Origin of the sequence: Paenochrobactrum sp. BZR 201-1 (assembly GCF_044987585.2) — a bacterium.
In the GTDB taxonomy this organism is placed as follows: domain Bacteria; phylum Pseudomonadota; class Alphaproteobacteria; order Rhizobiales; family Rhizobiaceae; genus Paenochrobactrum; species Paenochrobactrum pullorum.
In genome coordinates this window covers 1-54,771 of sequence record NZ_JBJDRZ020000027.1, presented here as the reverse complement: position 1 = coordinate 54,771, position 54,771 = coordinate 1, and the positions used below count along the sequence as shown (strand labels likewise).

Genomic DNA, 54,771 nt, shown 5'->3' with positions numbered 1-54,771 from the left:
CGCCGTTCTTATGATGTGCCCCCTCCGGGCGGTGAAAGCCTGAAAGATACCGGTGCCCGTGTCTGGCCTTATTACCTGCACAAAATCCAGCCGCATGTCTTACGTGGCGAAACCGTGCTGGTTGCGGCCCACGGCAACTCACTGCGTGCCCTCATCATGGCGCTTGACGGCCTGACCAGCGAAGAAATCCTCTCACAGGAACTCAATACCGGCGTGCCGATCATTTATAAGCTGAATGCCGATTCGACTGTTGCTTCCAAGCAAGTGCTCTCAGCGGATTAAGTGCTTCAAATATAATGCCATTCTGGAGATTTAGAACATCTTAAGACAAACTGAAAACACATGAATGGCATTATTTATAGTTTTTTTACACAAGACAGCCTAAAAAATATCAAAACTTTATAAAAAGCCGATTGACAGCAGACGTTTAGCCCCTTAAACGGATCACCAACGCCCAGATGGCGGAATTGGTAGACGCACCAGCTTCAGGTGCTGGCGCTCGCAAGGGCGTGGAGGTTCGAGTCCTCTTCTGGGCACCATTCCTAAGTCTTCAGACCACTACCAAGGTCCAGAAGCACCTCAAAGAGCCCGCTTGCGCGGGCTTTTTTGTTACCCGATTTTCCCTAAGAACATATTCAAAGAACAATATTAAGCAAAATAACAACGAAATCAGATAACTGAATAAACATTCCCGCATTTAAACTTAATCAGAACTATAAAAATTAATAAAAGGTAACAATAATAATCTATTACTTTAAAACAAATTACAGATAAAAAACGTAATAAATTATCACATATATTTGATATTTATATTTCTTAACCATAAGAAATAACCTTAACTTATTATAATATTAGCAATCAATTTAATAAGATTGATTACAATCAATGAATACTTTTTATTATATGAAATGAAATGTCTAACCACATAAAGACCGCGCCCCCCCTTTTCTCCTTCGGGAGATAAAAAATAATGGTATAAAATGTCATTAGATTTAAACTTACTACACTGGCTGTTGGCCGCTGCTCCCATAGTAGCCCTGATTGTGCTCATGGTGGGTATGAACTGGACAGCACAGCAAGCCGGCACCACCGGTATTTTTATCGCGGCAGGCGTCGCGGTATTTGCCTTTGAAGCCTCGACACGCGCATTGGCCATTGCCTCTGCCCGCGGTATCTGGGACGCAATGCCAATCCTCTATGTGATTTGGCCTGCATTGCTGCTCTATCAAATCATGAACCAATCCGGTGGCTATGATGCCTTGCGGCGCGGGATTTCCCGCATGTCCCGCAATGAGCTTTTCATCATTGTAGCGCTCGGTTGGGTATTCACTTCCTTCTTGCAAGGGATTGATGGGTTCGGTACACCTATTGCCGTTGTTGCTCCCCTGCTTGTCGCATTTGGTATGCGTCCGGTTTATGCGGTTGCTATTCCGATCATCGCGCATATCTGGGCAAAATTTTACGGCACATTGGGTGTCGGCTGGCTTGCAACCTTGCAAGTTGTCGAAATGGATGCTGCCACAAGCCTTTCCATGGGGCTGCAAGCTGCAATCCTGATTGCGATACAGTCTGTTCTAGGCGGCTTTATGGTTGTCTGGATGTATGGTCGTGGTGCAGCGGTTCGTGCCGGTTGGCCGCTTGTACTCATCATCGCATTCATCCACGGTGTAGGTCAGTTTTTGGTGGTCTCTATCGACCCGATTCTGGCAGCCTTCTTGCCTGCTGCATTGGCAATGCTCGCGCTTTATCCGCTGTCGCAATGGTCGCGCTACAAGGAAGCCGATGAAACCATTGTTGATCGTCCTGCCATGCAGGAAGCAGCCCATTTGGAAGAAACCGGTGCAGAACCGCCAATGGATACATTGGCAGCCTTCTCGCCATATGCATTGCTGACAATTTTAGCACTCGGCACCTCGCTGATCGACCGTCTTCATGCATGGCTTTACATCCCAAACTTCGGTTTGCCTTTCCCTGCCACTACCACAGGTATGGGTGTTGAAACGGCTGCAACTGCCAGCTATTCACCACTGCATATGTTTGCCCATCCAGGTGCAACAATCACAGTGACCGCGCTGATCACATGGTTCTGCTTCACCAAGCTTGGTTATTTCAAGCAATGGGCAAAAGCCACCGGCAAAGAAATACCGGGTGTGGTTAAGGGTCTTTTTGCCAGCGCAATTCCTGCGTCAGTTCCGATCATTGCCTTCCTTGTTATGGCTTCGATCATGAAACTCACCGGCCAAAATACCATGCTCGCCCTTGGTATCGCAGCCATTGCTCCGACCTATGTGTTTGCTTTCCTCGCCAATGGTATCGGCATCTTGGGTGCATTTATCACCTCCAGTTCCACCTCTTCGCAGGTTCTGTTCTCGGAATTGCAAGTCAATCTGGCTGAAGCGAAAGGTCTGCCGCCATCAACCATTCTGGCTGCACAAAGTGCTGGTGGTGCCATTGGTAATGCGATTGCCCCTGCTAATGTGGTTATGGGTGCAAGTACAACCGGTATCAATGGTCAGGAAGGTGCAATCCTGCGTAAAACAATGCCTTGGACAATCGCGGCATTCGTTTTGACAGGCATTGCCACCGTCATCCTCGCTTTGATCGTACAATAAAGGAGACAGATTATGATTAAGCGTATTCTGCAAAATCGTTTGTCTTACTTGAGTGTTTCATTCGTGCTGTTCATCGTAGCACTGCCATTGGTCAGCCTTGGCACCACGAATGATTGGCGCATAATGTCGACAATCGGCATGGTGGCATTAAGCATTGCCGCCATCATCCCCCCGCTACAGCGTGTGCTGTTTCCTCCCAAAGCTAAATAAGTGACTGATCAGTCATCTGCTTTTTAAAATAGTATAAAGGGTTTGATATGATTAACGCTGATGGACCAAGAACCGGCAGACCGGCAGTTTTCGCCAAGCGCGGTATGGTCAGCTCCCCGCATTATCTGGCTTCAGCTTCCGGACAGGAAGCATTGCGCCGCGGCGGGAGCGCTGTTGATGCGGCTATTGCAATCAACGCCACTCTTTGTGTGGTTTACCCGCATATGGCCGGCCTTGGCGGTGACGCCTTCTTGCTTATCGCTGGCGGTAAAGCTTCAAGCGTTGAAGCGATTGAGGCAACAGGCCCTGCTGCCAAACTCGCAACCCGCGAGTTTTATGAGAAACACGGCCACACCGACCAGATTCCGATGCGGGGCGCATTGGCAGCTCTTACGGCACCGGGCGTGGTTGACGGTTGGCGTCTGGCGCATGAACGCTATGGCAAGCTGCCTTGGGCTGATTTGTTTGCCGATGCGATCCATTATGCCCGCCACGGTATGGCAGTGTCACGCTCGCTGGCCGATTGGCTTGTTACGGACGAGGCTATCCTTAATGCCAATGCCGATATGGCACGCATCTTTCTGCCAAAAGGCAAGCCACAACGGGACGGTGAGTTCATCGCTCAGCCGGAACTGGCGAAAACCTTTGAATATCTGGCCGAACATGGGCCGCGCAAAGGCTTTTATGAAGGCCCGATCGCACAAGAAATGGCAAAATCCATGGAAGCCCAGGGCTCCCCTCTGCGCTATGAGGATTTTGCGGAATATCATGCCACTTGGGCAGAGCCGATCACTTCGACTTATCGTGGCTATGACGTGTTTCAGCTGCCACCAGCAACGCAAGGCTTTGCAGCGTTGCAAATTCTGAATTTGCTGGAGCAATATGATGTCAAATCATGGGGCTACAACACCGCCGCTTATTATCACCATTTAGTAGAAGCGGTGAAGGTAGCTTTTGCTGATCGTGACGAATGGCTGAGTGATCCTAAACACGTCAAAATTCCGCTCGATACTTTCCTCTCGAAGGAATATGCAGCAAAACGCAAACAGCTCATCAATGATGAAACTGTGCTAGGTTTCGACGCAATCGAACCCGGTGTAAAACACGGCGGCAATTTCGCCCACCGTTCGCCGGATGGCGACACCGTTTATTTCTGTGCAGCTGATGCCGATGGCATGATGGTTTCCAATATCCAGTCAATTTATCACGACTTCGGTGCTGCAGTGATTGCCGGTAATACTGGTATCATCATGCAGAACCGCGGCTCGTTCTTTGCTTTGGATGAAAAGCATCCAAACTGTCTGGAAGCTGGAAAACACACCTTCCATACCATCATTCCTGCCATGTTGATGAAGGATGGCAAGCCGGTGATGGCCTATGGCACCATGGGTGGCGAAGGCCAGCCGCAAACACAGGCTGCAATGATCACCCGTATGATCGACTTCGGCTTCAACGTGCAGCAGGCGATCGAAGCGCCACGCTGGCTGATGGGACGCACATGGGGCACTGTCTCGCGCGATCTGGTGCTCGAATCGCGCACACCGGAAGAAGTCATTCGTGAGCTGCGTCTGCGTGGTCATCCGGTTAAAATGGCCAGTGGCTGGGAAGGTACGCTTGGTCATGCTCAAGCCATCCGCAAACATGCCGAGGGTTATGAAGGCGGTGCCGACCCGCGCGGTGACGGTATCGCACTTGGCTTCTAAGGAAACAAAAAGACCGGCTACCCAATAAGTAACCGGTTAATTTCAGATAAAAAAAAGCCGCCGGATTATTTCCGGCGGCTTTTTTATCTCAACAATTCAATTAGTGGGCTTCGCGCATCTTGGTATATTGACCAGCCACACGATAACGCCACAAATAGGCTGGAAGAATTGCATCAGCTCCCTGAGGCGTAATGCCTATAGCCTGCAAGGTGCGCCCTTCCGCAGCTGCTGCTTCAGACACAATATTGTCAGATTTCAGCAAAGTCACCTGATCGACAGTCAGCAGCGGATTTGGTAACAGCCCTAGAAAACGGGCGTTAAATTTAGCAATCCACCAAGGCATTGATACGAAAAAACGCTTGCGATCAATAACCTTGAGCATGTCGCGCATCCAGTCTTTAAATGACTGAATATCCGCGCCACCCAATTCATAGGTGGTGCCGCGCTTCAGTTTGCCTTCAACCGACAAAGCAATGGTTTCAGCAACATCACCGACATAGACAATCTGCATTTTTGTCTGGCCACCGCCCACAAGCGGCAGAGCCGGTGTGAAACGTGCCAGATTGGCAAAACGATTGAAGAATTTGTCTTCCATGCCAAAAATTACCGACGGGCGCATAATCACTGCATCCGGAGATGCTTTGAGCACAGCTTTTTCGCCTTCGGCTTTGGTTCGTGCATAATGGGAGGCTGATTTCACATCAGCACCAAGTGCCGACATATGGGTAAGCGGAATATTCTGTGCGCTCGCGGCTTCTGCTACATTTTTTGCGCCAAAAACATGCACGGCATTGAAGCGTTGACGGCCGCTTTCTGCCAAAATACCAACCAGATTGATGACATAATCCGATCCGGCAATGGCACGGTCAATCGACCAGCGATAACGCACATTGGCCTGTACCAGCTGGATTTGGCCGACATTGCCCAGTGGCTGCATATAATAGGCAATTTCAGGTTTGCGCACAGCAACGCGCACCATATAGCCGCGCTTGGCAAGGGCAGCCACGACGGCGCGTCCGACAAAACCCGAACCGCCGATCACAGTAACCAGTTTTGGTCTGTTGTGGACTTCATTGGGTTCGGTATTCATGCCTGAGCTCCTATGTGAATAACGTATATCAACCTTAATGAATATAAGGGTTTCTGATGAGAATTATGAGGCTGATTTAATCCCTTTTGTGCATTTGGCAAAGAACTATTGTCAAATACTGTGCCCAATGAGCGCTTTTGCCACTGTGTCGCTGCAATACCGCTTTGAATTTTACTCTAAAACTGCTAAATCGCGCCCATGAGCACACCACTTGACCATATTCGCAATTTTTCCATCGTCGCCCATATCGACCACGGTAAATCGACTCTCGCTGACCGCTTGATCCAATCGACAGGCGGACTTGAAACGCGCGAGATGAAGGATCAGATCCTTGATTCGATGGATATCGAGCGTGAACGCGGCATTACCATCAAAGCACAAACTGTCCGTTTGCACTACAAAGCGCAAAATGGCGAAGATTATGTGCTGAACCTGATCGACACCCCTGGTCACGTTGACTTTGCCTATGAAGTCTCGCGTTCGCTGGCCGCGTGCGAAGGTTCACTTTTGGTGGTGGATGCCTCTCAGGGCGTTGAAGCGCAAACTCTGGCCAATGTTTATCAGGCCATGGACAACGATCACGAAATCGTTGTCGTACTCAATAAAGTTGATCTGCCGGCCGCAGAACCTGACCGCGTCAAAGAACAGGTTGAGGATGTGATCGGCCTCGACGCATCTGATGCTGTGATGATTTCGGCTAAAACCGGCCTTGGTATTCCGGATGTGCTGGAAGCAATTGTCAATCGCTTGCCGCCTCCAAAGGCCGGTGATCGTAATGCGCCGCTTAAGGCCATGCTGGTCGACAGCTGGTATGACACATATTTGGGCGTTATCGTGCTGGTGCGCATCATCGATGGCGTTTTGAAAAAAGGCCAGACCATCCGCATGATGGGTACAGGCGCTAAATATCCTGTCGAACGGACTGGTGTTTTCACCCCAAAAATGCTTGCCGTTGATGAGCTTGGACCGGGTGAACTCGGCTTCATCACCGCCTCGATTAAGGAAGTTGCCGACACACGCGTGGGTGACACCATCACAGAAGACCGTCGTCCAACGCCGGAAATGCTGCCGGGCTTCAAACCGGCACAGCCTGTTGTGTTCTGTGGTCTCTTCCCTGTTGATGCAGCAGATTTTGAAGATCTGCGCTCGGCAATGGGCAAACTGCGCCTTAATGATGCAAGCTTCTCCTTCGAGATGGAAACATCTGCGGCTTTGGGTTTTGGTTTCCGTTGTGGCTTCTTGGGTCTCCTGCATCTGGAAATCATTCAGGAGCGTTTGGAACGCGAGTTCAATCTTGACCTCATCGCAACTGCGCCGTCCGTTGTTTACCGCATGAACATGCTTGATGGTTCGGTGGCTGAATTGCACAATCCGGCCGATATGCCGGATGTGGTCAAGATCACTTCGATTGAAGAACCGTGGATCCGCGCCACTATCATGACGCCGGATGATTATTTAGGGTCCATCCTGAAGCTTTGTCAGGAACGTCGTGGTGTTCAGGTTGATCTTTCCTATGTCGGCCCACGCGCCATGGTCACCTATGACCTGCCACTCAACGAAGTTGTCTTTGACTTCTACGACCGGTTGAAATCAATCTCCAAGGGCTATGCATCTTTCGACTATAATCTCTCGGAATACCGTGAAGGTGATCTGGTGAAAATGTCGATCCTCGTCAATGAAGAGCCTGTTGATGCACTCTCCATGCTGGTGCACCGCAGTGCGGCCGAAAAACGCGGCCGCGTGCTTTGTGAAAAGCTGAAAGAGCTGATCCCGCAGCATATGTTTAAAATTCCGATTCAGGCCGCTATTGGTGGCCGTATCGTTGCGCGTGAAACCATTTCGGCGCTGCGCAAGGATGTGACGGCAAAATGTTACGGTGGTGACGTTTCCCGTAAGCGCAAACTTCTGGAAAAACAGAAGGAAGGTAAAAAGCGCATGCGTCAGTTCGGCCGCGTGGAAATTCCGCAGGAAGCCTTTATTCAAGCTCTCAAAATGGGCGACGAATAAAAGCACCTCTCACAATCAAAAGCCCCGCTTTGAATGTTCAAAGCGGGGCTTTTATTTATCAGTTAGCCGTATTCAACCGCATTGCCAGCCAATAACCGACAGCGGCAGCCAATACGCAAAAAATAACTGAAATGACAACATTAAGCGTGGCACGACCTGGTGCCCCTTCCCGCAAAAGATCAAAAACCTGCAAGCTGAAAGTTGAAAATGTCGTAAAGCCGCCGCAAACACCAACGATAAAAGCCAGTCGCCACACTTCCGGCAAAGGGTAGCGTCCTTGCAACATCGTCAGTGTGCCAAAAAAAGCAATAGCAAAAGAACCGGTAATATTGATCCCGATTGTACCCCACGGCAGATTCCTGCTTAAAGGCAGCATCCAGATGCCGATCCAGTAACGCGCAACAGAGCCCAGTGCTCCGCTCAATGCAACAGCCAGTGTTTCTTTCATGGTCGCAATATCTCAAAATTTATTGTTAAACTAAAGCCTCATTTGGTTTTATATGATGGTCATTACTATTTATATCTGTGCAACGATCAAGACGAATATACGAGCATTCACTCAAGGACATAAATTTTGCGAAAGATACTAAACCCAAATAATCTATCCGGCAGTATTCTTTCAGCCATCCGCAATCGCTCTTTTTATGAGCCGTTTGAACCGCGTCACACCCCGACCGACACGGTTATTGCGTCCTATAATGTCCATAAATGCGTCGGCACCGACAAACAATTTGCACCCGAACGCATTGCCGATGTAATTGGCGAAATCAATGCCGATGTAATTGCGTTGCAGGAGGCTGACAAACGTTTTGGCGAACGTACCGGTTTGCTTGATCTTGGCCGCCTTTATCAAAATTCCGGCCTCGTACCCGTGCCGATTACCTCTTTTTCCGAATCCGGTCACGGCTGGCACGGCAATCTTTTGCTGTTTCGCGAAGGTTTGGTGCGTGAAGTGCGCCAGCTTTCTTTACCCGGCGTCGAGCCACGCGGTGCCTTGATGGTTGATCTGGAGCTGGCCAACGGCCCTTTGCGCATTATTGCCGCCCATTTAGGACTTTTAAAAAAATCGCGCGCTCAACAGGCCGAAACCATTTTAAGCACAATGGCCAATGCCGAGTTCCTGCCAACCTTAATGATCGGCGACCTCAATGAGTGGCGCGTGGGTAAAAAATCCTCACTCAATGCACTTGATCCGGTTTTCAACCCGAATACAGGCTTAGTTCCGAGCTTTCCGTCTCGTTTCCCTATTCTTGCGTTGGATCGGATTATGGGTGCCCCGCACAATCTGATTACCAATATTGAAGTCCATGATAGTCCGTTGGCACGCGTTGCTTCCGACCACCTGCCGATTAAAGCGCATATTGATCTGGAAGCAGCGATGGAACGTTTGAGCTTAATCAAAGATAAGGCGAGCCCAACCAAATAATTCTGTCGGTCAAACGACGCAGAAATGGCTGTTTTCTCAAATCATCCAACAACACCGGCGTGCTGGTCTTTTTGATCCCGCGAATACGTTCTTCCAGCTGACCGGCAAACTCATAATCCATCACTTCCATGTCGATCTCAAAGTTCAGCCGTAATGAACGCGGATCAATATTGGACGAACCTACATAAGACCAAACCCCATCAATGGTCATAAGTTTTGAGTGGTTGAAGGCACCGGTGGCACGCCAAATTTTGCAACCATCTTTCAAAAGCTGGTCAAACTGCGCCCGCATTGCACGGTCTACCAGCTTCAGATTATTGACACCCGGCACGATAATATCAACGCCCACGCCACGCCGCGCAGCAGTCACCAGCGCACTGATCAATTCGCGATCCGGCAAGAGATAAGGTGACATGATCAGAATATGATCCTGCGCCACGGAAAAAGCCCCCATCATCATGCGATGGTTGGTTTCAATGTTTTTGTCGGGGCCGGTTGCCACCACCCGCACCAGCGTTTCTTCACCCGCCGGACGTTTAGGTGGCGCTATTTTCCATTGTTCGCTTTGTAGTAATTCGCCTGATGCAAAACGCCAATCTTCAGAAGCAATGTGGAAAATATCGGCAACGGCCGGACCTTCTACGCGAAAATGCGTATCATGTGCTGCGTTATCACCGGAATATTCACTCATGAAACCAGCACGGATATTCATGCCGCCGGTAAAGGCCACAGCCCCGTCTACCACCAAAATTTTTCTATGGGTGCGTAAATTGGCATAAGGCAGTTTCAGGCCGATAATAATATTGCCGTTAAACACTTCCGCCGGAACATTATGCTCTTTCAACAGGCTGACAATGCTTGGCATCGAATAACGTGCACCAACCGCATCCACCAGCACACGCACTTCAACCCCACGTTTTACCGCCGCCGAAAGACTTTCAACAAAGCGGATGCCGATCGGATCTCTGTCAAAAATATAAGTTTCCAGCAAAACACTGTTTTCAGCTTTATCAATCGCTTCAAGCATGGCTGAATAAGCCAGATCACCGCTTTCCAGCATGGTAATTTCATTACTACTGGTAAAATCATATTTGCTGACCGCATCCCCCAAGATCTTCATAGCAGCAAAAGGCTTGCCGAAATGCTCGCAAACACTCTCATTGGTCGTATCAAAATGTGTCAGGTGATAAAGCGCAATATGGGCGTCCCTGTCGCGTTGCAAAGACAAGCTCGTGCGCCGGATACGGTTGACACCGGCGACAGCATAAACCACGGCACCAATGATGGGAGAAAGCAGGATAACGCCGACCCATCCGATGGCCGTTCGCACTTCCTGTTTTGTCATTGTTGCATGGATTGCTGCACCGGCACCAAGCACGACTGAAACCGCAGCAAGAATATGAGGCCAATATTCATAAAATAATGAGATTTGTGACAATAGAACTATCCTGTCAAACGGTTGTTATTACATAAGAATAGAGTTACTGTAAAAGTCACTTGCCTGCAATTTATTAAAAGCATGCATTCATATTTGCTATAAACGTCTATAAATCGCCTTTCACATTCATAGGAGCTGCGCATTATGGCATCAAGCGATACAAGTCTGCACCAAACTGAAGTTTCAACAAAATGGGGTTGGTTTGTGGCCCTCGGGGTCGCCCTTCTTATTCTGGGCGGCATTGCATTTGGAAATCTCTTCTTCGCAACAGTCGTATCGGTTTATTATGTTGGTATGCTGATGCTCATTGCAGGTATCATTGAAATCATACATGCTTTCAATGTCAAAACCTGGAAAGGTTTCTTTTTCTGGCTTTTAAGCGGTTTGCTTTATACCGCTGCCGGTGTTGTTACTTTTAACAATCCTGTTCTTGCAGCGGGTGTATTGACCATACTGCTAGCCATTGCACTGGTCGGCGCCGGCATTTTCCGTATTTGGATGGGCGTCCAAGCCAAACCGACAACGGGTTGGGGCTGGCTGGTTTTCGCCGGTGTTATCACCGCACTCACAGGTATATTGATTGCGCTGCAATGGCCAGTCAACAGCTTGTTCATTTTAGGTCTGTTCCTTGCTATTGACCTGATTTTCCAAGGCTGGTCATTTATCGCTTTCGGACTTGGCATCAAAAATCGCTAAGAAACAAACCAACCTACAACCGCCATGGAAGCTCTTTCATGGCGGTTTTTTTATGCCTCGACGAAAAGTCATACAGCTGATAAAGCAAGCTTCAATATATCGACATCAAAACCGAACCATCAGCGATTTTCAGCGTTCGCCATATTTAGATTTTACTTTATGGCAAAACGCATTATTGCATGCTGATCCTTATTTGCGGGATTTCCCGCCCTAGTTTAACGAGCCTTTTATGCCTATTGCTGATCATCCTGCTTCGAAGCGCCGTACTTTCGCAATCATCGCGCACCCGGACGCCGGTAAAACAACGCTGACAGAAAAACTGTTGCTTTTCGGTGGCGCTATTCAGCTTGCCGGTGAAGTAAAGGCAAAAAAAGACCGTATCCAGACCCGTTCTGACTGGATGAATATTGAACGTGACCGCGGCATTTCCGTTGTCACCTCAGTGATGACTTTTGAGTATAAAGACTGCATCTTCAATCTTCTCGATACCCCCGGTCACGAAGATTTTGCCGACGACACCTATCGCACTCTAACTGCCGTTGACAGTGCCGTCATGGTGATTGACGCAGCGCGCGGTATCGAGCCACGCACACTCAAATTGTTTGAAGTGTGCCGTATGCGCAATATTCCGATTGTCACATTCATCAACAAAATGGACCGCGAAGCGCGTGACCCGCTGGAAATTCTCGACGAGATCGAAGAGAAACTGGCGCTCGACACAGCACCGATCACATGGCCGATTGGCTCGGGCAAAAGCTTTGCCGGTACATATGATCTGCACAACGACACAATCCGCCGCGAAGACACACAGGAACAGCCATTGAAAGTCGATGGCCCTGAAGATCCGCGCGCGGCCCGATTGTTGCCGGAAAACCAGCGTGCAGACTGGATTGAAAGTGTTGAAATGGCGCGCGGCGTTTGCCGTAAATTTGACCTGCAATCCTTCCGCGAAGGTCATATGACACCGGTTTATTTCGGTTCAGCCCTTAAAAAATTCGGCGTTCGCGATCTGATTGAAGCTTTCTGTGATTATGGTCCATCCCCACGTGACCAACAGGCCGACACCCGTCTGGTCAGCTCCACAGAAGAGAAAATGACCGGTTTTGTTTTCAAGATTCAGGCCAATATGGATCCGAACCATCGCGACCGCATTGCATTCTTGCGCGTTTGCTCCGGTACATTATCACGCGGCATGAAGGCAAAACTCATCCGCACCGGCAAACCAATGAGCTTGTCCGCGCCGCAGTTTTTCTTTGCCCGCTCCCGCCAGATCGCTGATGAAGCTTATGCAGGTGACGTGGTTGGCATTCCAAACCACGGCACTTTACGTATCGGCGACACGCTGACCGAAGGCGAAGAATTACTATTCCGTGGTGTACCGAATTTTGCACCGGAAATTTTGCGTCGTGTACGCCTTGATGATGCCATGAAAGCCAAAAAACTGCGTGAAGCCTTGCAGCAGATGGCGGAAGAAGGCGTGGTGCAGCTTTTCACCCCTGATGATGGCTCGCCTGCTATTGTGGGTGTGGTTGGTGCATTGCAGATCGACGTTCTGACCGAACGTTTGAAAATTGAATATTCATTGCCGGTTGGCTTTGAAATGTCGCGCTTTTCAATCTGCCGCTGGATTACTGCTGATGATCCGGCAGAGGTTGACCGCTTCATCGCAGCGCATCGTGCCGATATTGCCCATGATCTGGATAATGATCCGGTTTATATGGCGCAAAATACTTTCTCGCTCAATTATGAAGCTGAGCGCTGGAAAGCCATCCGTTTTGAAGAAGTGAAAGATTATCAGGTGCGTGCAAGCGCCAAATAAACAATTCCGCGTAACCGGATTCTGTTGTCATCTTCTATGGATGATCTGACAGAACCGGTTACGCGGCAGCCCCCTCTGCGGCTGTTCGGGTTAATTATGAGTGCACAGTTTCACCGTGCAGGTTGATGTCAAGGCCTTCAATTTCCGTGGCTTTGGACACACGCATTTCCATAAACATCCGCATCATTACGACGATCAAAGCTGTCATCACGGCCGTATAGAGCATCGTAACTGCAACACCATAGAGTTGTTTGAAAACCGTTGCCCCTTCTGAAAGGGGATTAATGGCGGCATCGGCAAAAACACCGGTTAAAATCGCACCGATAATCCCGCCGACGCCATGCACACCAAAAGCATCCAGACTGTCATCATAGCCAAGCCAGTGCTTAAATTTTACGGCCGCGAAATAACAACCAGCACCTGAGGCTAAGCCAATCATCAGCGCGCCCGCCGGATTAACAAAACCCGCAGCCGGTGTAACACCGACAAGACCTGCTACCGCCCCGGAAATAATCCCCAGCACACTTGGTCGCTTGTTGATAAGCCACTCGACAACCATCCAGCTTAACGCTGCCCCCGCAGCCGCAATCTGTGTATTGATCATAGCAACAGCTGCAATGCCGTTTGCCCCGCCGGCAGAGCCTGCATTGAAGCCGAACCAACCAACCCACAACAAAGAAGCACCAATTAATGAGTAAACCAGATTATGCGGTGCCATATTGACCTGACCATAACCGTCGCGTTTACCGATCATCAGTGCCACAACGAGTCCTGCGACACCTGAATTGATATGCACCACCGTGCCACCGGCAAAATCCAAAACGCCATCGCCACCCAGAAAGCCGCCGCCCCATACCCAATGCGCCACCGGCACATAAACGATGAAGAGCCATAAAACCGTGAAAATCAATAAAGCGGAAAATTTCATCCGCTCCGCAAATGCTCCCGCAATCAGTGCCGGTGTGATAATGGCAAAGGTCATCTGGAATGTGATGAAAACATATTCGGGAATTGTGCCTGTGAGTGAATCTGGTGTTACACCCGCAAAAAACGTATTCGACAAGCCGCCGATAAAAGCATTGGCAGCCCCGCCATCACTAAAGGCCAGTGAATAACCCGCCACCATCCAGCATACCGACGCAACGCAGGCAATCGCAAAGCTCTGCATGGTCGTCGCCAACACATTTTTGCGCCGCACCATACCGCCATAAAACAATGCCACTCCGGGTATTGTCATCATTAAAACCAGTACAGTCGCTGTCAGCATCCAAGCCGTATCGCCCGTATCTGCAACTGACGATATATCTTGCGCCATTGCTTTATTAGCTAATAAGGTAGCCAAAGCCACCAACATCACCCGAATAAGCGTCATATTGTAAAGAAGTGATAGTCTGGGCTTTAAAAAATTATGCATCAAAATCTCCACTGTCTTCCGGAGGTTTCGCGAAAGGCGAAGCTCCTTTGGCTCAGTGAGAGAAAAAGCAGTTTTTGTGCCAATTGATAAAAATAATGCTAAAAAGCATAAAGAAAAATATTAAAATACTGATTTTAATTAAAAAAAATCATAAAATTTCAATGGCGAAAATGATGTATAAAAATCTGCTCAATGATAATTCATCGAATCATGAAAAATACATCGCCTAAAAATAAGGCGCTGAAAAAATCAGCTGCACTATTTTTAAGCAATTATTACCGCGAACCGGTCTCAATTCAGAGCTTTGGCAATTTTCTCTGCAAGCAGTTTTGCCACTTCATCTTTACTCAAAAATGGCCACTCATCCACACCCTCATGACTGACCAGCGAAACGTGATTATCATCCCCGCCCATAATGCTGACACCGTTTTCTTGCGTCACATCATTGGCAACAATCCAGTCTGCACCTTTTTTAGCAAGCTTTTTGCGGGCGTTTTCGAGCAAATCTTGCGTTTCAGCTGCAAATCCAACTACCAACTGCGGACGTTTTGCATGATGGCCAATACCCGCCAATATATCGGGGTTTTCAGTCATTTTTAATGAAGGCGCGGTTTCAGCCGTCTGCTTTTTAATTTTTTGATCTGCAACATTCTCAGTACGCCAATCCGCAACCGCTGCCACCATCACTGCCGCATCAGCCGGCAATAATGCTTCAACGGCCTCCTGCATTTCACGTGCAGTTTCCACATGAGTGACATTGACCCCAGCCGGATCAGCAATTGTTACAGGGCCGGAAACAAGTTGCACATCCGCACCAAGGAGCGCTAATTCGCGCGCAATCGCATGCCCTTGTTTGCCGGATGAGCGGTTGGCAATATAGCGCACCGGGTCAATCGGCTCATGCGTCGGCCCCGATGTAATAATGATTTTTTTGCCTTTGAGCGGCAGATCACGCGGCATAAGCAGCGCTTCAATTGCCGCAACAATTGCCAAGGGTTCGCTCATACGGCCAAGACCGGTCTCGCCGCTTTCCGCCATTTCACCGCGTTCAGGGCCGATGAAATGCACACCGTCTTGTTTTAAAAATTCGCGGTTGCGTTGACTTGCCGGATTATCCCACATCGCCGGATTCATCGCAGGCGCGACCAAAACCGGAATTTTACGCGCCAACAGAACAGCACTTGCCAAATCATCTGCCAAACCATGCGCCATTTTGGCCATCAGATCAGCGGTTGCAGGCGCGACCACTATCAGGTCGGCATCGCGTGCCAAACGAATATGGCCGATATCCTGCTCGTCTTCACGCGAGAAAAGATCGGTATAGACATGATCGGCAGAAACCGCACCAATAGTAAGCGGCGTAACAAATTCTTGGGCTGCACGTGTCATGAGCGGGCGTATATGCGCGCCACGCTCCCGCAAACGACGGATCAAATCCGGTGTCTTATAAGCTGCAATACCGCCGCTGATAATCAGCAAAATGCGTTTGCCTTGCAATGAGGCAGCAATGCCGGATGTCGTATGTTTACCGCCAGATTTGCTCATAAAAACACCGCCTTACCGCATCAAATCGTTGATCTCTAATCAATAAAAAGTTTAACCGCGATCACCACAAAAGCAATGGCGATCACCACCAGTGCCCGCCTGCCCCAACGATTATGATAGGCTTCCGCCCGCCCAATAGCCTCAGCTGTCGCCGCATCAAAGCGCAGACCATTAGCTACCATATCATCAAGGGCAATGCTTGCGCGCTCCGAGCGTTGGATAAGTTCCGGCGCTTCACGCATGAAATGTAGCAATGCCTGACCGGTTTCCTTGGCATCGCCCAACATGCCTTGAGGGCCTAAATTCTTGCGGATCCATCCACCAACTACCGGCTCTGCCGATTTCCACATATTGAAATGCGGATCAAGCGTGCGCGATACACCTTCCACCACCACCATGGTTTTTTGCAGCATCAGCAATTCTGGCCGCGTTTCCATGTCGAATAATTCGGTCACTTCAAACAGCAACGTCAACAGTTTCGCCATTGAAATGGTTTCGGCAGGCTGGCCATGAATAGGTTCGCCAATCGCACGAATCGCTTGGGCAAAACTTGCCATGTCATGTGTATGCGGCACATAACCGGCCTCAAAATGCACAGCCGCCACCCGCATATAATCGCGGGTAATGAAGCCATAAAGAATTTCGGCCAAAAAACGGCGCTGCTTTTTATTCAAGCGACCGGTGATACCAAAATCCACCGCGACGATCGTGCCCTTAGGGTCAACAAACAAATTGCCCGGATGCATATCGGCATGGAAAAAACCATCACGCAATGTATGGCGCAAGAAAGACTGGATCAGCGTTTCGGCTATTTTTTTCAAATCAAAACCAGACGCACGCAGCGCATCCACATCCGACACTTTAATGCCGTCAATCCATTCAAGCGTCAAAACATCACGGCCTGTGCGTTCCCAATCAACCGTTGGGACACGAAAGCCCGTATCATCTTTAATATTCTCGGCAATCTCGGATAGCGCGGCTGCCTCAAGCCGCAAATCCATCTCAATGCGGGTACTCTGCGCCAGAGTTTCGGCAATTTCAACAGGACGCAGACGACGTGTTGCCGGCACATAATGTTCCTGCATCCGCGCAACCATAAAAAAACTGGCAAGGTCACGTGCAAAACGCTGACGCACACCGGGGCGGATTACTTTAACCGCTACTTTTTGAGACCGACCATTTTTAACAATAAAAGCCGGATGCACCTGCGCCATAGAAGCTGCTGCAATCGGCGCCTCAAAGCGCTCATAAAGATCGCTGACCGAGCGCCCCAGTGAATTTTCGATGGCTTTTTCAGCCTCTTTTTGCGGAAAAAAATCGAGTCTGTCTTGCAAAAGCTCCAGATCAGCTGCGATATCACGCCCGACAATATCAGGCCGTGTTGCCAGAAACTGGCCAAGCTTGACATAAGAAGGCCCAAGCTTATTCATCGCGCGGGAGATACGCTCAGAGCGTTCCATATTGCGGGCTCTAGGGCGCGCTAAGGCTTTGGCAAGCTTGTGCCCGAATTTCGGCAAACCTTGCAAATCATCAACAGGCATTGCCCCGATCACACCCTCACGGGTCAATATCCAACCTGCACGCATCAGCCGCAGCGCGGCAGAAATATTTTTCATATCTGCCAACTATTTTAAAGCTTCCAGCCAGAATGGAGAGCGGCAATGCCTCCGGTGAAATTACGCCAGCTGACGCGCTCAAATCCGGCTTGCTCAATCATCGTGCCGAAATCTTTCTGTGACGGAAATTTGCGGATTGATTCAACCAGATAGCTGTAAGAATCCGCGTCACCCGTAATCATTTGTCCAATTTTAGGAATGGCATGGAATGACCACTGGTCATAAACCTTGTCCAAAATCGGCATTTCAACCTCGGAGAATTCAAGGCACATAAAACGGCCGCCCGGTTTTAAGACCCGGTAAGCTTCCGAGAGCGCCTTATCAATATGCGGCACATTGCGAATGCCGAAAGCAATGGTGTAAGCATCGAATGAATTATCCTCAAACGGCAATTCTTCCGCATTGGCTTCAACAAAATCAAGATTGTCGATCAAGCCTTTTTTAATGGCGCGCTCACGCCCGACACCCAGCATCGAGCCGTTAATATCCAGCACCGTGACATGAGCCTGTCTGCGGGATGCTTCAACGATGCGAAAAGCAATATCACCGGTGCCCCCAGCTACGTCCAATGAACGCCATCCTGCACGTTTTGACGGTGCCAACCATGCAATCATCGCATCTTTCCACACACGATGCATACCGGCCGACATCAGATCGTTCATCACATCATAGCGTTTGGCAACTTTATGGAAAACATCATTGACGAGTTCCTGCTTGGCCGTTTCGTCAACCTGACGAAAGCCGAAAGAGCTTTCCATACCGCCTGTTGCGCCTACCCGATCCATATTGCCATCATGCTGGCTCATAGCTTGTCCTGTCTGTTCAATTCGCGGTGCAATATAGTGCATATTGACGCCGTCCTGAAATGACATTTGTCCGCTTCCGCGTCAAAGCCGTTCTCATCATACGCATATAAAGCTTGCACAGGATGTTACAAGCGTAGAAACAGCTCATAAATCTGTGTGTGCGCTTTTTTAAAATGTTTTCACATAGCATATAGCGCAATAATGTCCTATTCATTAAGCATCAGATTATAGAAACAGCGGAACGATCATGGGCGTTACAGTTATCAGCCACCCGCTTGTCCAGCACAAGCTTACCATCATGCGCAAGCGTGAAACCTCCACAGCAAGCTTTCGCCGCCTGCTGAAAGAAACGTCCTTGTTGCTTTGCTATGAAGTAACACGCGACCTTGAAATGACAACGATGCCGATCGAAACGCCTTTGGCACCGATGGAGGCACCGATTCTGGAAGGCAAGAAACTTGTTTTCGCGTCTATCCTGCGTGCGGGCAACGGTCTGCTTGAAGGTATGCTTGATCTGGTGCCGGCTGCGCGCGTGGCACATATCGGCCTTTACCGCGATCACGAAACCCTTCAGCCGGTTGAATATTATTTCAAAGCACCGGAGGATATCGTCAATCGCCTGATCATTGTGGTTGACCCTATGCTCGCTACAGCCAATTCGGCAATTGCAGCAATTGACAAGCTGAAAGAACGCGGCGCCACCAATATCCGTTTCCTTTGCCTGATTGCCGCGAAAGAAGGGATTGAGCGTTTCACCAAAGCTCATCCGGACGTGCCGATTTTCACTGCCGCTATTGATGATCACCTTGATGAAAAAGGTTATATCGTACCAGGCGTTGGTGATGCCGGTGACCGTATGTACGGCACCAAATAATCGACTGCATTGTCTAAATCAAAATCACCGGTGTAACAGCCGGTGATTCTTTATGACCACCTGTTAAAAAAGAACCGTAAAACCGATGTCTCATGAAACGCGTCTGACCGAACTTGAAATCCGGATTACCGAACAGGATAAAATCATCGAGGATCTTTCCGGCGAGATTGCAGAACAGTGGAAAGTCATCGACCACCTGCGCGCCAAACTCAGTGCGCTCACCACCCGCTTTTTAGAACTTGAAGAGCAAACCCAACCGGACATTCCGGTGACCAGGCCGCCCCATTGGTAAAATGGGGCTTAAGCAGCCTGATTTCCCGCTTGTTTTAAATAAAGCAAGACACGCCGGTGCCGCGCAAACCGCAATAACCACCGGGATTTTTCGCCAGATATTGCTGATGATAATCTTCAGCATAATAAAAGGCCGGCGCATCTAAAATTTCAGTGGTAATCGACCCCAGACCTTTAGCCGTCAGTGCTTGCTGATAGTCATCACGGGTCTTTTCCGCCAAAGCCTTATCATCGTCAGAAAAAGTATAAATACCGGAACGATAAGTCGTACCGATATCGTTACCCTGTCGCATACCTTGGGTCGGATCATGTTCTTCCCAGAACATTTTCAACAAGGCATCTAAACTGACGATAGCCGGATCATAAACCACCAGAACCACTTCATTATGTCCGGTTAGTCCCGTGCAGGTTTCTTCATAGGTCGGGTTTGGTGTGAAACCACCCGCATAGCCCGCAGCCGTTACATACACCCCAGGTACTTGCCAGAACAGGCGCTCAACACCCCAGAAACACCCCATACCGAACATGACCTTTTTCATGTTTTGCGGCCAATCACCATGCAAGGAACGACCTGTTATATAATGCTTGTCGGCGGTCGCAATCGGTTCACTGCGCCCTTTAAGAGCTGTATCAGCAGTCGGAAACTCGGTTTTCAGACGATAGCGGTCAGACAAAGTCATTTTAGCTCTCCGTATAGGCTTAGGCTTTACAGCTTGATATAATAATTAAAAACGCATCATTTAACCCAAGATGCGAAATCAATTTGTTTTGAAGATATAAGACACCAAGTATAAGAGCAGCGCCAGTGCCATAAAAATTGCAAGCACCGGCAAATCGAAAAACTGCTCAAGCGCCATATCAGCTAATCCCTGCGGTTGAGCATCTCCAAAGAACTGTCCAGCATCGCCCTGCCACTCAGATAAAAGATCATGCAGCGATGTAAAAACCAGCAGTGAACTGCCGATGGAACGAGCAGCATCAACTATTGCAACGCCTATACCGCATAATAAAAACAAAACCGAACATAGCAAAAAAAGCCTGTTTAAGACTGCCAGAATCATCAGCATTCAATTTTCCCGCACAAAATCATTACCTTGCCTTCAATAACAATTAAGCAGATTTTGAGCATAAAACTATCATCACGTGATTATCAAAGTTCTAAACAAACCTTTCCACATCCCGTGCCCTATGGCTAAAACACTTGTAAAACTAGCTATTTGCAGCTTTTTCGGTCTTTATTAAAGCATTTGCTGCTGAAGAAAAACATTCTTTCAAATTCCTGAAATTAACGGTTGATTACTGACGCATTCCAGCTATATTCCGCGCCGAACCAGTGATTTGACAATCAACCACAGTCTTTAGAATTACAGGTTCTTATTTCTCATGAACTTGATGTCATGCATGAAATATTCTGCGGAGAGGTGGCCGAGTGGTTGAAGGCGCACGCCTGGAAAGTGTGTAGGCGGGGAACCGTCTCGCGGGTTCGAATCCCGCTCTCTCCGCCATGACCATTGATTTCATTGACTTTTTTCGATTTTTTTACCTCTTGCCATAACCAAGAATAATTCTGGTTTTAGCCGATTAGGCGCACCCCGAAAGATGCGCCGATGTGGGTTAATTAAGCATCAACCGGTTTTTGCATACTTAAAATAAGCTCAAGAACTTCATCTGCTGTTTCTGGCTCATATCCAAAACCGATGGAGCGCATAACTTCTGAGTGCGAGTTAATAAATGTGCCAGCATCCACGGTCTCACCGTCAACGATACTCTGATAGCTCGCAACCAGTTCCGTATTCTCATTTGGCATTGCACGCAGCTTTTCTAGTAATTCAACTGCTGATTCATTTCGTGTATCATCTGGGAACTGAACGGAACGTTCTTTGCGGAAATAAACCGTACCTTCAAATTGATCTGACAAAATATTCATAATCCATACTCCTCGTTGTCGCCTCACTATGAGACGCGTTTCATCATTCCGCTGACTTTGGGTCAGTCGGTATCATTTGCCTTTAAAGCGGCATTTATTTTGATAGAATCTCACTATTACAAAGCGAGATATTCGGCTTAAGCTACAATATTAAAATAGAACACATCAAGAACAAAATTAGTTTTCAGCTTTAAGCCGCAGCCTTCTCCACAATCGCCCTCACAACATCATCAGGCGTATTGGGTTCAAATCCATAACCGATTTTCGACATAACAGCTAAACGTGCAATGTGCAGCTTTTCAGGGCTGTCTTGCCGTAAGCGCACATATGCATTCACGGCTACAGGATCGTTATTGTTCGCAGCTGCCAGATCTTCGCACAGGCGTGCGCCATAACGTGCTGGCTTATCAAACTTATGCGTCTTTAAGATACTAATTCGCATGTCTGCCGCGTTTAGTAGTTCATCAGTCAGAATGTTGGTCATGATATTCCTTTCATAAGAGTATCTCCAGTGCGTCTTGTGGTGATTGACATAGAGCTGCCCCACAGCCATATGTTCGCTTGCGCGGGGTTGTGCCCGTGAAGGAACCTAGGGGTTTGATACGTTGTATCTCCTCCCCCTAGATGTACGCCCACCAGCTATGCTGTAATGTTGTGGTGACCCCAGAAATGGTTGGCCTCTAGCTGGTGGTTTTAAGTTCACCGGTGGTGGCGGTGGATTATGCACCACAGCTATCGCCCTATTGCCGCGACGTCATAGCTGCGCCGGATTTCCGGTATTCACTGCCAGCTTGCGACGAGCCAACAGCGAACGTGTCTGAGTACACCAGCCGCCCTATAGAGATCGGACGGACGGCTGATGCCACTTCCCTTACATCCTCCTCAGGGACTGCATAGGGAAAGACCGCACCCTAGCCGCCGAACCGGCACAGATGCGAGCATTATGGAGCCCACGGCGCGAGTCGAACGCGCATCTTATCCAATTACGGTTTCTGATTTAGAAGATCAGGCCGATACGTGGGCGATAAGGGTGGCCGGCTACATCCCGTCAAAAATGCAACCGACCTTGCGTCCGCCGAGGAGACAGCAGGCGCAAAACTGTTATGGTTTGGGAATACAGAAGCCGATTTTAATGCCGACAGATATTCCGGCTGCAAATATGAAAACCGCGATTATGATCACATCAATCGTAATTCTCCCTACAAGAGTCATGCTGCCTCCAATATTCCGCGTCCAACTCCTCAAGAAGCCCCTCCAAAGCATCCTCTGCTTCTGTTGCGCACTGCTTCAGGTTTCGCACCAATAGATCAGTCCTGTGGCATTTATTGCCCGCAGCATCTTGCAGGGCAGTCATAATGTCCGCGATGACCTGAATGTCGGCAATGGCGTTACCTAGTTTTTCATCTGCATTCATGCCGCCACCTCCACAGCCACCGACCTCAACAATTTAAAATCTTCCATAAAAGTTTTCCAATAGTCACGGTGTTCGAGCAAAATGCATTCAGGGTCGTCAATCAATTCCGTCCAAAGTCCGATTTTAATTTCAAGGTCAGCAAGCGATTGTGCTCTCGACATATGAATGGCCGTTCGCAGGTGCCAAGCTGCCATGTGCAGCTCGTTTTGCATCTTGTCTGGCATATCATTGGCTTCGGCTCTGATTGACGCTGCAAGGGCGCTATAAACGTGGATTTTACTCATGCCGCCACCTCCATCGCCGCGTAAAACTTAGCGTGTAGCTCACTGACCTCACGCAGCGCGTTGATTGCAGCATAGTGAATAAATCTGCCATCCTCCACAGTCAGGCGACCTGGCTGCACAGTGTCTTCAATTAAGCGCTGTAAAAGGCCGACAGAGTTCTTGGTTCTGCAGATGTCGTCCTCAAGGTCTGCAAAAGGCAAAGCTTGGGTGCTTGCTCGCACGAGTGCGGTCATTGGGTATCTCCTCGAAATGGTGATCCTGACTGTTGGCCGTGCTGCATTGGGTTGCGACCGTGCCGAGGCCAGCGTCAGGAATTTAGAATCTGTTAAGCGTGTTGAGCGGTTTAGATTGATTGATTTCGCTTGTTGTGATAACTTTTAATCAATATTAATTCTTAGTCAAGCGGAATTTATCAAGATGAGCGAAATTAATCACATTGCCGGGAAGCAAATCGCGGCTGCAAGAGCTTTATTAGGAATTGGTCAAGTCGATTTAGCCAATAAATCTGGAATATCTGCACCCACTCTTCGGCGCATGGAAGCAAGCGAAGGCGATGCATCCGGCATGAAAAACAATGTTTCCGCAGTCGTTCAAGCCTTAATCGATATGGGGATCGTCTTTATACCCGAAAACGGTGGCGGCTATGGAGTAAGACTAAAGGATAGGCAGTAGTATTTAATATTGTTTTCCCCTTTATTTCTGGCATTTTATATAAACTATAATTCAGGGGGGCTTATGAGTACGTTTTTTACTATCATTGGGTTAATGTTTTTTGCGGCCATAGTATGGGGAATATGCAAAGGTGTCGCCGAATCTAATCAGCATAAAGAACAAGGACAAGCACTTGCATCGATACCAGACTTTCGTCCGGTAGTACAATTTAACGGTGCCTCCGGCGGTGCTGGCGTAGCCATAGATCCGGCCAATAATAAATTTGCCATAACTAGTCGAGCGAATACTCGTGTTTTTAGCTTTACGGATCTTGTAGCGGTAGAAGTATTGAAAAATGGATCATCTTTAACCAAAACAAATCGTGGAAGTCAGGTTGCTGGAGCTGCTGTAGGAGCAGTTTTGTTAGGCCCTTTAGGGCTTTTGTTAGGAGGAGTAACCGGCTCCAAACGTAATATCGAAAAAGTGGACCGTCTTTCTCTTAAGATATTTACCAATGACTTAGTGACACCAGTACATGAAGTTGTCTTTTTTGGCGGTCCGCAATCAAAGCCCGATTCTCTTCTTGTAAAGCAGGGTGCACAACAACTTGATGAATGGCATGGTCGGTTTCAAACTATATTGCACATGAGAACAAATACCACGAACAATGCTGCTCCTATACCAGCAATTGAAATCTAGTATAAGAACTCTCGAAGCCGCCGGCGTGATCTTCATCGATCAGAATGGTAATGGTGCTGGCGTTAGATTGAGGGATCGCACCTGATGGCTGACTATCGTGAAATTTCTCAGAGCTACGCACGAGCAGCCGTCAACACATCTGTCATTCTTAATGGCGGCGCAGCCATTGCGCTCATGAACCAAATGAGTAGCCTGATAGGCAGTGGATTTGGCCCAATCATATTTTGGCCTATTACTTTATGGGCAGCAGGAGCTTTTTTAGCGGGGATTACATATCCTGTAGCGTTTCTATCATCGCGCTATGTTGATAAAAGTGAACGCGAACCAAGCAAAGAAGCCGCCCATATAAAAATAGCGGACAAATTAATGCTGGCAGGCCTTATATCGAACGTCTTATCATTTTTATTGTTCGCTGCTGGAACAATTAAAATATCGTATGAATTTAAGGCATTGTTCGGCTAACCCCACCTTCCTGACGGTTTTCATATGATCGTTCACCACAACGTGGCGCCCATCCACTCGAAAAAAACCAACAAATTCAACGAACGTAAAATTGCGTTGGTTAGCTCTCCCCAAATCTGGGGAGGCCCTTGCTCAAAAATGAGCCCGTCATACAAAAATAAAATTATCCCAACATTACACTTTGGAACAACTGGACTCTAAGTAGTGTTTTTGATTTCTTACCAAACTATTACTTGGGGGAAATTATGAAGCTAGTGAGTCTTGCTGCGATATCAGCAGTTGTAGTGTTATCTGCGTGCCAATATAAAGCTGAGCCAGTAAGCGTAGCTACTTACAATGTGTATTCATCATACGATGGTAAATTGCCAGGCAAGTACCTTTTATACGTTGATGGATCTAAATTAGATAAATCAATCAAGCCTTCTGATTTTAATTGCTCCGCCCACACTTACCCTATGGCTTTATCAAATAGCTTTTCAGGTTCTGTGAGAAAAACATTACAAAACCTCGTCACCGAACTTGAGGTTGTAAACCATCCAGTTGATAGGAATGATCTTCGTGCTCGTAATGCCAAAGGCATGATTATAGTGCGCGGTGAAGATCTCAATGCACGTTTACGCCTTGTACCAGGCTTATGGTCTGCAGGCGTTGAAACTAACGTCGATATCGCCGCTTCAATTACTGTCGATGGACAAAACGGCAGACTATTAGGAACCACAGTTTCGGGCGATGGAAACTCGCAATCTGATGCTGGATTCGCTTGTGAAGGTGGCGCAAAATCACTTACTCAATCTGCAGAACAAGCGATGAAAGAAACGCTTGGCCGATTGGGAGAAGCATTGGTTAACTCTGAAAGAGTCAGAAAAGGGTCATAATATATGCTCCCCACCTTTCTGACACCGTGAGGCTTGGGGGGGTATATGGCCGACTTCATAGAGTATTTATTCGCAGGAATTAGCATCGTGTTGGCAGTTGTAACAATCACAATCTGGCTTATGCTGAATGATTAAGTTCTTGCTTGCTGCCGCGTTGCTTTTCATGTGGCCAACACCATCCTTTGCAGAAACAGGCACTGAATTAGCCTATTGCTCCGGCTGCGGCTGCAAAGGTGGTCCAGGCTGGCGCATACATAAATCTGGAAAGTGTGCCAGCCATAAAAACTTAGCAAAGCAATGCGGCAGTCCTCCCAATCCAGCACGCTGCACAAACGAGTTGGCAGCTAGCTTCAGAGCGCCAGTGCAGCAATTCCTAACATCTCCACCACAAACCAAAAAGAACGCGCCTGCGAGGCTGCAAGGCCGCGCATCTGTCATTGATGCAGACACAATAGAGATACACGGACAGAGAGTTCGTATTTGGGGAATTGATGCGCCTGAAGGAAAGCAAACCTGCAAGAATGCAGCCGGCAAAGATTACCGTTGCGGTCAGATAGGCAGCATTGCGCTCGCTGATTATCTGGATGAAGCGCAACCAATCCGCTGCGATTATAAAGATACAGACAGGTATGATCGTTTTGTCGGTCAATGCTTTACGTCTGACGGTAACGACATTGCTGAATGGCTAGCCTCTGAAGGGCACGCGCTGGATTACAAGCAATATTCTCAAGGCGCATATGGCAAGGCTCTTTTATTGAGCCTTGGGAGTGGCGGAAAGGTGTGAGATGATATTGGGTCTATCAACATAATGTCATTATAAATCCGACGATTTAACATGCATATAAAACATATCATATATTTCTAGATACATGCCAAAAGAGTTATAGCCGCACCATTTCCTGAATTATAGAATAAAAAAGGGCGCTTTCCGCGCCCTTGATTTAATTATTTAGCCCAGCGGCCTTCGTATTTAAACTCAGGAGCCTTTTCAACGGCTTCCTTTGTAGCTGACATGTTTGCAGACCACTTTTTGTCATCTTCTGAATATGTCACAACAATAGATTCAGGGCTTACAATCACATACTTTTCACCGATACCAAGGAAGCCACCGACTGAAAGAACATATCCTGAAAGCTCACCGTCAGAAATGATAAGATCTTTAATCTCACCAAATGTGTTATCCTGACCATCTACAACATTCAAACCAACCAAATTGTAGCTTAGCACATCTGTTGGCTGAGCCGTAACAAACACTTCTGTGGTTGTTGCAGTAGGTGTAGTTGTTGCAGTTGGTGTGGTTGTCGCTGTCTGTGCGCTAGCGAATGATACCATTGCTGCTGTAGCGGTCAGTGCAATAAGAATACGACGCATAATTAAACTCCCGTTAAATAAAAACTTTTCTGCAACCGTAATTATTTGGTTCAGTGGTTATATAACGGCAGTGAAGGCGCATGGTTCCATTCAAATTAATATTAAAATCTATACAGATACAAAAACCAGCTTAGTCTCGCTAAGATTCAGAAACTACTTCGGCACTTCCACAAGCTGAAATGATGCATCTGGGTGCATTCCTGTACCTATTTCGAAACTGTCAGGTATCAGGCGCATATTCATCACTGGATTTTTAAAGCGAATCGAAGCCCCCACTCCGATATAGGACGGGAGAAACGGCTCGATCCTTATCTGCATGGTTGTGCCTGTTGCCGTTGCATTGGCCACCACCCGTGCAATGAAATTATAATCACCAAGCGTTAAGCCTATCAGATCACCATCTGTCAGCTTTAGCCCAACCTTAACACCGGCCAACGTTAGCACATTGCCATTGATAGCCGACAGACTGGCCGAACCTGTTATGGCTGAATTATTGGCATCACCCCAATACGCTTGAGGCACACAAGCGTGTTTAGGTGTGTAATGCACGGTAACAACTCCGCCCCTGCAACGATCAATGAATGCCTCAAGCTTTTGTCGTTGTGCATTGCTGCGCAGGCTAATCTGTGCTGTCCACTGCCAGACAGGATCTGTACTTTCCATAAAAGCAATGGAACGCTGGCCAAATCGTGACATAGAAGTGGATCTAATCAACCTTGGGAAACTTGGCTGATAAATCAGGCCATCAGGTAATTGCTCTGCCATCACGCCAACCTCTGCACAACTGGTGCGCCCGTAATGACAGGTTCAGGCTCGCAATGGAAGGACTCCGTAGCCGTTCCCTCAACAATCCAAACATGCCGGCCACGATGTTGGCGTGCCTGTTCCTTTGCACATTCCCGTGCGTCAGCCGCATCTGTAAAAGTCATTGGATCGAATGTCGTTCCTGTAAACACCATTGCCTCCTCATCGTCTGACACTTTGAAAAATGCTGGCATAACTGTATAAATTTTCATGTCTTCACCTATAGAAAAGGCGTGGTTTCCCACGCCGAGAATTATCTAATTACGCCACGTGACTGCGCCTGAACTACTGAACGCCCTACTAGGTTTACAAAGTGGTTGCTTTCTGAGAAGCCCTTAATTCCACGCTGAACACCCTGTTGAACCATCTGTTCAATCTCTTGGTTTCCGCGTGCACCTGATACATCGACAGATATGGTTATCTCTTGAGGGCCAGTTTCTTTTCTCTCAGCAGGGGACGAAATATCCGGCACCCGAGGCAATGGAATTGACGGAGTTCTAATGTTTGGAACGCCGACTGCTCCACCATCACGCAAAGCTGGTAATTGGCCCTTATTCATGGCTTCTAGCAACCAGCCATATTTGGCCGTTGCATCCGCATTCATGATGTACTCACCGTTAGAGGCGCGCAGCAGTACCTTGTCATCACGTGGGCCGCCTGCGCCACTTATACGACCGCCGCCTGGCACTTCGGTTACAGAGCCACCATCTTTGCGTCCGAGCAAACCACCTATGAAATCAAAGGCGCTGCCGAATGTGCCGCCTGCCACACCACCTGAAGACGGCTTAAACAAAGCATCGAAAGCACTATTCAAAAGCATCTGTGCAAGTTTATTCAGGATATCCGACAGAGCGTCGGATAAAGACTTAGCGCCCGTGATTGCGTCGAGCGTTCCGCTCTTAAACGTTTGATAGAAATCCGCTGATGCCTGTTCAACATCCTGTTGCTTTTCCTGAACGCGCCGAAGTTCTTCAGCTTGCTGTGCGTATGCGGCAGAAACTTCTTCAATTTTTTGGCGTTGCTGTTCTGACAACTTAATGCCGGAAAGATCAGTCTGGCCTTTTTTAATGGCTTCATCACGAAGCTTTGCCAGTGCAGCCTGTTCCAGATCCAGAGAAATCTTGCGCTTTTCGTTTTCCTGATAGGACATACCAACGGCAGCGATTTCGGATTGCAAAGCCGCTGTACGATCACGAACCGCTTGAATGTCCGTATCAATCTGTTGTTCAGTTGTCTTCTGGTGTGACTTTTCCGACTTGGGCTTTTTGCCCTCACCCGACCGCGCTTTATCAGCTGCAAGCTCTGCCTGTGCAATGCGCTCGGCCAAACCTTTTTCAGGATTCTTGATGCCCTCAGTTTCAAGGCGCTTACGAACTTCAGCAATCTTGTTTTCAAGGGCAAGCTGATCTTTAGTCAGCTTGGTGCGTCGTATGGCGTTTTGCTCAAAAGCTTTGGCGGCTTCATTCTCAGCTTTGCGCTGTTGAATATATGGGTCTAACGACGATCTCGCTTGCTTGTTCTCATCAGGACCACGCGGATAAGCTCCAGCCATGGCCTGCCCTGCTTCACGAGCCGCATCACGAACATTAGCAAGAACCTTGATGGCAGAAGCCATTTTTTCAAAGAACGCGCTCATGTTCGGATTAGCTTGCGAGAGGTTATTGATTGCGGTCAATGCATCATCAGCACTGCCGCCAGCCTTCACAAACTTGTCGATGATCTCTTGTGTGTCAGCTTTTAACTGCGGCTTTATCTCGCCTTTAGTCGCGAGCATATCAAGGTGATCTGCGAGATCCTGCACCTTCTGTGTGGCAATCGTAAGCTCTGGCATGTCCCCAACACGTGTGGACATAGCTTGCAGGCCGGACATATGATCAACAGTTTCTTGCACACGCTTGGTCAACTCAACCACAGCGTCGCTGATGGGCGTGTTATTTATTGCCTCAAGCTTTTGCTTTACCTTGTCAGCATTTATTTCAAAGCCTTGAAATTCGGCAATGATTTTAAGAATCTCTCTCCTTGCTGACTTGTCAGCTTCAGGCATAGATAAATTCTGATAGAGATTTTGCAGTGGCTGCTTTGTATAGCCAGCCAGCGCATCTAGCTCATCGCCTTGGCCGAACAGTCTGCTGAGCGGTCCACCGTTACGCAGCCGATCTAATTCATCTGCGATTTTCTTGAGCTTGCGTGCCTTATCTGCGGCACTCAGCTTGTCCAACGATTCAGTAACACCATCAACCGCATCCGCAACACGCGGAGCAACAAGACCAAGCTTTTCCATTTCTGTGCGCAATGCATCAGAGTTTTGTTTGGCTTCCATGGTGCTTAGTGTGTATTTGGTCATCGCAAAGACCAATGCACCGCCCACAATAGCGCCAAGTGGACCAGCAGCAGCGCCCATACCACCAAGAGCAGTAACCACACCGCCTGCGCCTTTAGCGGCATTGAGAGCGCGTGTAAGCTTCAACACTTCTGTCGTTGTCATGCCTAAAGTTCGGATCATGCCCATCAATGAGCGACCAACCAGAGCACCTGCAAAAACAGCGGCAACTTGCAAGCCGGCATCGGCAACTTTATCAAAGTTGTCTGCAATAATAATGAGTGCTTCTGAGACTTTAGCGGAAACACCCGTCGCCGTATCAGCGTTCCCGACATACTCAAGCAACGCATTATTCAGCAATGTGAAACCATCGCTAATCGTTGCCGGCATAGATTCAGCTTCCTTGCGAAGCTTCTCCAGCTGCCCAGAAAGTCCCTTAACAATATCGTTGCCGGTGATCTTTCCTTGAGCGCCAAGCCCACGTAATCCGCTAACTGTTGTACCTAAACTTTCGGCCAATGCTTCCGCGACGCGGCCACCGGATTCAATGACTGTATTCAAATTGGTTCCGGAGAGCTTGCCCACGGCCATAGCTTTAGAAAGCGCATCGATGACGCGGGCTGCCTTGTCACCCTTCGCACCGGAAACAACCAAAGCGTTGTTTAAGGCTTCAGTATAATCTAGCGACTGATTGGTGCTATAGCCCAAGTCTTTCAGCGCCGTGCTATTTGCCAGATAGCTTTCTGTAGTCTGCTCAAGGTCTGAATAAGTGCGTCTGGCCATTTGACCAAGACGACCCATGACCTCTGTTCCATTCTCTATTGAACCGGCGGCAAGGTTCACGCGAGAGGTCAGATCCGTCCAAGTGTCGGTCATCTTGCGCAGTTCATTCGTGCCTAATACTGCACCAATTCCACCTGCTATCCCGCCAATGCCTGCCATCGGTTTTTGGAAAATACCGTCTAATTCGCGGCGTAATTTCTGAGCATTCCGCTCAATGGCTTTAAAATTGTTGTCTGCAGATTTTGATACTGCCTGAAAACGCTTATCTGCCGATTTGCTGAAGCCATTTACAGCCTCTTCCATTTTCTTCTGACTACGGCGCAAGGCTGCCACGTCAGCGGAAATGGATAAAATAATATCATCGGAATCTTCGGCCAACGTGAACCTCCAAAAAATACAATAAAAAAGGCCGCACAAGGCGGCCTGAAAATGCGTCATCCATATTTTGCGAGTAAATCATCCAACTGATCATCGGTTGGATGTTCTGTAGATTTCTTTCCACCACGGGCTTCTGTGAAGCCTTCAATGGCAGCAATGAACTCACTTAATGTGGAGCGCCAAAAAGTTTCAGGCGTCCAACGCAGAACACCGTAGGCTGACTTTTGCCAGTCTCGCCAAGGGGAGCCGTCAGCTACATTTGAGCTTCCCCTGGCTCCTCGTTTCCCGATTCACCATCATGATGATGTGCAAGAGCCGCGTTGAAAGCTTCCGAAAGAACTTTGAAATGCCGGATCTTAAGCTTGGCAATCGCAGCTTCTTTATTGCCGCGTACCGTCAAGTGACGAATACCGGCAATCGTGGCTGCGACCTCCACCTGCCCAAGCCGCTCGTACAAATCTAAAAGCGATTTGCATTTCAGCTCAGTGGACACATTGGCCAAGCCTTCCATTGTGGCTGCGATAACAATTTCGGTATCACCTATGGCAATACCAACTTCACCACGCTCACCGTTAACTGGCAGTTTCATGAGGATTACTCCGCCACGAAAGCAAGAGGGCCGGCTGCCATAAAGGTAGCTGAGAAATCCATATTGCCTTCCATTTCACCGGACAGTTCAAAATCCGATACAAACCACGAACCGGTGAAGCTACCCCAGCCTGGCACAATCACTTTCGCATTAAATGGCACCGCATCATTTACGTAACCGCGGAACTTCGCCGTGTCAGCACCCGCAACAAATTTGCCAGAGCCTGTAAATGTGCGGTTCTTAATGCCGGGCATCGAAGTCTTCTGCGGAGTCGCATCTGGGTTCTCGCAATCGACCATAGTAGTATCGACTTCATTGGCAGACATATTAAATGAACGTGTATTCAACCCGCAAAGATTTTTGAATTCTTCTGGTGTTTCACCGTTGCCAATTTGAATAAGCAGCAGGCGACCTGTCTGTTGATCTGACATTTGATAATCCTAAAATAAAAAAACCCACCGAATGGCAGGCCGTTAGTTACTGATTGTGAAAGGTGGTCAGGCTTTTTCGGTGTAAGCCACTAATTCAATGACGGCATGGGAATGGATGCCATCAAGGTCACGCATCACGCGTGTTTTAGAATGGTCGAGACTGACCAGACGATTTGAGGTCAAGACGAGTGGAGCATGATGCAATGTTTCAGCAACAGCCTCAGCAACTTGCCGAACTTCCATAAAACCAGCTGCCGCTGACCACACATGCAGCGTTGCGTAAATCCTACGGGCTTTTAAACATGTGGCATCAGTTCGGTGTTCGTCAAAATCACCCATGACGACATATGGCGTTTGTGCATCTGCCGGTGCCATGTCATAAATCTTTTGATCTACCAAGGCAGTCACAACGGGGCTGGATTTAAGTGCCATTACAATAGCACCCTGCAATTCTAAACTTGCTGATGCCATTTACTTTTTACCCATGGCTTCGCGGACACCCTTATTCAGGGCACGCCTGATCTGGCTGAGAGCCTTTTTCCGCATTCCACGCCAGACGGGAAACACATGTGGCTGTGCAGGTGTAGCAGCATGCGGACCTTTACCCTGCGTCATGACCTCACGCTTTTTATAACGCCGATCTCGCCGCGGTGCTGTTCCAAGTGATGCCTTCGTACCAAACTCCAAGAACCGCCAGATGTAGTTACCATAAATCCCGACAGCTGTTGGGTCTTTTGATTTTCGACCACCAAAGACTACCTTGTCTGCATGATCGCTTTGAAATTCAGCCTTAATGCTGGCGGCATAATCACCACCATCTGGCGACTTTGGAGCGCGAGCCGCAATAGCTGCCGCAGCTTCTTGGGCGACTTCCATTTTCGTTTTGTCCATCGCCTCAATAGCCTTCGGAGCCAACTCACGGAGTCGCTTAGTTAAAGCCTCGCGCCCCATGATTTTCGTCTTAAGCACCATCAATTTTTTCCATCATAGACGGCCAACATTTCAAGATATTGGTTTCGCTCATCAGGGTTTATGATTGACTTGATGTCGTAGGCTTCACCAGTGTGCGTGTTTTTAGCCTGCCATGCCGGTGTAATCTGACGCGTTTGATTGGAAGAATGCACTGTGATTGTGTAGGGCTGCACGCCTTGTAGTCGTGAAGCAATAACCGTTTCCGACCCCATGCGCGGTTTTAATCGTGCGGCCACTGTGAACTGGTCAACCCAATCGCCACGTGTTCCGCCAAAACCATCGTCTATTTCTTCACGTTTCATAAACGTGACACGATGATTAAGTGTTCCCGTGGTGCTACGTGAGCGCTTCATCAGCAGCCACTACCTCGCCTTTATTAGGTGTCTTGATACGATCCGCTGCCCCAGCTGCGACGGCTGCTGCTGCGCATTGCTCACGGACAGATCCAGACCACCCTGCCTTGTAATCAATCGAGTGTGACGGTTGCCGATATTCAAAATCAGTTTTGAATTTAACCCAAGCCATATCTTGCCTCATGCCATGATTGGTTTACGATATCGGTGGAGAATGGAAGTAATGCGCCGGTCAAGATAACCATCCGCAGCCGTATAAATCGGCTCAGTGTCACCGCGGTCAGCCCACATCAAACCTACCTGATACAAAATCGCCGCCTGTATCAGAGGCGGCGCGGTTTGGTCTGTCCATTCAGTTTCAGGTCGGTTGATATAATTGAGAATTATATCAGAAGCCTGCTCGATCATTGTTTCGAGGTCAGCGTCATCATCATCATGGAAAATGCGCTGACGGTGTTTTGCCGCTTCCAATGTGACGAGTTTTACCATTTCTCACCATCCAGACCAAGTTGTGTCAGGTCTTTACCTGGCCGACCTTCAAAGCCTCGTTCGCCACGCTCTCCGTCTTTGCCATTTTTACCATCACGACCGCACTTAACGGCTAAACGCCATGCATCAGACGTACCAGGCTTATCGCCAGTCGCTTTTTGAGCAATCCAAAGAGAACCGCCATATGTGGCAGCATCGCCGCGAACATAATCAGCGCCGGACTTATATTGCCCTCGGTCGAGCGGGATGGGCAGCATTAAAGGAAATTCTTTGATGCGTTCACCTTGAACAAATCGCAAAGTGATTGACCTCTCACCGTCGTAATCAATTGACAGATCATCAAAGCCAAGGCCATCGGCACCGTCATGACCTTTATCGCCGTCACGACCATCTTTACCGTCACGCCCTGGTACACCTGGCAAGCCGTCACGACCATCGCGCATTTCACGGGCTTCGACAGCGACTAGGCGCTCGTTAAGCTTACCACAAGCTGCATCAACGTAGCCTTTCAAAGTGCCAAGAACAGCTTCAGCTAGTTTTGTTGCATCAATCATTTCAGCACCTCGGCGGCTTTTGTTGTGAAAGCCGCAATGAGCTTTTCTGTCTGGTCTTCTTGTGGTGGTGGCAGCCCTTCCGCCGGTTTGTCGGATTTACCCGTTGAGAATGGATCGTCCTGCTGGTCGCGCTTATCAAGTGCGGCTAAGCTGTAATACTGTTGCTGCAAGTACGGAGTATCTCCACCTGCGACCGGTGCTAGGTTCAAAACTTGCCTACTCTCGTTAATTGTTTTCATACCTGCTTTGACCGCATCGGCTTCGGTTTTAACGAGCGTCGCACTATCCATGCGAAAAAGATCAGAAAGATCAAATTCAGTACCCGTGCCAACCTCACATGCAAACCCGTCATCAAGGCACGTTTCGATGCTCTCAATATGGATCTGCACGCACTGTGAATAATACTGCTGATCAAGTGCTTCGACGTTATTGAGTGATGGCGCTTGTCCAACTCCGACCTTATGCGGTGGTACGCCCATAACCGAACAGATCGTTTCAGCAGACCATTTCAACTGCTCAATCAATTGAGAATCCATCGCGTTCATAGCTAATGGTGAATAACTCAGGCCATCGCCAAGAACGGCAATTTTTCCGGCATTGTCACCTGTATAATTCTGATCCCAAAAATCTTTGAGACGCTTGGCGTTCTCTGGGTCGATTGCACCAGGTGCGGATAAAATACCACCAGGCATTGACCCGTTATTGAAAAATCTTGCTGAATTTCGCTGAATGCTCAAACCTTGAGCAGCCGCTAATCCACCCGCCATAATAGGCGATAATCCGACCATAGGATGGAAAATTGTATTCCATCGATCGTGTATAATTTCAGATGCTGGAACGGTCACACTGTCAGCGTGCTGTGAGGCTAAATCATCGCGTTGCAGCTGATAATAGACGGATCCATCAGTGGAAATAAGAACCTTCACACGATTAGGGTCAAGGATATAAAGAGCAGCAATTTTGCCGTCGGAAGAACGTTGCTTCAAGACATAGGTATTGCCATGAGCAAGTTTGGACATCATCCAGCTTTCGAAAAACTGAATCCTGTTTTGATACCGATTAGGGCTGCGCAACACTTTGGTAATCTCAGTGTGTTCGACTTCTGTCCATATCTTGTCATTATCTTCAACGACATAACGAATACGCATTTTCGCAATATCAGAAGCAATCAACGACAAGCATCTAAACAAGGTAGGATTTGTCACTGCTGTATCAGTAGTGACTTCCATATTACGCTGCCAAGCACCAGTAAAAGGCTCACGGATCACGCCCCATAAACCGCCTCGGTTATCGACGGGCGAGAGGCCGGCTGATTTCTGCCGCGTAATCGACAAACCGAAAAAGTTCATTCTATTCTCCAGTTTTTGCCCGTTGTTTGCGAACAATTTGTTTCTTTGGCTCAATTGTCGCGGCTGGTTCGGGTGCATCAGCAGCCTTACCAATAGCTTTTAACAAGCGCGCATCTTTTGCTGATGCTTCAAATTCTTCGTCTGGTAGCAATGACATTCCGGCATATCGGAGTGGCTTAATTGCAATAAGTTTCATGCATCGCTCCTATAAAAGAGAGGGGAGCCGAAGCTCCCCAATCATTTAACCGCCATAATTCGCGCTATCGATGAACTGCACAACGCCATCACGACGTTTTGCCCAGTTGATGAAACGCTCAGCGCGGATGCCAACCATGTTATGCTGCCAGAGGCTAATCAACGAGGAGCCGTTGCCGCTCGGTGCGCTGTCCATTTCAAGCGATGCTTCACGGGATGCGTCAAGCATGACCTGACCATCATCCGCCAATAGAATTTCGGTCGCCTTTGCAAGAATAATGCGTGAACCAGCACCCTCAAGAGGGTCACCAGAACCAGCATTCGCCGGAATATTCTCAGACAGCACAACAGGCAGACCAAAGAACGTACCACCACTGTTACCGTTAATTGACAGACCATTGAATTCAGGCTGACCAAGAGGATTTAACAGTAGAGCCAGACCAAGCGCCTGTGTCTCTGTCATGATCCATACAGCACCAGATAGCGACATATTGACTGACAAAAACTTACCGAAGAGTGCCTTTACATCGGCACGGACATCATCCGCAGTTTTACCACTCGCAGTCACCGGCGTTACGCCATTTGTGATGGATGCAGGCGAAACACCTCCCGCTCCTGCCGCTTTAGCAGGATCAACAAAATCCTTATCCATGGTCTGGACGATTGTGTTGATCAAATCCTGACGCACAAGAGCTTCCGCTGAAGGGTTTGAGAATTTAACCAGCTCATCAGTCAAAACAACAATACCGGCCAGCTTAGCATGACCTAATTTGATGTTATCGAATGCAAGAGAGCTTACAGGCTTTGGTTTGCCTTCTCCTACCCACTGAGCCGAGGAACCTGCTGTCTGACGCGGGATGTTGATGTTGAACGGCACATTTCGAAGGCCAGGAATACGACCAATGATCGTTTGCGGACGCAATAGGTCAACGAACTCGCTGGACATATTCTGATATTCAACAAGAGGTTTTGCCCATGCGGCATCTGTAGTGGTGCCCGCTGAAACTGCAGCACGAAGTACAGTCTCAACCTCTGGAGTATCACCCCAATCCTTAGCAATCTCTGCTGCCTGCATCACATTACCCTTAGAGCGAGCCAAGGCGATTGCATAGCGTGTAAAAGCTGTGCCTTTCGGCAGTTCTTTTTTGACGCTTGCTGGCACTGCGCCACGGGCATTACTAGCGCCTTCTACCGTTTTTACACCGGTCACATCTGTAGCGTTGGCAACACTAGTCTTTTCCAGATCCTTCAGGCGAACAAGATGCTCGTCAATGGACTTTACTTCAGCCAGAAGGCCGTCGTATTCCGCCGACTGATCAGCATCGAGGGTTACGCCATCATCAGCGGCCTTCTGCATCAGTGCAGTCATTGCAGCGGATTTCTGTGTGCGGGTAGCTTCGAAAGCTTTGATTTGTTCTTGAATGTTCATTGTATAATTCCTTGCCGGAGTAATAGGGATGGATTTGACCGCAACGCCGGTCTTGGAAGGTCGCACGACATCAACAGCAGAATTGCCAGACGCGGCTCGCTGTTGTGCGTCGATGGATTTAATTGTGGTAATGGTCGCGTCGGCATTAGCCGGTACGGTCACCAGGGAAAGCTCTAGCCATTCCCACTCTTTGAACCGTAAACCGCCTTCCTTCATTATTTCGTAGCTGAGCGACCTGAAGCCAATAGAAACAGCACTCACAAGACCAAGCTTGACGCTTTGCCATGCTTCGTCAGTTCGGTCTTTCAGCGTGCCCGGCTCATCGACTTTGACAACACGAGCCTTAAAGGGGATGCCCTTCTCTGTAGGCTCTGCGAATTCGACATGACCAACAGGCTGATTAGCATTGTGTTGCCATAAAAGAGGCATAGGCAGTGCAAATTTAGCCCCTAAAGGCTCAACAACATCACCCATTCTGTCAGCCGTAGGCGTTGAGGCAATACCCTCAATGACGCGCTCGTCCTCATTAACGGCCCTGATATTCAGGACCGAATAAGCTCTATTCATTGATTTTCCTTGATTGGATTAACCGATTATCAGCATTTGATACTCGCGCTTCGGCGCTTCTATCGGCGTGTCAGTGGCAAAGCCCGTGACCATTGCAAGTGCCACAGCCGTATCAATGCGAACGGATGCTTTTGTCTTAACAAACCACCTGTTATCGAGTGGATCACGGTCGAATGTAGCGCCCATCAAAGCGGTCATCAGCACCGGATTACGTCTGATGCGAACTCGACCATCAATGATGGCATTTTCCAACTCAGTAACAGATCCAGGCATCCATAAACCTTGAGGCTCTGGCAACCCTGCCGCTTTTGCAGCTTCTATTTTCTGATCACTGGCTTTTGACCGCCGCTTCCCGCCCTGCGGATGCGGTATGTGCTCCACTTCAACGCCAATCGCATCAAGTTCCTCGCGGAATTTATCATAAGCATAGCGGTCATATGCTATGCCGGCGATCTCAAAATCTTGCGCGAGCTGAGCAACACGAGCTGCTACGAAATCGTAACGAATGCGGCTGCCTGGCGACGCGTTCAAGAAACCCTGATCCACCCAAACATCGTAAGGCATTTTATCTGCCAATGCTCGCGCTTTAAGAGTGTCAGCAGGCGTCCACGCTTCAATCCACGCGTCAAAGGTCGGCAACTCAACAGTCGTGCCGTCCTCCCGCTCCATAGCTTTGGAGCCGGTCTGCACCGCGCATGCCAATGCTGTCATGTCACGTGATGCAGATAAATCCACTGACAAGAAAAGCTTTTTGCCAGCGTGCTCTTCCAGCGGATTGAAATCATCCATTACGCTGTCCACGGTCTCGCGCGGCATCCACGCCTTATCCGCCGATGTCCAGACGCAGAAATGAAGCCGCAAAATTCCGTTCAACTTGCCTGGTATTTGTTTGGCCTGCGAGACAACACCCGCAAGATAGTCATTAGTTAAAATAACACCTAAAAGCGGATTGGCTTTTTTCCAGCACGTCGGATCTTCGAGCGGATCGTCTGTCTTATCCAAGGCACACACATAGCTAAAAGTAGTATCATCCAGCACCTCGCCGATATAAGTGAAATCATCGTCAGGTGTTTGTGTGCCCGCAGCGACACGAACAGCATGTTCATGCTCTTCCCAGCAGAAAGAGTTCCTATCGCTGCCGCTATTAGTGATCATAAACAACAACGGCTGCTGACGAAACTTAAAGCCACGCTCGAGCATTTCACCAACTGAACGGTCTGGATGCTCATGCACCTCATCTAGAAGTGCGAAGTGTGGACGTGGACCCGAGCCAGTCTTGCCAGCATCTTTGGAAATGGGACGAAAGAATGCCTTCTTTTCCAAAAAAGCGACATTGAACTCTCGCCCTATACCGCCGCTGAATGACAGGCGCCCTGATAACTTAGGAGCTGCACGGGCCATCTTAACTGCATCCTGAAACAGGATTTGTGCCTGCTCTTTCTTGGCTGCTGCAGCATAAATTTGCGCACCAGCCTCACCATCAGCCATCAGGCCATAAAGACCAAGTCCACCAGCAAATGGCGATTTACCGTTGCCCTTGCCTTCTTCTATGTAAGCACGACGAAAACGGCGCTTACCATCAGCATTAACCCAGCCGAATAACGAACCAAGTTTAAATGCTTGGGATGCATGCAGTCTAAAGGGCTTACCGTCAAACTGGCCATCATTAAGCTTTAGGCGCTCCTCAAAGAAGCGCATAACGCGATGAGCCTTTGCATCATCCCAAAAGTAACCGCGATCAGCGGCTTGGGCTAAATCATCAAAATGCCGCTGACATGCATTACGCACATGTGGTCCCGCAACTTCAACACCATCAAGAACCGCACGCGCATATGCACTCACACGGTCAAGTGCCGGAGTTTTAATCAACGAGATCGTCCTTCTCTTCTTCACCATCTGGGAACGAAACCTTAGTGGCATCCGCCGGCGTGGCGCCCATTTGCCCGAGGCACTGGCGCAAAAGGTTAAGTGCTTGCACGCCGACCTCCTGACCTGTCATCAAACGACCTCGGATATTTGCAGCAATTTCCAAAAAGCTACGATGCGTTTCATTCAACCAGGGGATTTCTTTTGTGAAAGTCATCCATGCGGTACGAGCCTTGGAAAGATCATTATCAACCAACCATTCAGGCGGGTCACCAACTGGTGCGTCAACCTTTGGTTCTTTTCGCCCGTCAAATTTAGTTTTTTGTTTAACAGCCTGGCCCGTAACCGCAGCCTTGGCCTTCGGTGTTCTAGGCCGAGCCATTTTACTTACCCTCAACTTTTGAATTGAAAACGTGTGCGTTCTTGCCCACTTACGGTCCCACGACCGACCACCTTCGACGGTTCGATGATACCCCCCCAGGGGGTCTGGTCAGAGCGGCCAGCCTTGAGCGTCGAATCTGATGACCATCTGTCCTAGGTCTTCGCGCTTGCCATGACTATCGTGGCATGACTTGCAGAGTGAGATGAATGGGCCGTTCCAGAACTTGTGATCATCTCCTTTGTGACCACCATCGCCGTGGTGAACGACTGTGGCAGGTTCAATGATTTCGGAGATTAGGCACCATTCACACAACGGTTGCTTTGATAACTGACCATCACGAATACGACGCCATCGGGCAGTTTTATAATGCTTACGATAGGCAGCTGCTTCTGCGCTGCGGTGGTCTTTGCTCATTGACAACCAAATTTCTAAGACAGCAACACTAACATTGAAAATATTATATATAGTTTAATTCATATATATAAATCTTCTAATTTTAAGTAAAACCAATAACTTTAAACCTATACATTGATTAAAATAAAAGAATCTGCTCGATTATATATTCTAATAAAATGAGGACATAATGAGTTACTTTATCGGCTACGACCTAAATAAAGAAGGCGACAACTACACCTCAAAGAACAAGAAATTGCGTGACCACATTAAAGAAAAATATCCGACTTATTGGTGTCATCTTGATTCAACATTCATCGTGGTTACAGACAAAACAGCAAAAGACATAAGAGACGACCTTAAGCAATTTTTAGATGACAATGACGAACTTCTTGTTGCCAAGCTAACTGGTGAAGGCGCTTGGTCCGGGTTCAACGACAATGGTAGCAATTGGCTAAAAAACCACCTTTAGTTTTTTCGCTTATATTGAGAAGCCATCCATATCTTTCAGCGTTCGCGTACCAACGGGCATCGCTTCTCAATTTGTAATTGTCCCTATTGCCTACGATGCCCGTCGCATTATGGGTTTCGGCTTTGCTCCGAATATAGGGATCCGGCTCGACTATTCGTTGCTCCACAATAATGGTCTGATAAATGCAGCCAGCCGTTATCGTGTTGTCGAGTGAGGTTGCTATGTTCTTGCTGCAACAATTCCATAGAAGGTACTCACGGCTCATTTCAAATCCGACAATGTGTCGGCAATGTAGTTCCAAGCCCTGCACTGAGGGATCAGTGCGGCAGCAAGTCAGGTCATCATGACCCTAGAAGTTATTCCAACTTCAAAGCCCGGCCAATTCGATGCAACACAACACCGGGAAGCGTAAACGCCGAAACAACCGTCTCAGCTAATTCCGGCTCATAGGTCCTACCATCAGCGGTAAATGCCAGTTCCAAGGGCGTATCTGTGCAGCTGTGCCGTACAACAATCGCATCCTCTGCACCGCCGTGAACGATAACACTAGCCTTAAAAGCAAGTTGGCTGTTGGCACTATGCGAAAGATCCGCACCTTTCAGTAATTGTGCAATGTAATGACCAGCCGTCGCATGTCCGGTATCGTCGGCATGCGTGTAAGAGCAAATTTCAACGGCGAGACGAGCTGCTTGATGTGATGCACGGTCAATGAGTAAAGCAACAAGCAACAAAGCGGCGTGCTCGTATGTTACATCTGGCGAGTGTCTGCCGCCATTGCCGATGGGGATTGCTCCAATTTCTTGAAGCTTACGGCTGACCATAATGATACGTCCAAAAGGCTGCTTTAATTCTTCCGCCACAACGGCGGTGACTTTAGATAATTTCATTTAGTCCCCTTTCCGCCGATCAGGCAGGTAAAAGATTTCGCGTTAAATAAAAATGCAAGCGGCCCTAGCATGACCACACGGGAGGAGACCGTAACATGCTAGAGCCACAACAATCCGCGCCGCTAATCAAAGCGCGCAGGAATAGAAAAGCCGTCCACCATAGGACGGCTCTAAAAACTGGTTGCAGAGGCAGGAATTGCACCTGCGATCTTATGGGTATGAACCATATGAGATACTACTTCTCCACCCTGCTAAAGACGGGGCTGTGTTTTCAACCCCTCATACTCATATCGGCTTCAATCCGCATTCCCCGACATTTACACTGCAACTTTCTTTATTATTTCTCCTAAATTGTCATTCGCAGCCATCAAGAGCCGTTTTCCGGCCTTCTCAGCGTACGATCCGGTATGGCCATGAGCTTTACCGATATCTGCGTATGTCTGAGCATCGCGGACAGCATTAAGCGACACGATGTCAGTTTTCGTTAACTGCGACATCGCTGCAGTCCATTGCTCTTTTCCTACCAGTGCAGTTGAAATGTCCGCCCATGCTTGGCTGCCACCGTGACAATCTGATTTTTTGCAACCGATAAAAAGGTCGGCCAGATGCTTGGGAGCTGCTGGCAGTGCTGCCTGACTATCCTTTTTCATATATGGCAATCCAGCCCACGCCCGAGCTTCTTCAAATGACAGCGACGTCGGCGGCAATGGCGGATTAGACATATCGCAGCGGGGACGTTTAGCAACCTTCGGCTTAACTTTGCCGCGCTTCGGCGATGGCAGAACGAAGTTAAGATAGTAATCGTTACTCGCCTTCAATGCTTCCGCATCGGTAGTTTCCTTAATATCGTCACGTCTCTCCTTGGAATGCATCATTGCACCAGTTCGCATGCGTAGCCGTTTAAACATTACGGCACCAGCGTCGCCGACACACTCCACCCACTCAGTTGGATTGATCCCATATTCATCTTCACCAGCAAATTGTAAATTGCCAATCCGAACGATCTGGCCATGCTGGTTGCGTTCAAAGTCGCCACCGATAATAATAGCTTCTTCATTGCGATATGGGCGCATTGCCTCAAGGCGACCACCAGAAAGCATTGAAGGTTCTTTCCTGTGGCAAACCTCAATATCAGCAATAGCGCTCTCTATGGCGCCTATTGACGGGATTATATCGTGGCTGCGTTCCGGCTTCCAGTCGGATATCGGATTATGATCTTCGTCGTCGCTATCAGTTTCAGTGCGATTGTCATTATCAGGGATGATATTCCAATTCGACGTCAGCGCTGATGCAGGCACGCCGCTCAGAAACATTCGCAACGGAGCAAAGCGCTTTACCTGATCTGCTGTAAGCTTGCGTTTTGACTGGCGTTGTTTCGGCATCATAGCGCCGTCGGTTTCAGTGCTGTTCAGCGACCATGCACGGTGTGCGGCCCTGTATGTTGATGGCCGCCATGAGATGTCCGTAATAAATGGCATTAGTTTCTCCTCAGTGTGGTGTGGTGGTGGTATGTGATATTGAAAATTGATCGGACTCTCGGACAGGACTCCCTATAGTAATAAGTCCTGTCCGTCCGGTCTCCATCCTTGCGGAAATGGGTACCCACTTTAATGTTGGGTATCCCTTATTTACCGCTATTAGATGGCTTATGGCTCATCTTGAATTATCTGGAATTTTCCAGTTAATTCCGAATATTCCGCCGATTTATCTAAGAGCCAAACCCATTCTTGCCCTGACCAATGGCCGGCACAACAGAGACGATTTTCAACGCCGCGGCGAATGGCGCGCGTCATTTGCTGCCTGATTAAATCAGCTCGCTTAGCAGGGTCATCGTGAGTAGAAATGTATCGGCGGTCGAATTCAGTTCGAAGGTCAGCTTTGGTTACAGCTCGGACCTTGGGTGCACTAGCGTCACCGTGAATATGCACATCTTGTCCAAATTCAATCAGAGCCACTAGTAACGCTTCACGGAAGGGGCCATCGGTTTTATTGGGGCGGGCCTTTTTTTCTGGCGCTTTATTTCCTGTATCAAAATTAAGAACCAGCGTCGTAATAGGCGACCCATCATCCCTATGAGCAATGACAACCTCTTCTTTATGGATGGCCGCTATGGGACCCTCTGCTCCTTCACGGCTCTTAGATAGGTGAAGGAAGTGGTCTTTTGTTAAGCCGGTGATTTCGTCCCGCTCACATGCTAATATTAATGAAAAATCTGCACCAGCACGAGCATTCGACGATCCACGCAATCCGGCGGAGGCATTCTTGCCAGCATGATGAATTAAGATAATCAGTATACCCAGCCGACGAGCTATTGGCTGCAATCTGTCAAAGACTTTTTGCCATGCGCCGGGGTCATTTTCCTTATCCTCTGCAATCATTCCAGCCGCCGTAACCGTGTCGATAAAGAGAGCGACCAAATCGACATCAAATCTATTCTTGAACGACTGATCGGCTTCAATCAACCGCTCTTCAAGTGCATCAAAAGCGGCTTTCCCCATTAGAGGCCCCATTTCATCCAATCGATAAAATGGCAGCAATTCACTTGGAGATGCCAACTTACTTCTCCGCGCTTTTAAGCGTCCTTCTATGGTCCCTTGCCCTTCCGCTGCAAGATAAACAACACCACCAATCCGCTCAATTTCCCTACCAGCCAGAGGTTCACCCGTCATAAAACAAGTAGCAGCATGAATGGAGAAAAACGTTTTAAACGCCCCAGACTGCCCGCCAAAAAAACCCACGCCTGTACGAGGTAATGTTTCTCGAACTAGTTCAGGAGTTGGTACAATTGGCTTATCCTCACCCATGAAGATAAGTTGACCTCGTTTATTATCATTCGCCGCCTCTAGTTCCGGAGCAGTCTCCCCCGGCTCAAACACGACCGTTTTAGTATTCGGTATAGCCACCATTACGCAACTCTCTCTGCAATATCCGCGATGTCTTCACCGACTGTTTTTGATTTTGTAACGGTCACTTCTCGACCAGATTTGTGCCAACGCTCAGCGCATCTGTACGCTGCAGACTGCCCCGTTCCTGACTGATCATTGTCTGCATAAATTGTCAGAGCTTCGATGCCATCCAAAACCGGAAATGACGCAATGTTGCCGGCTGAAAGACATGCCCATATAGGGGCAGCTCCAAACTTCATGGCGCCCAATGCGGATTCTATGCCTTCAGCGATTGAAAGACCGGCAGTCACTTCATCATCACCAGAAAGCCGAACCACACCGCCCTTTGCAGTACCGAGCATTTTCTTTGCACTCTTACTGCCGTCTGCGTTCAAATATGTCCGATGGATACCAATCGGTTCATTGGTAAGCACGTCGGTAATCAATCCGACCATTGCTCTGCCACCTTGCCAAAACCGCAGGGCATCCCCGCCATATGATAGATTGCGATTTATGAGATAAGTTTCTGCAAGGGTGCTAACGATAGGGGTAGATCGCTGCCATATTGAAAGAGCGTCGCGCTGCCTGCGCAACCGCTCGACATCTAGTGCCTGCGCATTCTCATGAAAAACTAAGGTCTTTTCATTTGACAACCCAAGGACTGCTTTTACATGATCACGACATTCACGGAAATCATCACCAGCGAATGAGTGAACGACAAAACCATCGTTAGTGAATGTGACTAATAAAGATCGGTCATGTCGGCTATGCCCAGGCCCAGGACAGAGAATGCGGTTGCGGCTATGCACATCACCACGGAGAGCTTGGGCAGCTGTTTTAGTATCGTACATTGGCCACTGCCCCCATTGATTTTTGTGCGAGAATTGCAAGTTGATCTGCCAATTCTATTGGCAATGAGTAAGCGTGGCTGACATCATCCTTCGGACCATAAACACGGGTGCCATTACGAGTTTTTACAAGCTGTAATCTGAACAGCTTGACGCCATTTTCTAACTCGACATCAAAACGTGCGACTGTATTACCTGCCCCTTTCGGGACAGGCCGTATTTGCAAAATTTTCATGGTGGTCAGGCCGCCTTACCAAAAAGAGCACGCCACTCACCATCTTGCTTCAAGTAAAGCGTGTCGCGTGCTCCACCGCCTATGGTTACAATCCGCTCCACAGTCTCATCGAGATTGTGGAAAAAACGAATAGATCCCACCATGTCCGCACAATGCCCTTCATGCAGAACTGCCGTTCCTAATTTTGTTGTAAAATCATATGAAACAGAAATCACGCAGCACTGAAAATCATCATGAAATGGCGGAAGCGGCTTATTGGTCTTTAGCAACTCAACAGACGACTCGGCATCAGCAACAGCAATTTCTTCCGCTATCGCAAAGGCGCGCATAAACTCATTTTCTTGAATATCTGGAAATCGCTCACGGATGGCAGAGATCTGCTCTTCGCGACTCATGTCGCGGTATTCCTCAATTAGGAATTTTGCAAATTCTGCGGATTTTTCTGCATTAGTAAAAGTCATGGATTTCTCCTCTAGTGTTGTGGTGAAAAAAGCGCGAGCGCCATCATGGCGCCAGTTGCGCAAGGTGTGTTTGTGGTGGTGTGGAAGATTTTAGGCTGCGAGCTCGCGGCGGCGTTTGTGCGATGCGAAATCTATAATGTTCGATCCGTTCAAAGCGCCATTTTCTGATAACTCCTTGCAGCGGATGTATGAGGCACGAAACTCTTGCAGGGCTGTGTCATGACGCGCACCATAGTCGATCTCAGCATCCGTGTGGTCATCACGATCTTCCCAATCTGGGAACATATCGACGGTCACACCTGTGGATTGCTCGATTTCAAAAACTAGCAAGGCCAGATATTCAGCACGCACTTCAGACTTCAAAACATCAATCATACCAAGCATATCGCCGACAGGTTTGTGGTCTGATTTACGATTTTGGATTTCCCCGATTGCAAGAACGAGGGCTTTATCCTTCAAGAATTCAATACGACGTGGATTCAATTTTATTCTCCTCAAGTTTATGGTGGTGATCTGGTTTGTACGGCCAGAACCGTGGCACACGACTGCGCGTTTGTGAAATAGAGTTGGGGGATTGGTTAGGCGGCTCGAGAAGCGATGCGCTGGTCAATCCACGCATTAACTTCGGATCTAACGTAAGCCTGTCGCTTAACGCCTATCTGGACCGGCTGTGGGAACTTTCCCTCTTTTGCCATCATGGAAAGCAGAACACGGGACATCGTGGTTGCTGTGGATGCCTCTTTTGCGGACATCAGGCGCGGGGTATTATCATTATCTGATTTCATTTTTTCCTCTTGTGTGTTTTGTGCCGGTGGTGACGACAACAATTAGATAGACATTTGAGAGCGCAATTGCGCAACTATAATAATGAAAATAATTTCTTTATTTTCAAATTTGTTGCTTTCCGACTCGCTTTTTGATTTATATGATACAAAACCATTAAAATCAAGCAAAATGTCGGATAGTTATCTGAATGACCGAATTTTCCCTTCTATCAGCGCAAGTCCGAGCTGCTCGCTCCCTACTAAATTGGTCTCAATCTTATCTGGCGGACGGATGCATGGTGAGTCGTTCAACAATCGCCGATCTGGAAGCGAATAAAAGACAACCGCACGAGTCCTCGCTTTACATCATCATGTCCGAACTAAACGCTGCTGGTATCGAGTTTACAGAGCGCGGGGTTGAATTCACTGAAATACCACCAAAGGAATATGTTCCAACCGGCATCAGACAGAAAAATTCTCAAGGTAATTAGCCCACTCATCCATCATTTCGCGTCTTTTTGCCAATGCCGTTCCACGCCGGTAGGCTGCTTCCGTTTTATCTCTGATCACGTGAGCAAGTGCAGCTTCGGCCACGTCACGAGGATAGCTGGTTTCATCCCCTGCCCAATCGCGAAAGCTACTTCGCAATCCGTGCAAAGTAGCTTCACCAGCTCCTGCAGAACGAAATACCTTAGTCATTGCGGTGTCGGAGATTGGCTTAGCCCCCCTTTCCCCTTCAAAGATCAGCTCACCCGTAGCCTTTTCTTTACGATCCATCAGGATTTCAATCGCACGATCACAGAGTGGCACCTCATGCGGGCGCGATGCCTTCATTCTCTCCGCTGGCACTATCCAAAGCTTTTCGGAGAAGTCGATTTCGCCCCATGTCGCATTTCGTGCCTCACCAGATCGCGCAGCCGTTAAAGCAACGAATTCCACTGCACTTGCGGAAACAGCATTAGACATTCGCAAATTAGCAATCACGGCTGGCAAATCCTTATAGCTCACCGCAGCATGATGCCCCCTGCTCAGTTTACTTCGTGCTGGCAGCAGCTCTTTTAAACCGCCACGCCAATCAGCTGGATTATCCCCCACATATAACCCACGGGCTTTAGCGTGATCGATAACAGCAGCTATGCGCTGTCTGGTGCGGTCTGCTGTTTCTGGTATTTTTTTCCATATAGGTTTCAACACCTCGACAACGTGGTCACGAGTGATATCGGCGATCGGTAACTTATGCAGTGGCTCCGCATACTTGGTCAGCGTCATTCCCCATTGAGCTTTATGTTTATCATTTTTAAAGCTCGCCTGCTTAACATCCAAAACATCATCCATCACGTCAATAAATGTTTTTCGGCTATGTAAATCATCTCCACGGGCTAGCCTCTCACGTATTGCATCAGCCTTTTCACGAGCTAGCGCTAACGATACAGGTGCGGTTCCCTGCCCATATCCGCCAAGGCCTAATTCTGTTCGCTGGCCTTGACGTTTGAAAATAAAAAACCACTGCTTTGAGCCACCAGCTCTGACACGCAGAAACAAGCCGTCACCATCCGAGTAAATGCCCGGTTTAACCAGTGATTTAATACGAGTTTCAGATAGCTTGTTTCTTGCCATGCCGATTCCTTTTGCCATAACTTTAATTACGAAAGTATGGTAAAAGTGGGAAAATGCAAGAATTTACTTCAATAATATCAATAGCTTGCAGAAATCGGCGGGCGCTCTCTCCGCCAGCTTGTCATTCATCATTATCAAAAATTATAATAAGAAGCTTAGATTTTCATCTTTGACAAAGCCATATATTCATGTCTGCCTCAAAACGCTTGCATCGTGTGCGGGCGTTTCAAGGCAGGACTATGGCTTAAAGTATAGAGCGCTCAGCTTTATTGGATGGCATTTGCTGCCGCACTTAACACCGCCCGAACTGAAGCCGTTGTGACATCATCATCAATACCGACACCAAAAACTTTCTTTCCATCGGGTAAACGACATTCAATATAGGCGGCTGCTTGCGCAAATGTTCCTTTTTTCAACGAATGCTCATGATAATCAATAACATCCACCCCTAAGTCAAACGCATCCTGCAAGGCTGAAACGGCACTTGATATCAAACCATTCCCACGTCCCGTAATAGTCACTTCCTGACCTTGATGCATGATCCGTCCCGAAAAAATCCGTGCCTCGCCGGCACGTCCCAAACTGCTGTCTTTATAAGTCAGCAACTCAAAGCTTTTATTCTGATCTAAATGGTAAAGCTCATTAAACAAAGACCAGATAATTTCTGCGGTGGTTTCTTTGCTTGTCGCATCAGCATAATCCTGAACCCGGCGGCTGAAATCAATTTGCAATTGCCGCGGCAATTGCAATCCCCGATCCTGTTCAAGCACCCATGCGACACCGCCTTTACCGGACTGGCTGTTAACGCGGATGACCGCTTCATAACTTTCACCAATATCTTTAGGGTCCAGCGGCAGATAAGGCATTTCCCAAATACTATCATTGCGGCTTTCATGCGCCGCAAAACCTTTACGAATAGCATCCTGATGCGAGCCGGAAAATGCGGTATGAACCAACTCTCCGGCATAAGGATGCCGCGGATGTACCGGCAATGCATTGCAATATTCAACGGTTCGTACAACCGAACGCATTTCTGGAAAATAAAGCTTGGGATCAATCCCTTGTGTATAAAAATTCAATGCCAGAGTAACAAGGTCAACATTCCCTGTGCGCTCGCCATTGCCGAAAAGACAACCCTCCACACGGTCAGCGCCAGCCAGCAAAGCCTGCTCAGTAGCGGCAACCGCTGTGCCACGATCATTATGCGGGTGTACGCTGATAATCACACTATCGCGACAGGATAGATGTCGACAAAACCATTCGATCTGATCAGCATAAACATTTGGCATTGCGACTTCCACTGTGGCCGGAAGATTTAAAATAACTTTATTTTCAGGTGTCGGCTGCCAGACATCCAGCACTCTTTCGCAAATTTCCAAAGCGAATTCCGGTTCCGTAAAACAGAAAGTCTCAGGCGAATATTCAAATATCCACCGTATATCGGGTTGCTTTTTGCTTTGTTCAAGCATCGCCGTCACACCACTAACAGCCAAGTCAATTATTTCTTGTTTCTCCATTTTGAAAACAACGCGCCGAAATAGCGGAGCTGTCGCATTATAAAGATGGACAATAGCCTGTTTAGCGCCGCGCAAAGATTCAAATGTTCGTTCAATCAAATCAACACGTGACTGCGTCAACACCTGAATGGTCACATCATCAGGGATCAAATCTTCTTCAATCAATCGCCGTACAAAATTAAAATCCGTTTGCGATGCGGACGGAAAAGCAACCTCAATTTCCTTGAAGCCAATTTCAAGCAGCATGCGGTAAAACCGCATTTTTTTATCCACATCCATCGGATCTGCAAGTGCCTGATTTCCATCGCGCAAATCCGTCGATACCCAGATGGGCGCTTGCGACAAACGGCGCTCAGGCCATTGTCGAGCCGGCAAAGAAATAGGTGAAACAAAAGGACGATATTTGCTATCAGGATTAAACAACACGAAAGTAATTCCTCTAATGCTGGCACGAGCCAGTCTCTTCAAACTGTAAAACAGACGGCAGACTACGACCGCAGGGTGCCGTCAGGCCCGACGATCGCAGCTAAGTCGAAGAATAAGAGGAAGTCTGAAGCACGCACTGTCCTTCGAAGCGCCAAGCTTCGTCAGAACAATCAAAATGGTGCGTACATTTAAAACCAAAAGAAAACTTTCTTAAAATGAAAGATAGCTGACATAGATTATAATATTCAATCTTGGCATTCTTGCTTGAAAAGGCCATTATAATGATCAAAAGGGTCAAAAATGGTCATTGAGTATCGATTCCCACATACACATTCAGTTTACGCGATTGCCCAAGATGAAAGTGCATTTTCAGGCCCCCCGCATAGCCATGCTGACGGCCAATTGATTTATGCTAAATCAGGTGTGGTGATAGTCACCACGACAAGTGGCACCTGGATTGCACCGCCCAATCGTGCAATCTGGATACCTTCTATGGTTTCCCACACAACCCGCAGTTATGGTGCCGTTAAATTTCGCAGTCTTTTCATCAGACCTTACGCCACTGGCCGCTTACCTGATATTGCTGGTGTAGTCGAAGTATCTAATTTACTGCGGGAACTAATTTTAAGATTAGTAGAATTAAATGACCAGTCATTCACGCAATTTACCGAAATGCTCAGTAATCTCGCGCTGGAAGAATTGACATTTTTACCAACTGAGCCGTTCAATTTGCCAATGCCCGCAGAGCCTCGCTTACAGGCACTTTGTTTAAAAATTCAACAGACACCCGATATTAATCTGCCTCTCGAAACAGCAGCTTCATCCGTTGGAATGAGCAGACGCAGTTTTATGCGCCATTTCGAACAAGCAACCGGCATGACATTCGGGCGATGGCATCAACAAGCCCGCCTTCTCGCTGCCCTGCCTGCTATTGCAGAAGGCAAAACTATTTTATCGGTAGCGTTGGACTGTGGTTATCAAAGTGTGAGCGCTTTTACCAATGCCTTCAAACGTAACTTCGGCCATCGGCCATCTGATTACTTCATGCGATAATTTATGTAATTACGGGCTGATTAAAAGCTTAATGTAACGCTTGCGTTTTTCTTCATAGCCGTGGCTTTCATAAAATTTATGCGCCCGCTCTCTTTTCATGCTGCTGGCCAGTTCTATTTTCGAACAACCATTCGCTTTTGCTGCCGCTTCTGCCTTTGCAAGCAATCTATATCCGATGCCTGCACAACGCTTGTTTTCATCAATAACAAGAGCAGAAATAACACCCCAGCAACCATCTTCATGCATCGGCGTAATAAAGTTTAAAACCACCACGCCGCAAATCTCTTCATCAGTACTGGCTACAAGAATGATTTCATAAGCAGTTTTTTCACTTAACCGTCGTCTAATATTCTCACACTGTGTTTGATAACCCAACTGTTCGAAAAGTTTCTGCAATGTTTGACTATCATTAGAAACGGCCGGTCTGATAGAAATCATGAGATAAACCTATGCTATGCAACTGAGGACAGACCGATTTCCATTCATGTCCATTTTAAGGTTTAAAGTAACGATTAAGAGCCATGATTATTTTTGTAAGGGTTAAAATAGCAACCGGTGGCAAGAATATAATGAGTAATAAGACAAGAATGGCTTCATCCAGCCCCCCTTTATCTCCTGCTACACGTAAAGCACCATCATGAATAAGAACGCCGACAAAAGCCACTGAAACCAGCAAACAGACTGCAATTAGCAATTTGCATACTTTCATCCATAACCAACCTGCAATAAATTTGTATCAGATAACATTTAAGCACAATAATAAACGGGCACAATGAAACATTGCGCCCGTGCTGATATTATATCAATCCCTCTTCTTTCAAAACCTTTTGAGCAGCAGGACGCGCGAAAACACGCTCATAAAGCGCAATTGCTTTAGGATATGCACTCAAATCGAGCTGCAAAACACCCTTCCAATTTATAACAACGGCCGCATAAATATCAGCTTGGCTCACATTGCTACCCAACCAATAGTCCTGATTGTCCGTTAACATCGCTTCGAACTGCGCCATACGACGGTTAACACCGGCTACCGCCTGTGCTTTGTCATCTGTACTCAGATGAGGTGCGAAAAGACGTCCAAAAGCATTATGCAAATCAGAGCAGAAGCCCAAGGCTTCCTGCAAACGTGCGCGTTCTAATGAGCCATAAGCCGGCTTGAAAGCAGTGATATCTGAATGTTCACCAATATATTGCAAAATAGCTGCATTTTGCGTGACAACAACACCAGAGGCAACTTCCAGTGCAGGAACTGCACCGCGCGGGTTAATAGCCAAGTAATCAGAACCTGTTTCTGTCTTCTTTTCTTTGAGGTCAACAGCTTCTAATTTATAATCCAGCCCGGTTTCGCATAAAGTGATATGTGGCGCTAGAGAGCAGGCACCAGCTTTATAATAGAGCTTCATTGTCAATTTCCTTAAATCAAAATCTTAGCCTAGACGGAAGTAGCACAAGGATTTCAATCTCTCAACGAGGCACCAAAACGTAACTACTGATGAATTACGCAATTACTATTATTCTTAACGATTTTTAATCCCCTCGACTCTTAGCCTGAATACACCAAGACATACAGAATACGAGTAAAAATTCGCCTTGATTTATCCAAAATAATCAATTCAAATTATATACTAATTTACCTAAAAAATATGTTTGCAAAACTTTTGTATTTTTAACTTCATCATGTGGGACGTCAAAAATATTCCTGTCAACGATAATAAAATCAGCCTGTTTTCCTTTTACCAGACTGCCTGTTTTATCCTCTATACCCACCGCTTTGGCTGCATGAATAGTATAGGCTAACAACATCGTATTGAGATCTAGACGTTCAGCTTTATTAAGACCACCATCCGGCCCTTCTCTGGTCATGGCATGATGCATAGCCTCCCACGGATTAGCCGTTGAAATTGGCCAATCACTTGCTCCGGCGATAACAGCACCGTTTTTTTGCAGCGACCGTGCAGGATATTGCCGCCAAAAATCACTATCGTTGATAAAAGGTTTAACCAAATCGAGCAAATAATTATCCATCTCTGCCCAATGCAATTGCATGACCGGCATAATATTTAACACCGCAAAGCGTGGATAATCATTTGGATCAACCAGTTGCAAATGGGTAATTGAATGCGCAATACCGCTATCACGCTTTTGCCGCGCGACTTCAAAAGCGTCCAGCGATTGTTTTACTGCACGATCACCCAAAGCATGAATATGGACCAATAACCCTTTTTCATCTGCAGCATCTACGAGGGCTTTCAATCCCTCCTCCGTCAACAGCATTTCACCTTGCTTGCCTGAGTTTTTATAATGACTAAGCAAGGCTGCACTTTGTGCCGGAAATTCAAGCACCCCATCTGCGAATATTTTTATACCGGGCATTGACAGATTGGGCACTGCTGCAAATTTCTGACGCACTATATCCAATCGATCAAGATCAGCTGCATCACTCAACGGACTTGATGTGGTGGACGGCCTCCTGATCCGCTTTTGTGCGATAGTGTGGTTGTTTTTAAAAGCCACCAAGGAGA

The 54,771-nt window shown here is 47.9% G+C and carries 63 protein-coding genes, 3 tRNA genes and 1 pseudogene (1 of these 67 only partly in view); 20 read left to right on the top strand and 47 right to left on the bottom strand.

The features are described from left to right. The 5 genes from ACI0FR_RS14070 to ggt all read left to right on the top strand — a co-directional run. Nucleotides 1–282, top strand: the final stretch of a protein-coding gene (locus ACI0FR_RS14070) for a 2,3-bisphosphoglycerate-dependent phosphoglycerate mutase (protein ID WP_374833543.1). The gene continues 342 nt to the left of window position 1, outside the view; only the last 282 of its 624 coding nucleotides appear in the window; its start codon lies off the left edge, out of view; it ends in the stop codon at nt 280–282. Nucleotides 283–452: 170 nt separating this feature from the next. Beyond that, nucleotides 453–539, top strand: a tRNA-Leu gene (locus ACI0FR_RS14065). Nucleotides 540–980: 441 nt separating this feature from the next. Next, complete coding sequence (locus tag ACI0FR_RS14060) at nt 981–2,612, top strand: L-lactate permease (protein ID WP_404906133.1); 1,632 nt, start codon at nt 981–983, stop codon at nt 2,610–2,612. Between the two features lie 12 nt (nt 2,613–2,624). Beyond that, a complete protein-coding gene (locus ACI0FR_RS14055) occupies nt 2,625–2,822 on the top strand; it encodes a hypothetical protein (RefSeq protein ID WP_374833539.1) in 198 nt (65 codons plus the stop codon). Between the two features lie 47 nt (nt 2,823–2,869). Further along, nucleotides 2,870–4,525 carry a gamma-glutamyltransferase gene (gene ggt, locus ACI0FR_RS14050; RefSeq protein ID WP_404906134.1) on the top strand — a complete coding sequence of 552 codons (1,656 nt, stop codon included), beginning with the start codon at nt 2,870–2,872 and terminating at the stop codon, nt 4,523–4,525. A 100-nt stretch (nt 4,526–4,625) separates the two neighbouring features. Here the strand turns inward: ggt and ACI0FR_RS14045 are convergent, their stop codons facing one another. Then, complete coding sequence (locus tag ACI0FR_RS14045; protein ID WP_374833535.1) at nt 4,626–5,615, bottom strand: complex I NDUFA9 subunit family protein; 990 nt, start codon at nt 5,613–5,615, stop codon at nt 4,626–4,628. Nucleotides 5,616–5,813: 198 nt separating this feature from the next. Between ACI0FR_RS14045 and lepA the strand changes: the two genes are divergently transcribed. Beyond that, nucleotides 5,814–7,622 (top strand): translation elongation factor 4, encoded by a 1,809-nt coding sequence (gene lepA, locus ACI0FR_RS14040; RefSeq protein ID WP_374833533.1) that lies wholly within the window; start codon nt 5,814–5,816, stop codon nt 7,620–7,622. Between the two features lie 58 nt (nt 7,623–7,680). Here the strand turns inward: lepA and crcB are convergent, their stop codons facing one another. Then, nucleotides 7,681–8,070 (bottom strand): fluoride efflux transporter CrcB, encoded by a 390-nt coding sequence (gene crcB, locus ACI0FR_RS14035; RefSeq protein WP_404906135.1) that lies wholly within the window; start codon nt 8,068–8,070, stop codon nt 7,681–7,683. A gap of 126 nt (nt 8,071–8,196) precedes the next feature. Here crcB and ACI0FR_RS14030 point away from each other — a divergent pair, with 126 nt between their 5' ends. Beyond that, entirely contained in the window at nt 8,197–9,048 is an 852-nt protein-coding gene (locus ACI0FR_RS14030) for an endonuclease/exonuclease/phosphatase family protein (protein WP_404906136.1), read from the top strand. On the opposite strand, the gene ACI0FR_RS14025 is transcribed toward ACI0FR_RS14030, so the two are convergent. Further along, nucleotides 9,020–10,477 carry a phospholipase D-like domain-containing protein gene (locus ACI0FR_RS14025; protein ID WP_374833644.1) on the bottom strand — a complete coding sequence of 486 codons (1,458 nt, stop codon included), beginning with the start codon at nt 10,475–10,477 and terminating at the stop codon, nt 9,020–9,022. The two genes, ACI0FR_RS14030 and ACI0FR_RS14025, sit on opposite strands and share 29 nt — an antisense overlap. A gap of 153 nt (nt 10,478–10,630) precedes the next feature. Between ACI0FR_RS14025 and ACI0FR_RS14020 the strand changes: the two genes are divergently transcribed. Both ACI0FR_RS14020 and ACI0FR_RS14015 read left to right on the top strand, forming a co-directional pair. Then, nucleotides 10,631–11,182, top strand: coding sequence for an HdeD family acid-resistance protein (locus tag ACI0FR_RS14020; RefSeq protein ID WP_374833527.1), 552 nt, complete (start codon nt 10,631–10,633; stop codon nt 11,180–11,182). Between the two features lie 229 nt (nt 11,183–11,411). Continuing rightward, the gene (locus tag ACI0FR_RS14015) at nt 11,412–13,001 is read left to right on the top strand and encodes a peptide chain release factor 3 (RefSeq protein ID WP_404906137.1); all 1,590 of its coding nucleotides are present in this window, start codon (nt 11,412–11,414) and stop codon (nt 12,999–13,001) included. Nucleotides 13,002–13,095: 94 nt separating this feature from the next. Here ACI0FR_RS14015 and ACI0FR_RS14010 read toward each other — a convergent pair whose 3' ends face one another. The 4 genes from ACI0FR_RS14010 to ubiE all read right to left on the bottom strand — a co-directional run bounded on the left by ACI0FR_RS14010 (nt 13,096) and on the right by ubiE (nt 18,382). Continuing rightward, nucleotides 13,096–14,373 carry an ammonium transporter gene (locus tag ACI0FR_RS14010; protein ID WP_404906188.1) on the bottom strand — a complete coding sequence of 426 codons (1,278 nt, stop codon included), beginning with the start codon at nt 14,371–14,373 and terminating at the stop codon, nt 13,096–13,098. 333 nt (nt 14,374–14,706) lie between these two features. Next, nucleotides 14,707–15,960: a bifunctional phosphopantothenoylcysteine decarboxylase/phosphopantothenate--cysteine ligase CoaBC gene (coaBC, locus tag ACI0FR_RS14005; protein ID WP_404906138.1), complete on the bottom strand. Its 1,254-nt coding sequence runs from the start codon at nt 15,958–15,960 to the stop codon at nt 14,707–14,709. Nucleotides 15,961–15,995: 35 nt separating this feature from the next. Continuing rightward, the gene (gene ubiB / locus ACI0FR_RS14000; protein ID WP_404906139.1) at nt 15,996–17,576 is read right to left on the bottom strand and encodes a 2-polyprenylphenol 6-hydroxylase; all 1,581 of its coding nucleotides are present in this window, start codon (nt 17,574–17,576) and stop codon (nt 15,996–15,998) included. Between the two features lie 14 nt (nt 17,577–17,590). Then, on the bottom strand, nt 17,591–18,382 hold the full coding sequence (ubiE, locus tag ACI0FR_RS13995; RefSeq protein ID WP_374833640.1) for a bifunctional demethylmenaquinone methyltransferase/2-methoxy-6-polyprenyl-1,4-benzoquinol methylase UbiE: 792 nt from the start codon (nt 18,380–18,382) through the stop codon (nt 17,591–17,593). Between the two features lie 247 nt (nt 18,383–18,629). Here ubiE and upp point away from each other — a divergent pair, with 247 nt between their 5' ends. Both upp and ACI0FR_RS13985 read left to right on the top strand, forming a co-directional pair. Continuing rightward, a complete protein-coding gene (gene upp / locus ACI0FR_RS13990; RefSeq protein WP_374833519.1) occupies nt 18,630–19,256 on the top strand; it encodes a uracil phosphoribosyltransferase in 627 nt (208 codons plus the stop codon). A gap of 85 nt (nt 19,257–19,341) precedes the next feature. Further along, a complete protein-coding gene (locus ACI0FR_RS13985; RefSeq protein ID WP_374833517.1) occupies nt 19,342–19,548 on the top strand; it encodes a SlyX family protein in 207 nt (68 codons plus the stop codon). Nucleotides 19,549–19,582: 34 nt separating this feature from the next. On the opposite strand, the gene msrA is transcribed toward ACI0FR_RS13985, so the two are convergent. Further along, on the bottom strand, nt 19,583–20,227 hold the full coding sequence (msrA, locus tag ACI0FR_RS13980) for a peptide-methionine (S)-S-oxide reductase MsrA (RefSeq protein ID WP_374833515.1): 645 nt from the start codon (nt 20,225–20,227) through the stop codon (nt 19,583–19,585). Nucleotides 20,228–20,305: 78 nt separating this feature from the next. Beyond that, a complete protein-coding gene (locus tag ACI0FR_RS13975; RefSeq protein WP_374833513.1) occupies nt 20,306–20,614 on the bottom strand; it encodes a hypothetical protein in 309 nt (102 codons plus the stop codon). Nucleotides 20,615–20,962: 348 nt separating this feature from the next. On the opposite strand from ACI0FR_RS13975, the gene ACI0FR_RS13970 reads away from it, so the two are divergent. Continuing rightward, a tRNA-Ser gene (locus ACI0FR_RS13970) sits at nt 20,963–21,052 on the top strand. Nucleotides 21,053–21,165: 113 nt separating this feature from the next. On the opposite strand, the gene ACI0FR_RS13965 is transcribed toward ACI0FR_RS13970, so the two are convergent. The 5 genes from ACI0FR_RS13965 to ACI0FR_RS13945 form a co-directional block, all read right to left on the bottom strand. Continuing rightward, on the bottom strand, nt 21,166–21,474 hold the full coding sequence (locus ACI0FR_RS13965; protein WP_404906140.1) for a hypothetical protein: 309 nt from the start codon (nt 21,472–21,474) through the stop codon (nt 21,166–21,168). A 190-nt stretch (nt 21,475–21,664) separates the two neighbouring features. Beyond that, nucleotides 21,665–21,958 (bottom strand): hypothetical protein, encoded by a 294-nt coding sequence (locus ACI0FR_RS13960; RefSeq protein WP_404906141.1) that lies wholly within the window; start codon nt 21,956–21,958, stop codon nt 21,665–21,667. A gap of 699 nt (nt 21,959–22,657) precedes the next feature. After that, the gene (locus ACI0FR_RS13955) at nt 22,658–22,888 is read right to left on the bottom strand and encodes a hypothetical protein (RefSeq protein ID WP_404906142.1); all 231 of its coding nucleotides are present in this window, start codon (nt 22,886–22,888) and stop codon (nt 22,658–22,660) included. After that, nucleotides 22,885–23,172, bottom strand: a complete 288-nt coding sequence (locus ACI0FR_RS13950; RefSeq protein WP_404906143.1) for a hypothetical protein — start codon at nt 23,170–23,172, stop codon at nt 22,885–22,887. The genes ACI0FR_RS13955 and ACI0FR_RS13950 overlap by 4 nt, the downstream gene beginning before the upstream one ends. Further along, nucleotides 23,169–23,405 carry a hypothetical protein gene (locus ACI0FR_RS13945; RefSeq protein ID WP_404906144.1) on the bottom strand — a complete coding sequence of 79 codons (237 nt, stop codon included), beginning with the start codon at nt 23,403–23,405 and terminating at the stop codon, nt 23,169–23,171. The genes ACI0FR_RS13950 and ACI0FR_RS13945 overlap by 4 nt, the downstream gene beginning before the upstream one ends. A gap of 184 nt (nt 23,406–23,589) precedes the next feature. Here ACI0FR_RS13945 and ACI0FR_RS13940 point away from each other — a divergent pair, with 184 nt between their 5' ends. The 5 genes from ACI0FR_RS13940 to ACI0FR_RS13920 all read left to right on the top strand — a co-directional run bounded on the left by ACI0FR_RS13940 (nt 23,590) and on the right by ACI0FR_RS13920 (nt 26,643). Further along, nucleotides 23,590–23,844, top strand: coding sequence for a helix-turn-helix domain-containing protein (locus ACI0FR_RS13940; RefSeq protein WP_404906145.1), 255 nt, complete (start codon nt 23,590–23,592; stop codon nt 23,842–23,844). Nucleotides 23,845–23,907: 63 nt separating this feature from the next. After that, nucleotides 23,908–24,522: a hypothetical protein gene (locus tag ACI0FR_RS13935; protein ID WP_404906146.1), complete on the top strand. Its 615-nt coding sequence runs from the start codon at nt 23,908–23,910 to the stop codon at nt 24,520–24,522. A gap of 84 nt (nt 24,523–24,606) precedes the next feature. Continuing rightward, a complete protein-coding gene (locus ACI0FR_RS13930) occupies nt 24,607–24,984 on the top strand; it encodes a hypothetical protein (RefSeq protein WP_404906147.1) in 378 nt (125 codons plus the stop codon). 245 nt (nt 24,985–25,229) lie between these two features. Continuing rightward, nucleotides 25,230–25,859, top strand: a complete 630-nt coding sequence (locus ACI0FR_RS13925; RefSeq protein WP_404906148.1) for a hypothetical protein — start codon at nt 25,230–25,232, stop codon at nt 25,857–25,859. A gap of 127 nt (nt 25,860–25,986) precedes the next feature. Beyond that, on the top strand, nt 25,987–26,643 hold the full coding sequence (locus ACI0FR_RS13920; protein WP_404906149.1) for a thermonuclease family protein: 657 nt from the start codon (nt 25,987–25,989) through the stop codon (nt 26,641–26,643). A 161-nt stretch (nt 26,644–26,804) separates the two neighbouring features. On the opposite strand, the gene ACI0FR_RS13915 is transcribed toward ACI0FR_RS13920, so the two are convergent. The 18 genes from ACI0FR_RS13915 to ACI0FR_RS13830 all read right to left on the bottom strand — a co-directional run bounded on the left by ACI0FR_RS13915 (nt 26,805) and on the right by ACI0FR_RS13830 (nt 41,105). Then, entirely contained in the window at nt 26,805–27,230 is a 426-nt protein-coding gene (locus ACI0FR_RS13915) for a PRC-barrel domain-containing protein (protein ID WP_374829702.1), read from the bottom strand. 153 nt (nt 27,231–27,383) lie between these two features. After that, nucleotides 27,384–27,995 (bottom strand): hypothetical protein, encoded by a 612-nt coding sequence (locus ACI0FR_RS13910; RefSeq protein ID WP_374829700.1) that lies wholly within the window; start codon nt 27,993–27,995, stop codon nt 27,384–27,386. Next, nucleotides 27,995–28,210 carry a hypothetical protein gene (locus ACI0FR_RS13905; RefSeq protein ID WP_404906150.1) on the bottom strand — a complete coding sequence of 72 codons (216 nt, stop codon included), beginning with the start codon at nt 28,208–28,210 and terminating at the stop codon, nt 27,995–27,997. The genes ACI0FR_RS13910 and ACI0FR_RS13905 overlap by 1 nt, the downstream gene beginning before the upstream one ends. A gap of 77 nt (nt 28,211–28,287) precedes the next feature. After that, complete coding sequence (locus ACI0FR_RS13900) at nt 28,288–31,515, bottom strand: tape measure protein (RefSeq protein ID WP_404906151.1); 3,228 nt, start codon at nt 31,513–31,515, stop codon at nt 28,288–28,290. Nucleotides 31,516–31,571: 56 nt separating this feature from the next. Continuing rightward, entirely contained in the window at nt 31,572–31,805 is a 234-nt protein-coding gene (locus tag ACI0FR_RS13895) for a phage tail assembly chaperone (protein WP_404906189.1), read from the bottom strand. Then, nucleotides 31,769–32,104 carry a hypothetical protein gene (locus ACI0FR_RS13890; protein WP_404906152.1) on the bottom strand — a complete coding sequence of 112 codons (336 nt, stop codon included), beginning with the start codon at nt 32,102–32,104 and terminating at the stop codon, nt 31,769–31,771. The genes ACI0FR_RS13895 and ACI0FR_RS13890 overlap by 37 nt, the downstream gene beginning before the upstream one ends. A gap of 5 nt (nt 32,105–32,109) precedes the next feature. Next, nucleotides 32,110–32,535 (bottom strand): phage major tail protein, TP901-1 family, encoded by a 426-nt coding sequence (locus ACI0FR_RS13885; RefSeq protein WP_404906153.1) that lies wholly within the window; start codon nt 32,533–32,535, stop codon nt 32,110–32,112. A gap of 66 nt (nt 32,536–32,601) precedes the next feature. Next, the gene (locus ACI0FR_RS13880; protein WP_404906154.1) at nt 32,602–33,006 is read right to left on the bottom strand and encodes a DUF3168 domain-containing protein; all 405 of its coding nucleotides are present in this window, start codon (nt 33,004–33,006) and stop codon (nt 32,602–32,604) included. Beyond that, nucleotides 33,007–33,507 (bottom strand): HK97 gp10 family phage protein, encoded by a 501-nt coding sequence (locus tag ACI0FR_RS13875; RefSeq protein ID WP_404906155.1) that lies wholly within the window; start codon nt 33,505–33,507, stop codon nt 33,007–33,009. Then, nucleotides 33,507–33,860 carry a phage head closure protein gene (locus ACI0FR_RS13870; RefSeq protein WP_404906156.1) on the bottom strand — a complete coding sequence of 118 codons (354 nt, stop codon included), beginning with the start codon at nt 33,858–33,860 and terminating at the stop codon, nt 33,507–33,509. Before ACI0FR_RS13870 ends, ACI0FR_RS13875 begins: the two co-directional genes overlap by 1 nt. A 180-nt stretch (nt 33,861–34,040) precedes the next feature. After that, nucleotides 34,041–34,349 (bottom strand): head-tail connector protein, encoded by a 309-nt coding sequence (locus tag ACI0FR_RS13865; RefSeq protein ID WP_404906157.1) that lies wholly within the window; start codon nt 34,347–34,349, stop codon nt 34,041–34,043. Continuing rightward, nucleotides 34,343–34,903 (bottom strand): collagen-like domain-containing protein, encoded by a 561-nt coding sequence (locus tag ACI0FR_RS13860; RefSeq protein ID WP_374829681.1) that lies wholly within the window; start codon nt 34,901–34,903, stop codon nt 34,343–34,345. The genes ACI0FR_RS13865 and ACI0FR_RS13860 overlap by 7 nt, the downstream gene beginning before the upstream one ends. After that, a complete protein-coding gene (locus tag ACI0FR_RS13855) occupies nt 34,900–36,252 on the bottom strand; it encodes a phage portal protein (protein WP_374829679.1) in 1,353 nt (450 codons plus the stop codon). Before ACI0FR_RS13855 ends, ACI0FR_RS13860 begins: the two co-directional genes overlap by 4 nt. Before the next feature lies 1 nt (nt 36,253). Further along, the gene (locus ACI0FR_RS13850; protein ID WP_404906158.1) at nt 36,254–36,448 is read right to left on the bottom strand and encodes a DUF7210 family protein; all 195 of its coding nucleotides are present in this window, start codon (nt 36,446–36,448) and stop codon (nt 36,254–36,256) included. Nucleotides 36,449–36,493: 45 nt separating this feature from the next. After that, on the bottom strand, nt 36,494–38,443 hold the full coding sequence (locus tag ACI0FR_RS13845; protein WP_404906159.1) for a phage major capsid protein: 1,950 nt from the start codon (nt 38,441–38,443) through the stop codon (nt 36,494–36,496). An 18-nt stretch (nt 38,444–38,461) separates the two neighbouring features. Beyond that, complete coding sequence (locus tag ACI0FR_RS13840) at nt 38,462–40,312, bottom strand: terminase large subunit (RefSeq protein WP_374829671.1); 1,851 nt, start codon at nt 40,310–40,312, stop codon at nt 38,462–38,464. Beyond that, nucleotides 40,305–40,691: a hypothetical protein gene (locus ACI0FR_RS13835; RefSeq protein WP_404906160.1), complete on the bottom strand. Its 387-nt coding sequence runs from the start codon at nt 40,689–40,691 to the stop codon at nt 40,305–40,307. The genes ACI0FR_RS13840 and ACI0FR_RS13835 overlap by 8 nt, the downstream gene beginning before the upstream one ends. 108 nt (nt 40,692–40,799) lie before the next feature. After that, nucleotides 40,800–41,105 carry an HNH endonuclease gene (locus ACI0FR_RS13830; protein ID WP_404906161.1) on the bottom strand — a complete coding sequence of 102 codons (306 nt, stop codon included), beginning with the start codon at nt 41,103–41,105 and terminating at the stop codon, nt 40,800–40,802. 169 nt (nt 41,106–41,274) lie between these two features. On the opposite strand from ACI0FR_RS13830, the gene ACI0FR_RS13825 reads away from it, so the two are divergent. Continuing rightward, on the top strand, nt 41,275–41,556 hold the full coding sequence (locus ACI0FR_RS13825) for a CRISPR-associated protein Cas2 (RefSeq protein ID WP_404906162.1): 282 nt from the start codon (nt 41,275–41,277) through the stop codon (nt 41,554–41,556). Nucleotides 41,557–41,912: 356 nt separating this feature from the next. Here ACI0FR_RS13825 and ACI0FR_RS13820 read toward each other — a convergent pair whose 3' ends face one another. The 9 genes from ACI0FR_RS13820 to ACI0FR_RS13780 form a co-directional block, all read right to left on the bottom strand. Continuing rightward, entirely contained in the window at nt 41,913–42,443 is a 531-nt protein-coding gene (locus tag ACI0FR_RS13820; RefSeq protein WP_404906163.1) for a hypothetical protein, read from the bottom strand. Between the two features lie 178 nt (nt 42,444–42,621). Then, nucleotides 42,622–42,696 (bottom strand) — tRNA-Met (locus ACI0FR_RS13815). Between the two features lie 64 nt (nt 42,697–42,760). Beyond that, nucleotides 42,761–43,921, bottom strand: coding sequence for a hypothetical protein (locus ACI0FR_RS13810; protein ID WP_404906164.1), 1,161 nt, complete (start codon nt 43,919–43,921; stop codon nt 42,761–42,763). A gap of 168 nt (nt 43,922–44,089) precedes the next feature. Beyond that, nucleotides 44,090–45,349, bottom strand: a complete 1,260-nt coding sequence (locus tag ACI0FR_RS13805) for an AAA family ATPase (RefSeq protein WP_404906165.1) — start codon at nt 45,347–45,349, stop codon at nt 44,090–44,092. Further along, nucleotides 45,349–46,179 carry a DUF7146 domain-containing protein gene (locus ACI0FR_RS13800; protein WP_404906166.1) on the bottom strand — a complete coding sequence of 277 codons (831 nt, stop codon included), beginning with the start codon at nt 46,177–46,179 and terminating at the stop codon, nt 45,349–45,351. The genes ACI0FR_RS13805 and ACI0FR_RS13800 overlap by 1 nt, the downstream gene beginning before the upstream one ends. Beyond that, complete coding sequence (locus ACI0FR_RS13795; RefSeq protein ID WP_404906167.1) at nt 46,166–46,411, bottom strand: hypothetical protein; 246 nt, start codon at nt 46,409–46,411, stop codon at nt 46,166–46,168. Before ACI0FR_RS13795 ends, ACI0FR_RS13800 begins: the two co-directional genes overlap by 14 nt. Nucleotides 46,412–46,416: 5 nt before the next feature. Continuing rightward, a complete protein-coding gene (locus ACI0FR_RS13790; RefSeq protein WP_404906168.1) occupies nt 46,417–46,872 on the bottom strand; it encodes a hypothetical protein in 456 nt (151 codons plus the stop codon). Nucleotides 46,873–46,962: 90 nt separating this feature from the next. Then, nucleotides 46,963–47,355, bottom strand: a complete 393-nt coding sequence (locus ACI0FR_RS13785; RefSeq protein WP_404906169.1) for a hypothetical protein — start codon at nt 47,353–47,355, stop codon at nt 46,963–46,965. A 95-nt stretch (nt 47,356–47,450) separates the two neighbouring features. After that, a complete protein-coding gene (locus tag ACI0FR_RS13780; protein WP_461667959.1) occupies nt 47,451–47,624 on the bottom strand; it encodes a helix-turn-helix transcriptional regulator in 174 nt (57 codons plus the stop codon). 221 nt (nt 47,625–47,845) lie between these two features. Between ACI0FR_RS13780 and ACI0FR_RS13775 the strand changes: the two genes are divergently transcribed. Beyond that, nucleotides 47,846–48,127: a helix-turn-helix transcriptional regulator gene (locus tag ACI0FR_RS13775; protein WP_404906171.1), complete on the top strand. Its 282-nt coding sequence runs from the start codon at nt 47,846–47,848 to the stop codon at nt 48,125–48,127. Here the strand turns inward: ACI0FR_RS13775 and ACI0FR_RS13770 are convergent. Continuing rightward, nucleotides 48,099–49,253, bottom strand: coding sequence for a tyrosine-type recombinase/integrase (locus ACI0FR_RS13770; RefSeq protein WP_404906172.1), 1,155 nt, complete (start codon nt 49,251–49,253; stop codon nt 48,099–48,101). The genes ACI0FR_RS13775 and ACI0FR_RS13770 overlap by 29 nt on opposite strands. 266 nt (nt 49,254–49,519) lie before the next feature. Then, a complete protein-coding gene (gene leuA / locus ACI0FR_RS13765) occupies nt 49,520–51,196 on the bottom strand; it encodes a 2-isopropylmalate synthase (protein ID WP_404906173.1) in 1,677 nt (558 codons plus the stop codon). A gap of 300 nt (nt 51,197–51,496) precedes the next feature. Here leuA and ACI0FR_RS13760 point away from each other — a divergent pair, with 300 nt between their 5' ends. Continuing rightward, nucleotides 51,497–52,249 carry an AraC family transcriptional regulator gene (locus ACI0FR_RS13760; RefSeq protein ID WP_404906174.1) on the top strand — a complete coding sequence of 251 codons (753 nt, stop codon included), beginning with the start codon at nt 51,497–51,499 and terminating at the stop codon, nt 52,247–52,249. A gap of 9 nt (nt 52,250–52,258) precedes the next feature. Here ACI0FR_RS13760 and ACI0FR_RS13755 read toward each other — a convergent pair whose 3' ends face one another. The 4 genes and pseudogenes from ACI0FR_RS13755 to ACI0FR_RS13740 form a co-directional block, all read right to left on the bottom strand. Beyond that, the gene (locus ACI0FR_RS13755) at nt 52,259–52,687 is read right to left on the bottom strand and encodes a GNAT family N-acetyltransferase (RefSeq protein WP_404906175.1); all 429 of its coding nucleotides are present in this window, start codon (nt 52,685–52,687) and stop codon (nt 52,259–52,261) included. Between the two features lie 55 nt (nt 52,688–52,742). Next, nucleotides 52,743–52,958 carry a hypothetical protein gene (locus tag ACI0FR_RS13750; protein ID WP_404909696.1) on the bottom strand — a complete coding sequence of 72 codons (216 nt, stop codon included), beginning with the start codon at nt 52,956–52,958 and terminating at the stop codon, nt 52,743–52,745. 88 nt (nt 52,959–53,046) lie between these two features. Next, entirely contained in the window at nt 53,047–53,652 is a 606-nt protein-coding gene (locus tag ACI0FR_RS13745) for a glutathione binding-like protein (protein ID WP_404906177.1), read from the bottom strand. Between the two features lie 205 nt (nt 53,653–53,857). After that, nucleotides 53,858–54,703: pseudogene (locus tag ACI0FR_RS13740) on the bottom strand (amidohydrolase); the annotation flags it as partial. Nucleotides 54,704–54,771: the final 68 nt, after the last annotated feature.

Excerpts from the sequence above, each read along its gene's own strand:
- ACI0FR_RS14060 (WP_404906133.1), top strand. The coding sequence starts at position 981 with ATGTCATTAGATTTAAACTTACTACACTGGCTGTTGGCCGCTGCTCCC.
- ACI0FR_RS14055 (WP_374833539.1), top strand. The coding sequence starts at position 2,625 with ATGATTAAGCGTATTCTGCAAAATCGTTTGTCTTACTTGAGTGTTTCA.
- ggt (WP_404906134.1), top strand. The coding sequence starts at position 2,870 with ATGATTAACGCTGATGGACCAAGAACCGGCAGACCGGCAGTTTTCGCC.
- ACI0FR_RS14045 (WP_374833535.1), bottom strand. The coding sequence starts at position 5,615 with ATGAATACCGAACCCAATGAAGTCCACAACAGACCAAAACTGGTTACT.
- lepA (WP_374833533.1), top strand. The coding sequence starts at position 5,814 with ATGAGCACACCACTTGACCATATTCGCAATTTTTCCATCGTCGCCCAT.
- crcB (WP_404906135.1), bottom strand. The coding sequence starts at position 8,070 with ATGAAAGAAACACTGGCTGTTGCATTGAGCGGAGCACTGGGCTCTGTT.
- ACI0FR_RS14020 (WP_374833527.1), top strand. The coding sequence starts at position 10,631 with ATGGCATCAAGCGATACAAGTCTGCACCAAACTGAAGTTTCAACAAAA.
- ACI0FR_RS14015 (WP_404906137.1), top strand. The coding sequence starts at position 11,412 with ATGCCTATTGCTGATCATCCTGCTTCGAAGCGCCGTACTTTCGCAATC.
- ACI0FR_RS14010 (WP_404906188.1), bottom strand. The coding sequence starts at position 14,373 with ATGACGCTTATTCGGGTGATGTTGGTGGCTTTGGCTACCTTATTAGCT.
- coaBC (WP_404906138.1), bottom strand. The coding sequence starts at position 15,960 with ATGAGCAAATCTGGCGGTAAACATACGACATCCGGCATTGCTGCCTCA.
- ubiB (WP_404906139.1), bottom strand. The coding sequence starts at position 17,576 with ATGAAAAATATTTCTGCCGCGCTGCGGCTGATGCGTGCAGGTTGGATA.
- ubiE (WP_374833640.1), bottom strand. The coding sequence starts at position 18,382 with ATGAGCCAGCATGATGGCAATATGGATCGGGTAGGCGCAACAGGCGGT.
- upp (WP_374833519.1), top strand. The coding sequence starts at position 18,630 with ATGGGCGTTACAGTTATCAGCCACCCGCTTGTCCAGCACAAGCTTACC.
- ACI0FR_RS13985 (WP_374833517.1), top strand. The coding sequence starts at position 19,342 with ATGTCTCATGAAACGCGTCTGACCGAACTTGAAATCCGGATTACCGAA.
- msrA (WP_374833515.1), bottom strand. The coding sequence starts at position 20,227 with ATGACTTTGTCTGACCGCTATCGTCTGAAAACCGAGTTTCCGACTGCT.
- ACI0FR_RS13975 (WP_374833513.1), bottom strand. The coding sequence starts at position 20,614 with ATGCTGATGATTCTGGCAGTCTTAAACAGGCTTTTTTTGCTATGTTCG.
- ACI0FR_RS13965 (WP_404906140.1), bottom strand. The coding sequence starts at position 21,474 with ATGAATATTTTGTCAGATCAATTTGAAGGTACGGTTTATTTCCGCAAA.
- ACI0FR_RS13960 (WP_404906141.1), bottom strand. The coding sequence starts at position 21,958 with ATGACCAACATTCTGACTGATGAACTACTAAACGCGGCAGACATGCGA.
- ACI0FR_RS13955 (WP_404906142.1), bottom strand. The coding sequence starts at position 22,888 with ATGAATGCAGATGAAAAACTAGGTAACGCCATTGCCGACATTCAGGTC.
- ACI0FR_RS13950 (WP_404906143.1), bottom strand. The coding sequence starts at position 23,172 with ATGAGTAAAATCCACGTTTATAGCGCCCTTGCAGCGTCAATCAGAGCC.
- ACI0FR_RS13945 (WP_404906144.1), bottom strand. The coding sequence starts at position 23,405 with ATGACCGCACTCGTGCGAGCAAGCACCCAAGCTTTGCCTTTTGCAGAC.
- ACI0FR_RS13940 (WP_404906145.1), top strand. The coding sequence starts at position 23,590 with ATGAGCGAAATTAATCACATTGCCGGGAAGCAAATCGCGGCTGCAAGA.
- ACI0FR_RS13935 (WP_404906146.1), top strand. The coding sequence starts at position 23,908 with ATGAGTACGTTTTTTACTATCATTGGGTTAATGTTTTTTGCGGCCATA.
- ACI0FR_RS13930 (WP_404906147.1), top strand. The coding sequence starts at position 24,607 with ATGGCTGACTATCGTGAAATTTCTCAGAGCTACGCACGAGCAGCCGTC.
- ACI0FR_RS13925 (WP_404906148.1), top strand. The coding sequence starts at position 25,230 with ATGAAGCTAGTGAGTCTTGCTGCGATATCAGCAGTTGTAGTGTTATCT.
- ACI0FR_RS13920 (WP_404906149.1), top strand. The coding sequence starts at position 25,987 with ATGATTAAGTTCTTGCTTGCTGCCGCGTTGCTTTTCATGTGGCCAACA.
- ACI0FR_RS13915 (WP_374829702.1), bottom strand. The coding sequence starts at position 27,230 with ATGCGTCGTATTCTTATTGCACTGACCGCTACAGCAGCAATGGTATCA.
- ACI0FR_RS13910 (WP_374829700.1), bottom strand. The coding sequence starts at position 27,995 with ATGGCAGAGCAATTACCTGATGGCCTGATTTATCAGCCAAGTTTCCCA.
- ACI0FR_RS13890 (WP_404906152.1), bottom strand. The coding sequence starts at position 32,104 with ATGAAACTGCCAGTTAACGGTGAGCGTGGTGAAGTTGGTATTGCCATA.
- ACI0FR_RS13885 (WP_404906153.1), bottom strand. The coding sequence starts at position 32,535 with ATGTCAGATCAACAGACAGGTCGCCTGCTGCTTATTCAAATTGGCAAC.
- ACI0FR_RS13880 (WP_404906154.1), bottom strand. The coding sequence starts at position 33,006 with ATGGCATCAGCAAGTTTAGAATTGCAGGGTGCTATTGTAATGGCACTT.
- ACI0FR_RS13875 (WP_404906155.1), bottom strand. The coding sequence starts at position 33,507 with ATGGTGCTTAAGACGAAAATCATGGGGCGCGAGGCTTTAACTAAGCGA.
- ACI0FR_RS13870 (WP_404906156.1), bottom strand. The coding sequence starts at position 33,860 with ATGAAGCGCTCACGTAGCACCACGGGAACACTTAATCATCGTGTCACG.
- ACI0FR_RS13865 (WP_404906157.1), bottom strand. The coding sequence starts at position 34,349 with ATGGTAAAACTCGTCACATTGGAAGCGGCAAAACACCGTCAGCGCATT.
- ACI0FR_RS13860 (WP_374829681.1), bottom strand. The coding sequence starts at position 34,903 with ATGATTGATGCAACAAAACTAGCTGAAGCTGTTCTTGGCACTTTGAAA.
- ACI0FR_RS13855 (WP_374829679.1), bottom strand. The coding sequence starts at position 36,252 with ATGAACTTTTTCGGTTTGTCGATTACGCGGCAGAAATCAGCCGGCCTC.
- ACI0FR_RS13850 (WP_404906158.1), bottom strand. The coding sequence starts at position 36,448 with ATGAAACTTATTGCAATTAAGCCACTCCGATATGCCGGAATGTCATTG.
- ACI0FR_RS13845 (WP_404906159.1), bottom strand. The coding sequence starts at position 38,443 with ATGAATAGAGCTTATTCGGTCCTGAATATCAGGGCCGTTAATGAGGAC.
- ACI0FR_RS13835 (WP_404906160.1), bottom strand. The coding sequence starts at position 40,691 with ATGGCTCGGCCTAGAACACCGAAGGCCAAGGCTGCGGTTACGGGCCAG.
- ACI0FR_RS13830 (WP_404906161.1), bottom strand. The coding sequence starts at position 41,105 with ATGAGCAAAGACCACCGCAGCGCAGAAGCAGCTGCCTATCGTAAGCAT.
- ACI0FR_RS13825 (WP_404906162.1), top strand. The coding sequence starts at position 41,275 with ATGAGTTACTTTATCGGCTACGACCTAAATAAAGAAGGCGACAACTAC.
- ACI0FR_RS13820 (WP_404906163.1), bottom strand. The coding sequence starts at position 42,443 with ATGAAATTATCTAAAGTCACCGCCGTTGTGGCGGAAGAATTAAAGCAG.
- ACI0FR_RS13810 (WP_404906164.1), bottom strand. The coding sequence starts at position 43,921 with ATGCCATTTATTACGGACATCTCATGGCGGCCATCAACATACAGGGCC.
- ACI0FR_RS13805 (WP_404906165.1), bottom strand. The coding sequence starts at position 45,349 with ATGGTGGCTATACCGAATACTAAAACGGTCGTGTTTGAGCCGGGGGAG.
- ACI0FR_RS13800 (WP_404906166.1), bottom strand. The coding sequence starts at position 46,179 with ATGTACGATACTAAAACAGCTGCCCAAGCTCTCCGTGGTGATGTGCAT.
- ACI0FR_RS13795 (WP_404906167.1), bottom strand. The coding sequence starts at position 46,411 with ATGAAAATTTTGCAAATACGGCCTGTCCCGAAAGGGGCAGGTAATACA.
- ACI0FR_RS13790 (WP_404906168.1), bottom strand. The coding sequence starts at position 46,872 with ATGACTTTTACTAATGCAGAAAAATCCGCAGAATTTGCAAAATTCCTA.
- ACI0FR_RS13780 (WP_461667959.1), bottom strand. The coding sequence starts at position 47,624 with ATGTCCGCAAAAGAGGCATCCACAGCAACCACGATGTCCCGTGTTCTG.
- ACI0FR_RS13775 (WP_404906171.1), top strand. The coding sequence starts at position 47,846 with ATGACCGAATTTTCCCTTCTATCAGCGCAAGTCCGAGCTGCTCGCTCC.
- ACI0FR_RS13770 (WP_404906172.1), bottom strand. The coding sequence starts at position 49,253 with ATGGCAAGAAACAAGCTATCTGAAACTCGTATTAAATCACTGGTTAAA.
- ACI0FR_RS13760 (WP_404906174.1), top strand. The coding sequence starts at position 51,497 with ATGGTCATTGAGTATCGATTCCCACATACACATTCAGTTTACGCGATT.
- ACI0FR_RS13755 (WP_404906175.1), bottom strand. The coding sequence starts at position 52,687 with ATGATTTCTATCAGACCGGCCGTTTCTAATGATAGTCAAACATTGCAG.
- ACI0FR_RS13750 (WP_404909696.1), bottom strand. The coding sequence starts at position 52,958 with ATGAAAGTATGCAAATTGCTAATTGCAGTCTGTTTGCTGGTTTCAGTG.
- ACI0FR_RS13745 (WP_404906177.1), bottom strand. The coding sequence starts at position 53,652 with ATGAAGCTCTATTATAAAGCTGGTGCCTGCTCTCTAGCGCCACATATC.